The sequence below is a fragment of the Actinophytocola sediminis genome (genome assembly GCF_054779715.1).
The window spans coordinates 1-53,881 of record NZ_BAAGXS010000033.1 but is presented as its reverse complement, the minus strand read 5'-3'; the positions used below and the strand labels follow the sequence as shown (position 1 = coordinate 53,881).

Annotated in this window: 58 protein-coding genes and 1 pseudogene (1 of these 59 cut by a window edge); 28 read left to right on the top strand and 31 right to left on the bottom strand. The window is 71.8% G+C overall.

Annotated elements, in window-relative coordinates; translation table 11 throughout:
• Nucleotides 1-85: the beginning of a hypothetical protein gene (locus tag ACYVIP_RS20990; protein ID WP_460398848.1), read on the bottom strand. The gene continues 266 nt to the left of window position 1, outside the view; the window shows 85 of its 351 coding nt (coding positions 1-85); it begins with the start codon at nt 83-85; its stop codon lies off the left edge, out of view.
• A gap of 68 nt (nt 86-153) precedes the next feature.
• Here ACYVIP_RS20990 and ACYVIP_RS20985 point away from each other — a divergent pair, with 68 nt between their 5' ends.
• Nucleotides 154-945, top strand: coding sequence for a glycerophosphodiester phosphodiesterase family protein (locus tag ACYVIP_RS20985; RefSeq protein WP_460398846.1), 792 nt, complete (start codon nt 154-156; stop codon nt 943-945).
• On the opposite strand, the gene ACYVIP_RS20980 is transcribed toward ACYVIP_RS20985, so the two are convergent.
• On the bottom strand, nt 942-1,709 hold the full coding sequence (locus ACYVIP_RS20980; RefSeq protein WP_460398844.1) for an MBL fold metallo-hydrolase: 768 nt from the start codon (nt 1,707-1,709) through the stop codon (nt 942-944). The two genes, ACYVIP_RS20985 and ACYVIP_RS20980, sit on opposite strands and share 4 nt — an antisense overlap.
• 86 nt (nt 1,710-1,795) lie before the next feature.
• Between ACYVIP_RS20980 and ACYVIP_RS20975 the strand changes: the two genes are divergently transcribed.
• Nucleotides 1,796-2,374, top strand: a complete 579-nt coding sequence (locus ACYVIP_RS20975) for a CGNR zinc finger domain-containing protein (protein ID WP_460398842.1) — start codon at nt 1,796-1,798, stop codon at nt 2,372-2,374.
• A gap of 78 nt (nt 2,375-2,452) precedes the next feature.
• On the opposite strand, the gene ACYVIP_RS20970 is transcribed toward ACYVIP_RS20975, so the two are convergent.
• Both ACYVIP_RS20970 and ACYVIP_RS20965 read right to left on the bottom strand, forming a co-directional pair.
• Nucleotides 2,453-3,163, bottom strand: coding sequence for a hypothetical protein (locus ACYVIP_RS20970; protein ID WP_460398840.1), 711 nt, complete (start codon nt 3,161-3,163; stop codon nt 2,453-2,455).
• The gene (locus tag ACYVIP_RS20965) at nt 3,156-3,677 is read right to left on the bottom strand and encodes an RNA polymerase sigma factor (RefSeq protein ID WP_460398838.1); all 522 of its coding nucleotides are present in this window, start codon (nt 3,675-3,677) and stop codon (nt 3,156-3,158) included. Before ACYVIP_RS20965 ends, ACYVIP_RS20970 begins: the two co-directional genes overlap by 8 nt.
• A 156-nt stretch (nt 3,678-3,833) precedes the next feature.
• Here ACYVIP_RS20965 and ACYVIP_RS20960 point away from each other — a divergent pair, with 156 nt between their 5' ends.
• Nucleotides 3,834-4,475 (top strand): hypothetical protein, encoded by a 642-nt coding sequence (locus ACYVIP_RS20960; RefSeq protein ID WP_460398836.1) that lies wholly within the window; start codon nt 3,834-3,836, stop codon nt 4,473-4,475.
• On the opposite strand, the gene ACYVIP_RS20955 is transcribed toward ACYVIP_RS20960, so the two are convergent.
• The gene (locus ACYVIP_RS20955; RefSeq protein ID WP_460398834.1) at nt 4,472-5,116 is read right to left on the bottom strand and encodes a transglycosylase family protein; all 645 of its coding nucleotides are present in this window, start codon (nt 5,114-5,116) and stop codon (nt 4,472-4,474) included. The two genes, ACYVIP_RS20960 and ACYVIP_RS20955, sit on opposite strands and share 4 nt — an antisense overlap.
• Before the next feature lie 172 nt (nt 5,117-5,288).
• Between ACYVIP_RS20955 and ACYVIP_RS20950 the strand changes: the two genes are divergently transcribed.
• The 3 genes from ACYVIP_RS20950 to ACYVIP_RS20940 all read left to right on the top strand — a co-directional run bounded on the left by ACYVIP_RS20950 (nt 5,289) and on the right by ACYVIP_RS20940 (nt 8,072).
• The gene (locus ACYVIP_RS20950) at nt 5,289-6,713 is read left to right on the top strand and encodes an MFS transporter (RefSeq protein WP_460398832.1); all 1,425 of its coding nucleotides are present in this window, start codon (nt 5,289-5,291) and stop codon (nt 6,711-6,713) included.
• 36 nt (nt 6,714-6,749) lie between these two features.
• Entirely contained in the window at nt 6,750-7,484 is a 735-nt protein-coding gene (locus ACYVIP_RS20945) for a thymidine kinase (RefSeq protein ID WP_460399183.1), read from the top strand.
• Nucleotides 7,485-7,727: 243 nt separating this feature from the next.
• The gene (locus ACYVIP_RS20940) at nt 7,728-8,072 is read left to right on the top strand and encodes an RNA polymerase-binding protein RbpA (protein WP_460398830.1); all 345 of its coding nucleotides are present in this window, start codon (nt 7,728-7,730) and stop codon (nt 8,070-8,072) included.
• 71 nt (nt 8,073-8,143) lie between these two features.
• Here ACYVIP_RS20940 and ACYVIP_RS20935 read toward each other — a convergent pair whose 3' ends face one another.
• Genes ACYVIP_RS20935 through lnt form a run of 3 tightly spaced genes read right to left on the bottom strand, consistent with a single transcriptional unit; the run spans nt 8,144 to nt 10,909 of the window.
• The gene (locus tag ACYVIP_RS20935; RefSeq protein WP_460398828.1) at nt 8,144-8,506 is read right to left on the bottom strand and encodes a hypothetical protein; all 363 of its coding nucleotides are present in this window, start codon (nt 8,504-8,506) and stop codon (nt 8,144-8,146) included.
• Nucleotides 8,503-9,261 carry a polyprenol monophosphomannose synthase gene (locus tag ACYVIP_RS20930; protein ID WP_460398826.1) on the bottom strand — a complete coding sequence of 253 codons (759 nt, stop codon included), beginning with the start codon at nt 9,259-9,261 and terminating at the stop codon, nt 8,503-8,505. Before ACYVIP_RS20930 ends, ACYVIP_RS20935 begins: the two co-directional genes overlap by 4 nt.
• A 58-nt stretch (nt 9,262-9,319) precedes the next feature.
• Nucleotides 9,320-10,909 carry an apolipoprotein N-acyltransferase gene (gene lnt, locus ACYVIP_RS20925; RefSeq protein WP_460398824.1) on the bottom strand — a complete coding sequence of 530 codons (1,590 nt, stop codon included), beginning with the start codon at nt 10,907-10,909 and terminating at the stop codon, nt 9,320-9,322.
• A gap of 833 nt (nt 10,910-11,742) precedes the next feature.
• On the opposite strand from lnt, the gene ACYVIP_RS20920 reads away from it, so the two are divergent.
• Nucleotides 11,743-12,363, top strand: coding sequence for a DUF47 domain-containing protein (locus tag ACYVIP_RS20920; RefSeq protein WP_460398822.1), 621 nt, complete (start codon nt 11,743-11,745; stop codon nt 12,361-12,363).
• A 3-nt stretch (nt 12,364-12,366) separates the two neighbouring features.
• Complete coding sequence (locus ACYVIP_RS20915; protein WP_460398820.1) at nt 12,367-13,356, top strand: inorganic phosphate transporter; 990 nt, start codon at nt 12,367-12,369, stop codon at nt 13,354-13,356.
• Nucleotides 13,357-13,408: 52 nt separating this feature from the next.
• On the opposite strand, the gene ACYVIP_RS20910 is transcribed toward ACYVIP_RS20915, so the two are convergent.
• Entirely contained in the window at nt 13,409-13,789 is a 381-nt protein-coding gene (locus ACYVIP_RS20910; protein WP_460398818.1) for a DUF5313 family protein, read from the bottom strand.
• Between the two features lie 43 nt (nt 13,790-13,832).
• On the opposite strand from ACYVIP_RS20910, the gene ACYVIP_RS20905 reads away from it, so the two are divergent.
• Complete coding sequence (locus tag ACYVIP_RS20905; RefSeq protein ID WP_460398816.1) at nt 13,833-14,282, top strand: MarR family winged helix-turn-helix transcriptional regulator; 450 nt, start codon at nt 13,833-13,835, stop codon at nt 14,280-14,282.
• Nucleotides 14,283-14,287: 5 nt separating this feature from the next.
• Nucleotides 14,288-14,656 carry a VOC family protein gene (locus ACYVIP_RS20900; RefSeq protein ID WP_460398814.1) on the top strand — a complete coding sequence of 123 codons (369 nt, stop codon included), beginning with the start codon at nt 14,288-14,290 and terminating at the stop codon, nt 14,654-14,656.
• Here the strand turns inward: ACYVIP_RS20900 and ACYVIP_RS20895 are convergent.
• From ACYVIP_RS20895 to kdd, 6 genes are all read right to left on the bottom strand, one after another.
• The gene (locus ACYVIP_RS20895; protein ID WP_460398812.1) at nt 14,653-16,710 is read right to left on the bottom strand and encodes an AMP-binding protein; all 2,058 of its coding nucleotides are present in this window, start codon (nt 16,708-16,710) and stop codon (nt 14,653-14,655) included. The genes ACYVIP_RS20900 and ACYVIP_RS20895 overlap by 4 nt on opposite strands.
• Nucleotides 16,711-16,805: 95 nt before the next feature.
• Entirely contained in the window at nt 16,806-17,195 is a 390-nt protein-coding gene (kal, locus tag ACYVIP_RS20890) for a 3-aminobutyryl-CoA ammonia lyase (RefSeq protein WP_460398810.1), read from the bottom strand.
• Entirely contained in the window at nt 17,192-17,953 is a 762-nt protein-coding gene (kamE, locus tag ACYVIP_RS20885) for a lysine 5,6-aminomutase subunit beta (RefSeq protein ID WP_460398808.1), read from the bottom strand. Before kamE ends, kal begins: the two co-directional genes overlap by 4 nt.
• On the bottom strand, nt 17,950-19,602 hold the full coding sequence (gene kamD / locus ACYVIP_RS20880; protein WP_460398806.1) for a lysine 5,6-aminomutase subunit alpha: 1,653 nt from the start codon (nt 19,600-19,602) through the stop codon (nt 17,950-17,952). The genes kamE and kamD overlap by 4 nt, the downstream gene beginning before the upstream one ends.
• 28 nt (nt 19,603-19,630) lie before the next feature.
• Nucleotides 19,631-21,064, bottom strand: coding sequence for an amidohydrolase (locus tag ACYVIP_RS20875; protein ID WP_460398804.1), 1,434 nt, complete (start codon nt 21,062-21,064; stop codon nt 19,631-19,633).
• Entirely contained in the window at nt 21,061-22,092 is a 1,032-nt protein-coding gene (gene kdd, locus ACYVIP_RS20870) for an L-erythro-3,5-diaminohexanoate dehydrogenase (protein WP_460398802.1), read from the bottom strand. The genes ACYVIP_RS20875 and kdd overlap by 4 nt, the downstream gene beginning before the upstream one ends.
• An 84-nt stretch (nt 22,093-22,176) precedes the next feature.
• Here kdd and ACYVIP_RS20865 point away from each other — a divergent pair, with 84 nt between their 5' ends.
• On the top strand, nt 22,177-23,589 hold the full coding sequence (locus ACYVIP_RS20865) for a KamA family radical SAM protein (RefSeq protein ID WP_460398800.1): 1,413 nt from the start codon (nt 22,177-22,179) through the stop codon (nt 23,587-23,589).
• Nucleotides 23,590-23,611: 22 nt separating this feature from the next.
• On the opposite strand, the gene ACYVIP_RS20860 is transcribed toward ACYVIP_RS20865, so the two are convergent.
• Entirely contained in the window at nt 23,612-24,439 is an 828-nt protein-coding gene (locus ACYVIP_RS20860) for an aldo/keto reductase (protein ID WP_460398798.1), read from the bottom strand.
• A 181-nt stretch (nt 24,440-24,620) separates the two neighbouring features.
• Between ACYVIP_RS20860 and ACYVIP_RS20855 the strand changes: the two genes are divergently transcribed.
• A complete protein-coding gene (locus tag ACYVIP_RS20855; protein ID WP_460398796.1) occupies nt 24,621-26,009 on the top strand; it encodes a S28 family serine protease in 1,389 nt (462 codons plus the stop codon).
• Between the two features lie 24 nt (nt 26,010-26,033).
• Here ACYVIP_RS20855 and ACYVIP_RS20850 read toward each other — a convergent pair whose 3' ends face one another.
• Nucleotides 26,034-26,441, bottom strand: a complete 408-nt coding sequence (locus ACYVIP_RS20850; RefSeq protein WP_460398794.1) for a DUF6463 family protein — start codon at nt 26,439-26,441, stop codon at nt 26,034-26,036.
• A 63-nt stretch (nt 26,442-26,504) separates the two neighbouring features.
• Here ACYVIP_RS20850 and ACYVIP_RS20845 point away from each other — a divergent pair, with 63 nt between their 5' ends.
• Nucleotides 26,505-27,569 (top strand): GDSL-type esterase/lipase family protein, encoded by a 1,065-nt coding sequence (locus ACYVIP_RS20845; RefSeq protein WP_460398792.1) that lies wholly within the window; start codon nt 26,505-26,507, stop codon nt 27,567-27,569.
• Nucleotides 27,570-27,755: 186 nt separating this feature from the next.
• On the opposite strand, the gene ACYVIP_RS20840 is transcribed toward ACYVIP_RS20845, so the two are convergent.
• The 3 genes from ACYVIP_RS20840 to ACYVIP_RS20830 form a co-directional block, all read right to left on the bottom strand.
• Nucleotides 27,756-28,571 (bottom strand): Rieske (2Fe-2S) protein, encoded by an 816-nt coding sequence (locus tag ACYVIP_RS20840; protein WP_460398790.1) that lies wholly within the window; start codon nt 28,569-28,571, stop codon nt 27,756-27,758.
• A gap of 28 nt (nt 28,572-28,599) precedes the next feature.
• On the bottom strand, nt 28,600-29,283 hold the full coding sequence (locus ACYVIP_RS20835) for a DUF6529 family protein (RefSeq protein WP_460398788.1): 684 nt from the start codon (nt 29,281-29,283) through the stop codon (nt 28,600-28,602).
• Nucleotides 29,284-29,367: 84 nt separating this feature from the next.
• Nucleotides 29,368-30,108: a hypothetical protein gene (locus tag ACYVIP_RS20830; RefSeq protein ID WP_460398786.1), complete on the bottom strand. Its 741-nt coding sequence runs from the start codon at nt 30,106-30,108 to the stop codon at nt 29,368-29,370.
• 226 nt (nt 30,109-30,334) lie between these two features.
• Here ACYVIP_RS20830 and ACYVIP_RS20825 point away from each other — a divergent pair, with 226 nt between their 5' ends.
• Complete coding sequence (locus ACYVIP_RS20825; RefSeq protein WP_460398784.1) at nt 30,335-31,006, top strand: hypothetical protein; 672 nt, start codon at nt 30,335-30,337, stop codon at nt 31,004-31,006.
• A gap of 81 nt (nt 31,007-31,087) precedes the next feature.
• Nucleotides 31,088-32,194, top strand: a complete 1,107-nt coding sequence (locus ACYVIP_RS20820; protein WP_460398782.1) for a helix-turn-helix domain-containing protein — start codon at nt 31,088-31,090, stop codon at nt 32,192-32,194.
• A 148-nt stretch (nt 32,195-32,342) separates the two neighbouring features.
• On the opposite strand, the gene ACYVIP_RS20815 is transcribed toward ACYVIP_RS20820, so the two are convergent.
• On the bottom strand, nt 32,343-32,996 hold the full coding sequence (locus ACYVIP_RS20815; RefSeq protein WP_460398780.1) for a response regulator: 654 nt from the start codon (nt 32,994-32,996) through the stop codon (nt 32,343-32,345).
• Nucleotides 32,993-33,943, bottom strand: coding sequence for a sensor histidine kinase (locus tag ACYVIP_RS20810; protein WP_460398778.1), 951 nt, complete (start codon nt 33,941-33,943; stop codon nt 32,993-32,995). The genes ACYVIP_RS20815 and ACYVIP_RS20810 overlap by 4 nt, the downstream gene beginning before the upstream one ends.
• 134 nt (nt 33,944-34,077) lie before the next feature.
• On the opposite strand from ACYVIP_RS20810, the gene ACYVIP_RS20805 reads away from it, so the two are divergent.
• From ACYVIP_RS20805 to ACYVIP_RS20780, 6 genes and pseudogenes are all read left to right on the top strand, one after another.
• Entirely contained in the window at nt 34,078-34,989 is a 912-nt protein-coding gene (locus tag ACYVIP_RS20805) for an ABC transporter ATP-binding protein (RefSeq protein WP_460398776.1), read from the top strand.
• Nucleotides 34,989-36,410, top strand: coding sequence for an ABC transporter permease subunit (locus tag ACYVIP_RS20800; protein WP_460398774.1), 1,422 nt, complete (start codon nt 34,989-34,991; stop codon nt 36,408-36,410). The genes ACYVIP_RS20805 and ACYVIP_RS20800 overlap by 1 nt, the downstream gene beginning before the upstream one ends.
• Nucleotides 36,407-37,195, top strand: a complete 789-nt coding sequence (locus tag ACYVIP_RS20795; RefSeq protein ID WP_460398772.1) for an ABC transporter permease subunit — start codon at nt 36,407-36,409, stop codon at nt 37,193-37,195. The genes ACYVIP_RS20800 and ACYVIP_RS20795 overlap by 4 nt, the downstream gene beginning before the upstream one ends.
• A gap of 14 nt (nt 37,196-37,209) precedes the next feature.
• The gene (locus ACYVIP_RS20790; RefSeq protein WP_460398770.1) at nt 37,210-38,280 is read left to right on the top strand and encodes a serine hydrolase domain-containing protein; all 1,071 of its coding nucleotides are present in this window, start codon (nt 37,210-37,212) and stop codon (nt 38,278-38,280) included.
• A gap of 24 nt (nt 38,281-38,304) precedes the next feature.
• Nucleotides 38,305-38,691 (top strand): annotated as a pseudogene (locus ACYVIP_RS20785) (DUF5134 domain-containing protein); the annotation flags it as partial.
• 58 nt (nt 38,692-38,749) lie between these two features.
• Nucleotides 38,750-39,544, top strand: a complete 795-nt coding sequence (locus ACYVIP_RS20780) for a maleylpyruvate isomerase family mycothiol-dependent enzyme (protein WP_460398768.1) — start codon at nt 38,750-38,752, stop codon at nt 39,542-39,544.
• On the opposite strand, the gene ACYVIP_RS20775 is transcribed toward ACYVIP_RS20780, so the two are convergent.
• A complete protein-coding gene (locus ACYVIP_RS20775; RefSeq protein WP_460398766.1) occupies nt 39,541-40,548 on the bottom strand; it encodes a helix-turn-helix domain-containing protein in 1,008 nt (335 codons plus the stop codon). The two genes, ACYVIP_RS20780 and ACYVIP_RS20775, sit on opposite strands and share 4 nt — an antisense overlap.
• A 73-nt stretch (nt 40,549-40,621) precedes the next feature.
• On the bottom strand, nt 40,622-41,737 hold the full coding sequence (locus ACYVIP_RS20770; RefSeq protein ID WP_460398764.1) for a hypothetical protein: 1,116 nt from the start codon (nt 41,735-41,737) through the stop codon (nt 40,622-40,624).
• Nucleotides 41,738-41,845: 108 nt separating this feature from the next.
• Between ACYVIP_RS20770 and ACYVIP_RS20765 the strand changes: the two genes are divergently transcribed.
• Complete coding sequence (locus tag ACYVIP_RS20765; protein ID WP_460398762.1) at nt 41,846-43,054, top strand: tyrosine-type recombinase/integrase; 1,209 nt, start codon at nt 41,846-41,848, stop codon at nt 43,052-43,054.
• Here the strand turns inward: ACYVIP_RS20765 and ACYVIP_RS20760 are convergent.
• A complete protein-coding gene (locus tag ACYVIP_RS20760; protein ID WP_460398760.1) occupies nt 43,044-43,400 on the bottom strand; it encodes a RidA family protein in 357 nt (118 codons plus the stop codon). The two genes, ACYVIP_RS20765 and ACYVIP_RS20760, sit on opposite strands and share 11 nt — an antisense overlap.
• 64 nt (nt 43,401-43,464) lie before the next feature.
• Here ACYVIP_RS20760 and ACYVIP_RS20755 point away from each other — a divergent pair, with 64 nt between their 5' ends.
• Nucleotides 43,465-44,022, top strand: coding sequence for a sigma-70 family RNA polymerase sigma factor (locus tag ACYVIP_RS20755; protein WP_460398758.1), 558 nt, complete (start codon nt 43,465-43,467; stop codon nt 44,020-44,022).
• Nucleotides 44,019-44,852: a hypothetical protein gene (locus tag ACYVIP_RS20750; protein WP_460398756.1), complete on the top strand. Its 834-nt coding sequence runs from the start codon at nt 44,019-44,021 to the stop codon at nt 44,850-44,852. The genes ACYVIP_RS20755 and ACYVIP_RS20750 overlap by 4 nt, the downstream gene beginning before the upstream one ends.
• Nucleotides 44,853-45,070: 218 nt before the next feature.
• On the opposite strand, the gene ACYVIP_RS20745 is transcribed toward ACYVIP_RS20750, so the two are convergent.
• Complete coding sequence (locus tag ACYVIP_RS20745; RefSeq protein ID WP_460398754.1) at nt 45,071-45,814, bottom strand: AraC family transcriptional regulator; 744 nt, start codon at nt 45,812-45,814, stop codon at nt 45,071-45,073.
• A gap of 78 nt (nt 45,815-45,892) precedes the next feature.
• Here ACYVIP_RS20745 and ACYVIP_RS20740 point away from each other — a divergent pair, with 78 nt between their 5' ends.
• Together ACYVIP_RS20740 and ACYVIP_RS20735 are read left to right on the top strand one after the other, a co-directional pair.
• Nucleotides 45,893-46,753, top strand: a complete 861-nt coding sequence (locus ACYVIP_RS20740; RefSeq protein ID WP_460398752.1) for an NAD(P)H-binding protein — start codon at nt 45,893-45,895, stop codon at nt 46,751-46,753.
• Nucleotides 46,754-46,826: 73 nt separating this feature from the next.
• A complete protein-coding gene (locus tag ACYVIP_RS20735) occupies nt 46,827-48,323 on the top strand; it encodes an IMP dehydrogenase (protein ID WP_460398750.1) in 1,497 nt (498 codons plus the stop codon).
• 26 nt (nt 48,324-48,349) lie between these two features.
• Here ACYVIP_RS20735 and ACYVIP_RS20730 read toward each other — a convergent pair whose 3' ends face one another.
• Genes ACYVIP_RS20730 through ACYVIP_RS20720 form a run of 3 tightly spaced genes read right to left on the bottom strand, consistent with a single transcriptional unit; the run spans nt 48,350 to nt 51,649 of the window.
• Nucleotides 48,350-49,261 carry a 2-hydroxyacid dehydrogenase gene (locus ACYVIP_RS20730; RefSeq protein ID WP_460398748.1) on the bottom strand — a complete coding sequence of 304 codons (912 nt, stop codon included), beginning with the start codon at nt 49,259-49,261 and terminating at the stop codon, nt 48,350-48,352.
• Nucleotides 49,262-49,263: 2 nt separating this feature from the next.
• A complete protein-coding gene (locus ACYVIP_RS20725; RefSeq protein WP_460398746.1) occupies nt 49,264-50,526 on the bottom strand; it encodes a glucarate dehydratase family protein in 1,263 nt (420 codons plus the stop codon).
• Complete coding sequence (locus tag ACYVIP_RS20720) at nt 50,516-51,649, bottom strand: acyltransferase family protein (protein WP_460398744.1); 1,134 nt, start codon at nt 51,647-51,649, stop codon at nt 50,516-50,518. Before ACYVIP_RS20720 ends, ACYVIP_RS20725 begins: the two co-directional genes overlap by 11 nt.
• Before the next feature lie 114 nt (nt 51,650-51,763).
• Between ACYVIP_RS20720 and ACYVIP_RS20715 the strand changes: the two genes are divergently transcribed.
• Nucleotides 51,764-52,198, top strand: coding sequence for a phage holin family protein (locus ACYVIP_RS20715; RefSeq protein ID WP_460398742.1), 435 nt, complete (start codon nt 51,764-51,766; stop codon nt 52,196-52,198).
• Nucleotides 52,195-52,539 carry a DUF3618 domain-containing protein gene (locus ACYVIP_RS20710; RefSeq protein WP_460398740.1) on the top strand — a complete coding sequence of 115 codons (345 nt, stop codon included), beginning with the start codon at nt 52,195-52,197 and terminating at the stop codon, nt 52,537-52,539. Before ACYVIP_RS20715 ends, ACYVIP_RS20710 begins: the two co-directional genes overlap by 4 nt.
• Nucleotides 52,540-52,586: 47 nt before the next feature.
• Here ACYVIP_RS20710 and ACYVIP_RS20705 read toward each other — a convergent pair whose 3' ends face one another.
• Together ACYVIP_RS20705 and ACYVIP_RS20700 are read right to left on the bottom strand one after the other, a co-directional pair.
• Nucleotides 52,587-53,372, bottom strand: coding sequence for a hypothetical protein (locus ACYVIP_RS20705; protein WP_460398738.1), 786 nt, complete (start codon nt 53,370-53,372; stop codon nt 52,587-52,589).
• 14 nt (nt 53,373-53,386) lie between these two features.
• Nucleotides 53,387-53,881, bottom strand: a 495-nt coding sequence (locus ACYVIP_RS20700; protein ID WP_460398736.1) for a hypothetical protein, incomplete at its 5' end; no start/stop codon positions are given.

Here is a 53,881-nt window from a genome sequence, read left to right as displayed (position 1 = left end):
CCCGGCCGTCGTCGGGTAGGCGCAGGCCACACCATCCGCAGTGGCGTGGTTCGGTGCGTGACCGGGGGCGTTCGGGAGCGATCATCGGCACGGAACCTATCTGGCCACGTTTCGTGCACCCATTCGCCACGCCGCTGGGGCAGACTCGGCGCCGTGACGGACAGCGTGCGGGACCATGCGTTCTTCGCCGGCCCGTACCCGCGTGCGTTCGTGCACCGGGGGTGGCACTACGGCGAGTTGGCCGGGATGGAGAACTCGCTGTCGGCGTTTCGGCGGGCGGTCGAGGAGGGCTATCGCTATCTGGAGACCGATGTGCACGCGACCAGTGACGGGGTGGTCGTGGTGCATCACGACCCGGTGTTGGATCGCACGACCGATGCGCGTGGGGTGGTGGCGCGGTTGCCGTGGCGGTCGGTGCGGGCGGCGCGGATCGGTGGGCGGGAGCCGGTGTCGCGGTTGACGGATCTGCTCGAGGAGTTGCCGACCGCGTTGTTGAACATCGATGTGAAGGCGGAGTCGGCGATCGAGCCGCTGGTGGAGACGTTGCGGCGGTGTGGGGCGTTGGGGCGGGTGTGTGTGGCGTCGTTCTCGGAGGCGCGGTTGCGGCAGGTGCGTCGGGTGGCCGGTGCGGGGTTGTTGACGTCGATGGGTACGGGGGCGATCGCGCGGTTGTGGGCCGCGGGGCGCGCGCCGTTGCTGGCTGGGCGGGGTCGGTGCGGGCTGGTCGCGCAGGTGCCGGTGTGGCATGGGCGGGTGCGGGTGGTGGATCGGCGGTTGGTCGCGGCGGCGCGGGCGCGGGGGGTCGAGGTGCATGTGTGGACGGTGGACGATCCGGTGCAGATGAACGAGTTGATCGAGCTGGGGGTGGACGGGTTGATGACCGATCGGCCGGCGGCGTTGCGGGAGGTGTTGCGGGCGCGGGGTTTGTGGCCGGGGGGTGGCTAGTCGAGGTCGAGGATGTCGGCGAGGCCGGCGGCGGCGAAGGCCTGGTGGAGGGCGTCGCGGCCTTCGGTGAAGTGGCCCCAGCCGTCGTAGTGGACGGGGACGACCCGGCGGGCGGCCAGTAGGCGGGCGGCGGTGACCGCCTGGGCGCTGTCGAGGGTGAGCAGGGCGCCGTCGAACAGTGGGGTGCGGGCGGCGCCGGCGAACAGCACCGCGGTGTCGATCGGGCCGCAGCGGTCGGCGATCTTGGCCACGACGTCCAGGGAGGCGTTGTCGCCGCTGACGTAGACGGTGGGCAGGTCGGGTGCGGTCAGGACGAAGCCGATGACCTCGCCGGTGATCGGTTCGCAGCCGTCGGGGCCGTGTTGGGCGGGGGTGGCGGTCACGGTGAGGGTGCCGCCGCCGGGTCGGGGTAGTTCCACGACGTCCCAGGGGGCCAGTCCGTGGGCGGGGGTGTCGAGGCGGTCGGCGCCGCCGCGGGTGGTGAGTACCAGTCGGATGCTGGCCAGCAGGGCGCGGCCGGCGTGGTCGAGGTTGTCCGGGTGTTCGTCGTGGGACAGCAGTACGGCGTCGACGCGGCCGAGGTCCTCGGGGGTGGTGGTGGACGGTGTGGTCTTGACCAGTACGCCGTTGGGGATGGGGTACTCGCCGGGGGCGTCGAAGGTGGGGTCGGTGAGCAGGCGCAGGCCGCCGATCTCGATGAGGGCGGTGGGGCCGCCGAAGTGGCGGATGGTGATCTGCTCGGTCTTCGCCTCGACGTCGGACATACCAGCTCCTCACGGATGGGGTGTGGATTTTCCGTGAGCAACGGTATGGGGTCATCACGGAAAAGCGCAAGCCTTAACATGAGAGGGTGGAGACGAGCACCGCGCCCGGCGCCGAGCGGTACCCCGCGCTGGACTTCGCCAACAGCGCGCTGGCCCTGCCCGGCGGCCAGTACCGCGACCTGCTCGGCTCCCCCAAGGCCGCCACCGGCTGGCTGGTCGACCACCGTCTCGCGCCGGCCGAGGCCGAACTGCACGAGGTGTGCGCGGCCCAACTGCGCGCGCTGCGCGAACAGCTCCGCGCGCTGCTCGCCGCCCGAGTCGACGACCTGCCCGCTCCGGGGGCGGCACTCAGCGCGGTCAACGAGGCGCTCACCAGGACGCCCACCGCGTCGCTGCTGCACTGGGACCCCGCCCGCGGCCTGCACCGGATCACCTCGCACCCGACCACCCAGATCGTCGACCACGCGCTGGCCGCGCTCGCTGCGGACGCCGCCGACCTGCTCACCGGCGCCGACGCGGACCGCCTCGCCGCCTGCGGCTCCCCGCCGTGCAACCGGTACCTGCTGCGCACCCACGGCCGTCGCCACTGGTGCTCCACCCGGTGCGGGGACCGGGCCCGCGCCGCCCGCGCCTACGCCCGCAAGGCCGAGAGCAAGGCGACCTGACCCGCACCCAAACGCCCTGAATGAGGCATTCAGGGCGTTGAGCGTCGCCAATGCCTCATTCAGGGCGGTGCCCTTGTTTTAGTCGGTCATGGACTCGGCGATCGCGACGGCCTGGCGGTGGGTGAGGTCGCCTTCGACGCGGTAGGTCAGGCCGTCCTGTTCCCAGACGAGGGTGGTGCCGGCCAGGCGCGCGGACCGTTCGTGGCGGTGTCCGTCGCGGTCGAGGTAGAGCACGGGGTGCGGGGTGGGCAGCCAGATCCCCGGCGCGCCGTCGACGGTGGTCGGCACGGCGTCCGGGACGTGGGTGAACTTCTGGAACATCGGGTCCAGGCCGCCGTCGACCTGGTCGACGCGCACCCCGTCGTAGCTCAGGGTCACCACCCGGGGCGGGTCGCCGTCGGCCAGGTGCACGGTCGACGGGTCGCCGAGCAGCGCGGGCACGCGCAGCGGGAAGGTGGCCTGGGCGCGGGCCTGCTCGAGGGTCACCACGCGGTCGCCGGGCAGCGGGGCCGGGGTGGCCGGCGCGGGTGGCGCTGGCGCGTGGGTGAGCTCGACGGCGCCGATGCGCAGGAAGTCCAGGACCGCGGCGCGCACCGCCGGTGACGCGGCCATGGCGACACCGAGCGCGACCAGCAGGGCCACGGCGACGGCGGCCAGCCGGGGCAGGAGACCGGGCCGGGGTCGGGGGTGGTCCAGGCGGGCGAGGACCGCGGCGGTGAGCGCGGCCTCGGCCGGTGGCGGCGGCACGTCCAGGTGCGCGCCCAGGTCCCGCAGGTGGCGCTCAGTCACCGGTCACCTCCCTGGGCAGTGTCCGACGCAGCCTGGCGAGCGCGCGGGACAGGCGGGACTTGACCGAGCCGCGTGGCCAGGCGAGGACCTGCGCGGTCTCGGCCTCGGTGAGGTCGAGGAAGTAGCGGCAGGTCAGCACCTGGCGGTCGCGGTAGGACAGGGTGTTGACCGCGGCGAGCACGGCCGCCCTGGTGTCGGCGGTGACGGCCTGCAGGTCGGGTTGGGTCGGGTCGATGTCCGGTTCGACCAGGCGGAGCTCGAGGGTGCGGCGGCGCCGGGTCGCACGGTGCAGGTTGCTGGTCTCGTTGGCGACGATGCGCAGCAGCCAGGGACGGAAGGCGGCGCCGTCGCGGAACGAGCCGAGCGCGCGGTAGGCCTTCACGAACGCCTCCTGCACCACGTCCTCGGAGTCCTCGCCCGCGCCGAGCAGGTAGGCGGTGCGGTGCGCGAGCGCGCCGTGGCGGGCGACCAGCGAGGCGTAGGCCTGCTGGTCACCGGTGCGGGCGCGGGCCACCGCCTCGTGTTCGGCGTCCTGATCGGCGGTGTGCGCGGTGGTCTGGTCGTCCGTCTCGGTCCTCCTCGGCTGCCTGTTGATACACCGGCCGGGCCCGATCGGTTCCCGGCAAAACCCACAGTGGAACGCCGGCGCGCTCGGCGGTGTACCTGGTGCATGAGAACGCGACGAACACTGCTGATGGCCGGGCTGGCGCTGGTCGCCGGCGTGCTCGGGGTCTCCCCCGCGCACGCCGGCGGGTGGGCCGAGACCGTGCTCGACCCGCCGCCGGCCAGGATCGAGTCCACGGTGACCTACACGTTCGGGTTCTGGGTGCTGCAGCACGGCTCGTACCCGATCCGTCACGGCGACCTCGGGGCGGTCGCGTTGACCGCGGCCGACGCGGACGGCGCGCGGGTCACCTTCCCGGCCACGAGCGGTGCGACCGAGGGGCACTACTCGGCGGAGGTCGTCTTTCCCCACGACGGGGTGTGGCAGCTCGGCGCGGCCCACGAGACGCTGATGCCCGACGCGCTGGTCGCGGTGGTGACCGTGCCGGGCGCGGTCGCGATCGAGCCCAGTGAGGTCGGCCGGCGCGCGGCCCACGACTGGGGCACGGTGCGGCCGGGTTTCCCGCCCACGGCCGACGACGCCCAGATCGCCGCGCCGCAGGACCCACCGCGGGAGGTGGCGCCGCGAAGCGCGGTGACCGACGCGGCGCGGGAGAGCGGGGTGCCGGCGGAGGTGGTGGTGGCCGGTGGGCTCCTGGTGGTGGCGGTCGCGGCCGGGGTGCGGCGGTATGTCCGGCGGGCCCGTTAGGGCCTGGCCTGCGTGCCGTCCCAGGCCGCGGTCCAGGTCCGTGGCCCCAGCAGCCCGGAGGTCGTGATGCCGTTGGCGCGTTGCAGGGCGAGCACGGCGGTGCGGGTCTCGGCGTAGTAGCAGCCGCTGCCCTCGAAGGCGAAGCCGTGGGTGTTCATCCGCAGCTGCCAGGTCCGCAGCGCCTCGTGGCAGTCGCCGTAGTCGAACACCACTCCCGGCCACGGCGGTGCCGCCGGTGCTCCCCCGCCGCCCACGTAGGCGGACTCGGCGTAGGTGGGCACGCGTTCGCTGTGGGCGTCGGCGTCCTCGCGCAGGCCGTGCTTGGTGGCGCAGGTCCACGGTTGCCAGCCGCGCATCCGGTAGAGGTACAGGGCGCGGAAGTCCTGTTCGCGTGGGGTGGCCTGGTGCGGGTAGCCCTGGCCGCCGACGCTGCGCCAGGTCGGCAGGTCGAACTGGTAGGCGCCGTAGTAGCCGCCGTGGCTGGCCACGACGGTGTAGCTGTCGCTGGACTCGCACTGGCGCAGGGTGGCCCAGTCGCTGGCCGGCGGGTCGGCGGCGGCCGGGGTGAGCTGGACGGTGCTCACGATCACGATCATGGCCGCCAACAGCAGCAGCCGCACGAGAGGTCGTTCTGCGCTCATGGGCGGTCACGCTAAGTGCTCTACTCAGGTGTCACAACCGCAACAGTGACCACTTCGTTATCACACGTCACTCCGATCACCCCAGTTCGCGAAAATCAGGGGTCGACATACCGCCGCGACGCGCGGGCCGCGCCCGATAGGGTCCGCGTGCCACCCCCCGCTTGGAGGATCGATGAGTGTCGTGGACGAGGGCGCGTCGACGGTCGGCAGTGCGCCCGAACGACGCCGTGAACAGCGCGGTTGGGTCTGGTACGACTGGGCCAACTCGGTGTTCTCCAGCTCGGTGGTCACGGTCTTCGGATCGAACTACCTGGTCGCGGTCGCTGCCGACGCCGCGCGCGCGGACACCGCGACCAACGGCGCGACCCCGTGCGTCGGCGCGGACGGCCAGGACAGCAACCTGATCAACTGCCAGATCGACGTGCTCGGCTGGCACGTGCAGGCCGGCTCGCTGTGGGGGTATCTGCTCTCGCTGGCCGCGATCGTGCACGTGCTGGTCGTGCCGCTGGTCGGTGCGATCTCCGACCGCACGCAGAGCAAGCGGCGGATCCTGGCGATCTCGGCGTTCGGCGGCGCGGCCGCCACCGCGATGCTGGCGCTGGTCTCGGACGGCAACTGGGGCCTCGGGGTGCTGTTCTTCGTGCTCGGCAACCTCGGGTTCGGCACCTCGGTGGTGGTGTACTACGCGTTCATCCCGGAGATCGCCACCGCCGACGAACGGGACGGCCTGTCCACCCGAGGGTGGGCCTTCGGGTACCTCGGCGGCGGGGTCGCGCTGCTGGTGCAGCTGCTGGTGTACCTGTTCCACGAGGAGCTCGGGCTGGCCGAGTCGACCGCGGTGCGGATCATCTTCGTGCTCTCCGGGCTGTGGTGGGCCGGGTTCGCGATCATCCCGCTGCGGGCGCTGCGCCGCCACCAGCCCCCGCACGGCACCGAGCGGGGCGCCTCGGTGCTGGTCGCGGGGTTCCAGGAGCTGGGCCAGACACTGCGCGCGGCGCGCGCCTACCCGCTGACGCTGGCCTTCCTCGGCACCTACCTGATCTACACCGACGGCATCTCGACGGTGGCCAACGTGTCGGCCCAGTACGGCCGCGAGGAGCTCAAGTTCGACGAGAACGTGCTCATCGTGACGATCCTGATCGTCCAGTTCATCGCGTTCGTCGGCGGCATGCTGCACGGCTGGGTCGCCAAACGGCTCGGCGCGAAGCGCACGATCATGATCAGCCTCAGTGTGTGGGTGGTGGTCATCGCCGCCGCCTACTTCGTGGAGGCCGGCCAGCAGCTGCAGTTCTACGGGCTCGCGGTGGCCATCGGGCTGGTGCTCGGCGGCACCAACGCGCTTTCCCGGTCGCTGTTCAGCCAGCTGGTGCCCCGAGGGCGGGAGGCGCAGTACTTCTCGATCTACCAGATCGGTGAGCGGGTGGGTGAGATCGCCGGGCCGGCCATCTTCGCCGGCGTGGCCGGGGCCACCGGGTCGTTCCGGCCGGCGCTCATCTCGATGGTGATCTTCTTCTTCGTCGGTCTGGTGCTGATGTACTTCATCCCGATCCGCAAGGCGATCCGAGCGGTCGGCAACGACGAGCCGACGATCGTCTAGACCGGATGGTCTGGATAGGGTCCGGGCGTGGAGCCGATGCCGAACCTCGCTGATCCGACCGACGCACTGTCCTCGGTGCCCGCCGCCGGGTCGCGCCGCGCCGTGCCCGTGGTGGGCCACCTGCGCTTCTACTACGGCCCGATGGACTGCGGGAAGTCGACGCTGGCCCTGCAGGTCGACCACAACCAGGCGCGGCAGGGGCGAAGAGGGCTGCTGCTGGTGCACCGGGACCGGTCGGGCAAGCCGCAGATCAGCAGCCGGATCGGGATCACCCGGACCGCGATCGAGGTGCGGGTCGGGGTGGACCTGCGGGACCTGGTGCGGGCCACGTGGGCCGGCGGCACCCGGGTCGACTACGTGATCGTCGACGAGGCGCAGTTCCTGTCCCCCGAGCAGGTCGACCAGCTGGCCGAGCTGGCCGACGACGTGCAGGTCGACGTGTACTGCTTCGGCATCGCCACCGACTTCCGCAGCCGGCTGTTCCCCGGGTCGCGGCGGCTGTTCGAGTTGGCCGACGAGCTGCAGCCGGTCCAGGTGGACGTGCTGTGCTGGTGTGGGCTGCCGGCCAGGTTCAACGCGCGAGTGTGGGACGGGGACGTCGTGCGCGCCGGGGACACCGTGCTCGTGGCCGACACCGACGATACGGAACGTGATCTTCACTCTGCGGCCGCCTCGACTACAGTGCGTTATCAGGTGCTGTGTCGGCGGCACTTTAGACTGGGTGACCTGGGGCCCAGTGTCGCCGCGCACGGTCAGCTCCAGCTGACGTGAGGGCCAACTCGCCCAGGCCGATCCCCCAAGTGGGCGATGGAGACGAACGATACTGAGACGCGCGCGTCACGAACTGGTTTAAGTCATGTCTTTTCGGTGGAAACTTGATTTGGCGGGATTCTGTAGGTCACCCTGAGCAACCGGTTGCGGCACGCGGGAACGAATCGCTGCGTCCGGGCGTTGCTCTTGGTAAGCATGACCCTGGCTCCAGCTGGAGCGGGAGCCGAACGAAAGGACGTCGCGATGGCCGACCGTGTACTCCGTGGAAGCCGACTTGGCGCGGTCAGCTACGAGACCGACCGCAATCACGATCTGGCACCACGCCGAACCATCCGTTACGCCTGCCCGAAGGACCACGAGTTCGAGGTCCCCTTCTCGGACGACGCCGACGTGCCGTCGATGTGGGAGTGTCGACTGCACGGCACCACCTCCAAGCTCATCGACGGCACCGAGCCGGAGACCAAGAAGGTCAAGCCGCCACGGACGCACTGGGACATGCTGCTCGAACGCCGCAGCATCCCCGAGCTGGAGGACCTGCTGGCCGAGCGCCTGCAGGAGCTGAAGGTGCGGCGCAGCCGCTCAGCCTGACCCCGCGCCACCCGAATGCCCCGACCGGGACCCGTCCCAGCCGGGGCATTCGGCGTTGAGCAGGGCTGTGATCAGACGTTCTTGAACTCGACGCGCAGGGAGTGCAGGGGCACGGTGTCGATGTTCTCCACCGAGTGCGGGCCCTCCGGCGGGTTCCAGCTGCCGGCCAGCTCGGCGCGCGGCGGCAGTGGGTCGGGTGACTCGAAGGTCACCTGGTCGCCGATCCGGTAGCGGATCCGGGCGCGTTGGTCGGTCATCATCACGCTCGGCCAGCGGTGGGTGTGGTCGGGCTCGTGTGCTCCGGGTGCCAGGGTGACTTCGAGCACTCGAACGTGTTCGTTCTCGAACACGACCCGGTGAGAGTTCGGCGCGGCGACCACCGCGTCCAGCTCTTCGCCCCAGTGCCAGTCGGCCGGGTCGACCGCGTGCGTCACGGCCGCTTGGCGAACAGCGACCGGAGTTGGTTGCCCCGGCGGCGCAGGCCCCACTTGGTCACTCGGATGAGGGCCTCGCGGATGATGTCGCCGCTCATCTTCGACTGGCCGCGTTCGCGTTCGGTGAACGTGATCGGCACCTCGACCACGGTGAAGCCGGCTTCGATGGTGCGCCAGCCCAGGTCGATCTGGAAGCAGTAGCCCTGCGAGGCGACGTTGTCGATGCGCAGCTTCTCCAGCGCCTCGCGGCGGTAGGCGCGGAAGCCGGCGGTGATGTCCTTGACCTTCGCGCCCAGCGCCATCCGGGAGTAGAAGTTCCCGCAGCGGGAGATGAACTGGCGCTGCAGCGGCCAGTTGACGATCTTCCCGCCAGCCACCCAGCGCGACCCGATCACCAGGTCGGCGTCGTTGAGCGCGTCCAGCAGCCGGGGCAGGTCCTCCGGGGCGTGGGAGCCGTCGGCGTCCATCTCCACCAGCACGGCGTAGTCGCGTTCCAGGCCCCAGGTGAAGCCGGCGACGTAGGCCGCGCCGAGGCCGTTCTTCTCCGTGCGGTGCAGCACGTGGACCCGGCCGGCGGAGTCGGCCTTGGCCAGCTCGTCGGCGATCTCGCCGGTGCCGTCGGGGCTGCCGTCGTCGACCACCAGGACGTGCGCCTTGGGCAGCGCGGCGTGCAACCGGGTGACGATCGGTTCGATATTGTCCCGCTCGTTGTAGGTCGGGACCACCACCAGCACCGGCTCGAGCTGGTCTGCCATACGTCGTTCTCCTCCTTGCCGGCGCGGGCGCGCCGGGGTGTTGTCCTGCGTGTCCTGGCTACCTGGCGCGTGCGCGGCGCCGGATGACGATCGCGGCGGCCAGCGCGGCGAGTCCGGCGAGCGACATGACCCACTCCGGGCTCGAACCGAGTCGATCGGACAGCGTAGTCGTTGACCGTAGCGCGACCCGCTCGACCGGAGCCGCGTCGGTGAACAGGTCGGTCTGCTGGCTGACCGAGCCGTCGGGGTGCACGAACGCGCTCACCCCGCTGGTGGCCGCCACGATCACGCTGCGACCGTGCTCCACCGCGCGCACCCGGTCCATGGCCAGCTGCTGGTAGGTCATGTCCGAGTGGCCGAAGGTGGCGTTGTTGGTCGGCACGGCCAGCAGGTTGGTGCCCGCCACCGACTCACGCACCACGCCGTTGAACGCCACCTCGTAGCAGGTGGCCAGGCCAACCCTGGCGTTGGCCATGTCGAAGACCACCGGCCGCTCACCCGGCACGAACCGGCCCGCGCGGTCGACCGCCGAGGTGAAGATCCGGAAGAACGGCCGCCACGGCATGGTCTCGCCGAAGGGCTGCAGCTGGCGCTTGGTGTACTGCTCGATCGGCCCGCGCTCGGGGTCCCAGAGCAGCACGGTGTTGCGCGGCAGGTCGTCGTCGCCGATCAGCACCGAGCCCACCGCGATCGGCGCGTCGATGGCCTGCGCGGCCCGCTCGATGCCCGCCCAGGCGTCGGCGTTGCGGTAGGGGTCGATGTCCGAGGAGTTCTCCGGCCAGATCACCAGGTCGGGCTGCTCGGCGCGGCCGGCGGCGACATCGCGCGCGAGCCGTTCGGTGCGTTCGACGTGGTTGTCGAGCACGGCCCGGCGCTGGGAGTTGAAGTCCAGCCCGGCGCGCGGCACGTTGCCCTGCACCACCGCCACCACCGCGGTGCCGTCGTTGGCGTCCGTGCCTACCAGCGGCAGCGCGCCGAACGCGGCCGCGATCGGCACCACCATGGCCAGCGCAGGCGCGAGGACCTCACGGAAAGTACGCTGCCGGTCCACCACCAACCGCCGGACCAGCGCGGCGGCGCCGAAGCCGGTGAGCACGACGGCGAAGGCGATCAGCCCGGTGCCGGCGACCGTGGCCAGCGGCAGGTAGACGCCCTCGGGCTGGGTGAACGCGACGTTGCCCCACGGGAACCCGCCGAAGGGGAACACCGAGCGCAGCGCCTCGCCCGCCACCCACAGCAGCGCGCCCCAGACCGGCCACGCCGGCAGCGTCATGACCACGGTCAGCGCGGCCCCCGACAGCGCCACCAGCAGCGCCTCGGTCAGGCTCAGCGGCAGCCAGGCCACCGGTCCGACGAACTCCCCGGTCCAGGCCAGCAGCGGGACCATGTAGCCGAGGCCGAAGCACAGCGCGTAGCCGAAGCCCGCCCGCGCGCGGCGGCCGTACACGACCGCGGCCAGCAGCGCGAACGCCAGCGGCGCGAGCCACCAGAGGGTGCGCGGCGGCGCGGACAGGTACAGCAGCACGCCGGCCGAGCCGGCGAGCGCCGACCGGCCGAGCACCGCGAGCAGGGCGCTTCGGCGCGGCTGGGGTTGGTCCGGTTCGTCGGACAGCGCCGGAGGTTCCGGCGAGACAGCGGGGGCGACCACCTCGCCAGCGTACGGCCTCGATTGTTGACTCCACGTCACCCCGACGCCCGGTGCGCCCACCGGGACGGGTTTCGCATGCCTGTGCGAGGGGTCGCGGCTGGTGGCGGGGTGGACGTGGGGTCGGGCGCGGCAAATCGGCACGTGGGCCGAACGGTGACCATTCAGTCCACTGTGGACGATCGATTTCAGTCGCGCGGACGCCGGGGTTGGGGAATGCGGGCGGCCGCCTCCAGCGCGGCCGCCCGACTACGGCCGACATCCACCCATTCAGACCCATTCCACACGCTGTATATCCACTGACAGTCAGCGTCCACGTAGCCAGATATAACCCCGGGAGTCAGTTCGCCGCTCATGCCAATAAGGATCCTTCAATACAAGGTCATTAGGGAGTACTGTCAGCTGAACGGAGGCAACCTCACAAAGGAGTGGTCACTATGCGTGGTGGCTGTAACTGTGGATGCGGCGGTTGTGGCAACAGTGGATGTTGTGGCGGATCCTGCGGCTGTGGTTGACGTCCGCCGAACCGGTCGTGTGGACGTGTCGCCACCTGGGAAAAGCGTCCAATATCCAATGCTGGCGGCACGGCCACTCGAACCGCTGGAGAACTACTGGAGCCACTTCTCCGAAGAATCTCCCACGACCGGCCTGGTAGGTCCTCACAATATCGAATAGCTCGGATTTCCCGGCCAAGATGATTTGTTTCCCCCGGCCTCGAACGCCACCCCGGGCCGGCGCGCGGTCCCCCGGACAGACGAACGGAGGGTGTACTGGAGGTTTCTCCCCGATGACGTACGGCCATACTGCTGCCGACGATCATCGGAGGGAGGGCGTCGATGCGCCTGCGACTCAAGCCCCGGGACACCCGGTTCTTCGAGCTGTTCAGCGTGGCCGGGACCAACATCGCCTCGGCGGTCGAGGTACTGCGCGAGTTCGTGACCGCACCGACCGAAGCCCGCGCTGACCTGGCCAAACGGATGCACGACGCCGAGCACGCCGGCGATGACGCCACCCACGACATCATCGAGCAGCTCGACCGGTCGTTCATCACCCCGTTCGACCGGGAGGACATCTACCGGCTCGCCGTCCGGCTCGACGACGTGATCGACTACATGGACGCCGCCGTCGACCTCGCCACGCTCTACAACCCCGACGCGCTGCCCGACGGGGTGCGGGTGCAGGCGGAGTTACTCGAGCAGATGGCCCGGCTCACCGCGGCCGCGATGCCCCGGCTGGCGACCCTGCGGCACCTGACCGACTACTGGGTCAGGATCAACGAGCTGGAGAACGAGGCCGACCAGGTCTACCGCCGGCTGCTGACCTACCTGTTCAGCGGCGAGCTCGACCCGCTGACGGTGATGAAGCTCAAGGAGATCATCGACCAGCTCGAGTCGGCGGCCGACGCGTTCGAGCACGTGGCCGACGTCGTGCACAGCATCGCGGTCAAAGAGTCCTGAGCGGTGGAGATCCTCGCGCTCATCCTGATCATCGCGCTGGTCACGGCGTTCGACTACACCAACGGCTTCCACGACGCCGCCAACGCCATCGCCAGCGCCGTGTCCACCCGCGCGCTGTCGCTGCGCGGCGCGCTGGGCCTGGCGGCGGTGATGAACCTCATCGGCGCGCTGGCCGGCACCGGCGTCGCGGTCACCGTCGCCAGTGGGGTGATCGCCACCCCCGCCGGCGAGGACGGGCTGATGGTGGTCGGCGCCGCGCTGATCGGCGCCATCCTGTGGAACATCACCACCTGGTACTTCGGGCTGCCCTCCTCGTCGTCCCACGCCCTGATCGGCGGGCTGGTCGGCGCGGCGCTGGTCTCGGCGACCCAGGTGCACTGGTCGGGCGTGCTGACCAAGGTCGCCATCCCGATGGTGCTCTCGCCGCTGGTCGGGCTCACCCTCGGCTACCTGGTGATGCTGGGCATGCTGTGGCTGTTCCGCAACGCCAACGCGCACGCCGCCGGCCGGTGGCTGCGCCGCGCGCAGATCGTGTCCGCCTCCGGCCTGGCGCTGGGCCACGGGCTGCAGGACGCGCAGAAGAGCATGGGCGTGATCGTGCTCGCGCTGGTCATCACCGGCCACCAGGACGACTACACGGTCCCGTTCTGGGTGATCCTGCTGTGCGCCACCGCGCTCGCGGCCGGCACCTGGTCGGGCGGCCTGCGGATCATGCGCACCCTCGGGCGGCGGATCTTCAACCTCACCCCGGCGCACGGCTTCGCGGCGGAGGTCTCGGCGTCCTCGGTGCTGTACCTGACCGCGTTCGTGTTCGCCGCGCCGGTGTCCACCACGCACGTGATGACCTCGGCGGTGATGGGCGTCGGGGCGACCACCCGGCGCTCGGCGGTGCGCTGGTCGGTGGCCGGCGACATCGCGATCGGCTGGGTACTCACCGCCCCAGCCGCCGCCACCATCGCCGCCCTCGCCTACGGCGTGGTCAACCTGCTGTGACGACCGCAGCGAAGGGTCCCTTCGCTGCGTTTCGCCAGCGGGCCGACGGGCGCTAGCGGTAGGTGGCGTTGTAGCGGGCGCGGAGGTTGGCTTCGGCGTCCTCGGTGCGGGCCGCGCGGATGGCCTTGGCCGCGCCCGGCGCGTGCCCGTGCTTGACTGCCCGCATGTCGCAGCTCTCCTCCACGTACGACAGGGAGAAGTACGCGCCGACGATCACCAGCAACAGCGCCATCGCCAGGCGCAGCCCGAGCGGGCCGGGCACCAGCAGGCAGGCCGCCGCGAGCGGGACCACCAGCACGCCCATCCGCGCCACATGCCGCCAGACCCAGCTCCGCGCGCTGACGTCGGCGAGCACCCACGCGTGCAACGACTCCGGCAGCCGGCCGCCGACGGCGTACCGCAGCCACTGGATCGGGTTCGGTCGTTCAGCCATGTTGCTACACTAACATTTAGTACGCTAACTATTAGGGTGAGGTATGGAACAGCTCGATCTCGGCGACGACCCGCTGGCCCTGGACCGGCAGGTCTGCTTCGCGCTGTCGGTCGCCTCCCGCAGCGTCATCGCGATCTACCGCCCGCTGCTCGAACCCCACGGCCTGACCCACCCCCAGTACCTGGTGATGCTCGCGCTGTGGGAGTCCTCGCCGCGCTCGGTGCGCGACATCGGCCTGACCCTGCGCCACGACCCGGCCACCCTGTCCCCCATGCTCAAACGGCTCGAGGCCCTCGGCTACCTGGTCCGCCGCCGGGCGGTCACCGACGAACGCCAACTCGCCGTCGAGCTCACCGACGCCGGCCGCGCGCTGCGCGCCGAGGCGGAGAAGATCCCCTACCGTGTGGCCGAACAGCTCGGCATGAACCTGGCCGAACTGGAGGCGCTGCACGCCACCCTGTCGCGCGTCATCGACGCCACCCGCCCACACTGAAGGACATGCTGACCGTCGGATCGGTGGTGCTCGGCGTCGAGGACCTCCAGCGCGCGCTGCGGTTCTGGACCCAGGCCCTGGACTACATTCCCCGCGACCAGCCGGAACCGGACTGGGTCGTACTGCGCCCCCGCGAGGGCACCGGCCCCGGGCTGTCCCTTGGCACCAGCCAGACCCCCGTGCAGCCCCGGCCACGCGTCCACCTCGACCTCTACACCACCACCCCGAACGCCGAGATCGACCGGCTGCTGGCCCTGGGCGCGAGCCGGGTCGACTGGACCGACTACCCGCCCGACGCCGACTTCACCGTGCTCGCCGACCCGGAGGGCAACCGCTTCTGCGTCATCGACACCAGCAGCCACCCCACCGGCTAACCGTCGGCCACCAGCAACCGGCGCATGACCTTGCCGGTCGCGTTGCGGGGCAGGGCGTCGACGAACACCACGTCGCGCGGCACCGCGAACCGGGGCAGGTTGGTGTGCACGTAGTCGCGCACCATCGCCGCGGTCAGCGTCACGCCAGGACGGACCGCGACATACGCGGCGAACCGCTGCCCGAACTCCCGATCCGCCACCCCCACCACCGCGACGTCGGCCACCTCCGGCAGCGTCATCAACAGCTCCTCCACCGGACGCGGGAACACGTTCTCCCCACCGGAGATGATCATGTCGTCGTCCCGGCCGCTGACGAACAGCCGGCCGTCGGCGTCCAGGTAGCCCCGGTCGCCGGTGACCATCAGGTCGTCGTAGCGCCGGTTGGTGCCGCCCCCGGTGTAGCCCTCGAACAGCATGTCGTTGCCGACACAGATCCGCCCGACCCCGCCCGGCGGCACCGCGTGCCCGTCGGCGTCCAGGATGCCCACCCGGGTGCCGATCGGGCAGCGCCCCGCCGTGGTGGGCGCGGCCCGCAGGTCGGCCGGGTCGGCGATGCTCGCCCACGACACCTCGGTCGAGCCGTACAGGTTGTAGAGCACGTCGCCGAACTCGTCCATGAACGCGGTGACGAACCGCGCCGACATCGCCGAGCCACTGCTGGCCACCACCCGCAACGACGAGGTGTCGAAGGCACGACGCACCTCGCGCGGCAGATCCATGATGCGCTGCAACATGATCGGCACCGCGAACAGCGACGTGCACCGGTGCCGCTCCACCAGCTCCAGCGTCGCCTCCGCGTCGAACCGCCGCGCCAGCACCAACTTCGCGTGCAACGGCATACCGAGCTGCATCGCCGCCAGCCCCCAGGTGTGGAACAGCGGCGCGGCCACCAGCATCCGCTCACCCTCCCGCAGCGGGATCCGGGACAGCACCGCGGCCGCCGTGCGCAGGCCGTGCGGGTTGCGGCGCCGGGCGCCCTTGGGGTTGCTCGTCGTCCCCGACGTCAGCACGATGATCTTGCCGGCCGCGTCCGGTGGCCGAACCTTGGCCGGCGAGGCCTCGTCGAGCAGCCCGTCCAGCGTCGGCTCACCCTCGCCCCACGTCAGGATCTTCGGTAACGCCGCCGGCAGCGCGTTGGTCAGGTGCAGGAACTCGTCGTCGAGCAGGATCGCCGCCGGCCGGTGGCTGTGCACCGCGTCGGTGACCTGCGCCGCGGACAGGCCGGTGTTCAGCAGCAGGCTGTGCGCGCCGAGCTTGCCGCAGGCGATCAGCGACTCCACCAGCGCGCCGTGGTTGCGGCACATGAGCGCCACCCGGCGGCCCTGCCGCACCCCCAACTCGCGTAACGCGTTGGCCAACCGGTTGGTGCGGGCGTCGACGTTGGCGAAGGTCAGCACCCCGAGGTCGTCGGCGATCGCCTCGCTGTCCGGCACCCGCGCGAGCGCCGCCTGGTAGCCGCCGGCAACCGTGGCACCCCACTTGGCCAGCGCGTTGAGCTGTTTGAGCACCCGGTCGGGGCGGCCGGGGGTGAGCACCCCGGCGCGGGTGAGCACCTTGGCCACCGCCAGCTGCGACTGGTTGCGCGCGGTCTGGTCCAGCCGGGAGCGGGAGGTGGTCAGCGGGGTGGCGGACAGGTGCCCGTCGATCAGCCCGATCGCCCGGCGGGCACACTTGCGCAGCCAGCCCGCGGTGAGGATCGTCGGCGGCTGGATCCCCGGCAGCGAGATCGTCAGCCGCAGCTCGCAGCGGCCGGGGTCGAGCTCGGCCAGCCGCACCGCCACGTGCCCGCCCGGCCACTGCGGGCTCACCGCCACCAGATGTTCCGGCGGGCGGTGCACCAGGATCTCGACGTCGTTGCGGTACACCGGCCCGCCCGCGGCGCACAACCGCAGCTCGTAGCGGCTGCCGGTGCCGGTGTGGGCGTGGCCGACGCGCTCGGCCCAGCTCAGTTCACGCACGAACCGCGGCAGGGCCTCCAGGTCCGACAGCACCGCCCAGACCCGGTCGCACGGGTGCGCCAGGACTTCCGCCACCTCGACCAGGTCCGTCGGCACGAGCCCCCTCCGTTCGCCAGCGAACACCCGAAGCTAGTTTTCCTAGCAGTGTGCTCCATTCGGAGCAAGAGTCGCCTCCCGCGATGTGGACCGGTTCAGTGCGGGTCCGGGACCACCACCGTCGCGCTCGCGCGGGTCGCGACCAGCGGTGGGCTCAGCACCTCGGCCGCCGACGGCCCGCGCTCGGGCGCGGCCCGGCACACCACCCTGGCCTCGAACGCGATGTCGCGCGACCGGTTGCCGACACGGGTCAGCGTCGCGGTCACCTCGACCACGTCACCGGCCTGGATGGGCGCCAGGAACTCGACCCCGGAGTAGCCGGCCAGCAGGCTCTCGTCGCCGTCGGTGTGGATCGACAGGTCCGTCGCCACGTCACCGAACAGCGCCAGCCCGTAGGCCCCGTCGACCAGGTTGCCGCCGTAGTGCGCGTGCGCGTAGGGCACATACCTGCGGTGCGTCACCGAGAACCCGACCTCACGACTCACGCCGTACTTCCCTTCATCGCGTGCACCAGATAGGAGGCGACCTCGCCGGGCGTGGTGCCCCGGCCGAACACCCGGTCCACCCCCAGCTCGCCGGCCATCCTCGGATCGAACCGCGGCCCGCCGGCGATCAGCACCGGACGCCGGTCGCCCATCGCCTCCCGGAAGGCCGCGGACATCTCGCGGGTGTTGAGCAGATGCGCGTCGCGTTGGGTGACCACCTGGGAGACCAACACCGCGTCCGCCTTCTCCGCGCGCGACCGCTTCACCAGCTCCGGCACGCTCACCTGCGCGCCGAGGTTGATCACCCGCAGCTCCCGGTAGTACTCCAGGCCCTTCTCCCCGGCGAACCCCTTCACGTTCAGGATCGCGTCGATGCCCACGGTGTGCGCGTCGGTGCCGATACAGCCGCCGACCACCACCAGCTTGCGCCGCAACGACTTGCGCACCGCGCCGTTGACCTCGGTCGGCGACAGCAGCGGATACTCCCGCTCCACCACGGTCACCGCGTCCAGATCCACGATGTGCGTGGCCGACCCGTAGACGACGAAGAACGTGAACTCCGTGCCGATGCCGTGGGAGTGCACCACCATCGCCGGCTCGATGCCCATCTTGGTGGCCAACTGCAGCGCGGCACCTTCGGCCCTGGGCCCAGGCGCGACCGGCAATGTGAACGACACCTGCACCATGCCGTCACCGGTCGTGTCCCCATAAGGCCGCACATGGCTGTGTTTTCTGGTCGCTCCCGCTCCTCCGCTCATGCGCCGTCTTCCCTCCTCACGTGCTCGGCGCTGGCGCGCCTGCGCGCGCTCGTCAGTCCAGACGCCGCACGCTCCGTCGCTCCCGCTCCTGGCTCAAGCAAATCAGCAGCCGGATTGCGGTAGCCGTCGGCCTTCTCCACCACGCCGTCGGCGCCCTTGCCCGCGTCCGGGGGGCGTTTCATCAGCCCGAACGTGCCCTGCGCGATCGCGGTCAGCAACCCGTCGCGCACGACCCGGTCCAGCAGGTCGACCGCCTCGCCGAGCACCTGGTGGGCCCGCTTGACGATCAACCCGCCTGGTGCGGGCCGGAAGTCCTCGCGCAGCCCGGCGGCCGCGTCCAACACGTACCGCACGTTCGCCAACGCCAGGTCCCGGTCGGACAGGAACGGCGTCACCACCGCCTCGGTCATCATGCCCACCAACAGGATCGACTGTCCGGTGAGGACACCCGCCAGGTTGAAGAACCCGTCGAGCAGATAGCCCTTCCACACGTCACCGGTCATGTGCTTGGTCGGCGGCATCCACTTCAGCGGCGCGTCCGGGAACAGCTCCCTGGCCAACAACGCGTGCGCGAGCTCCAGCCGGAACGACTCGGGCACCGCCGGGTTGATCTCGAACGCGTGCCCCAGACCCAGCAGCTCGTCGGGCAGCCCGGCCTCGTGCGCGAAACGCTCGTTCAGCAACTGGGACACGGTGACCGTGTGCGCGGCCTCGACCGCGTCGGCGGTGGTCAGGTAGTTGTCCTCGCCGGTGTTGATGATGATCCCGGCGCGGGCGTGCACCTGCCGGGAGAACCGCTGGTCGACGAACGTGCGGATCGGGTTGATGTCGCGGAACAGGATGCCGTACATGGAGTCGTTGAGCATCATGTCCAGCCGCTGCAGGCCGGCGAGCACCGCGATCTCGGGCATGCACAACCCGGAGGCGTAGTTGGTCACCCGGATGTAGCGACCGACCTCTTTGGACACCTCGTCCATCGCCGCGCGCATGATCCGAAAGTTCTCCTGGGTGGCGTAGGTGCCGGCGAACCCGTGGTGGGTCGCGCCTTCCGGCACATAGTCCAAAAGGGACTGTCCGGTCGAGCGGATCACGGCGATGATGTCCGCGCCCGCCCGCGCGGCGTTCGCGGCCTGCACCACGTCCTCGTCGATGTCCCCGGTCGCGACGATCAGGTAGATCCACGGCCGCTGGGGCGGGTCGCCGTGTCTGGTGATCAGCCGGTCGCGGGTGGCGCGGTTGCGGTCCACCGTGCGCAGCCCGCGCGCGACCGCCGTCGACCCGGTCTTCGCCGCCCGGGTGGCGTCCCGGCCGGTCGGCACCCGGTACTGGACCTGGCCGGCGGCGGTGGCCTCGGCCAGGTCGGTCAGCGTAGCGAGGTTGTGCTCGCGCAACGCGTGGAACGCCGGCAGCACCACGCCGTGCTCCAGCCCGCACTGCTCGCGGACCGTGTCGACCACGCGGTTGACCCACGGCACGTCACCGGCCCGGTGCCCGGTGTCCGCGCCGGTGATGCCGGCCAGGCGCAGCGTCGCCCGCTCCACCGAGACCGTGGTGTGCGCCTTGGCGATCGCCACCACCGGCTCGGCCGCCCGCGCGGCGAGCCGGCGCGCGGTGGCGACCACCTCGGGATCAAGATCCAGCAACGCCATCAAATCACTCTGTTCATGGTCGCTCCGCTCATCCGCCGTCTTCAAAAATCGTGTGTCCGTCGCGGACCGTACGCAGACAGGTGTCGTCCCGCCAGACGGCGAAGGTCGCCGGTGCGCCGGGCGTCAGCTCGCCGGTCCAGGCGTCCCCGGCCGCGATCCGCCCGCCCGCGGTGTGCGCGGCGAACGCGGCCGCCTCGCTGATCCCCGAACCCGGGGTGCGGTGGTGCACCGCGGCGTGGACCGTGGCCAGCGGGTCGACCCGGGTGACCGGCGCGTCCGAGCCGAACGCCAACGTCAGACCCGCGGCCGCCAGCATCGCGAACGGGTTCAGCGCGGCCGCGCGCTCGCCAAGCCGCGCGGCGTACATGCCCGCCGACCCGCCCCAGGCGGCGTCGAACAACGGCTGCACCGAGGCGACCACCCGGAAGCGCGCCAGCTCGGCCGCCTGCTCCTCGGTGATCATCTCCAGGTGCTCCAGCCGGTGGCGGGCCTCGCCGAGCGCCCGCTCCCCCACGACCTTCTCCGCGCGCTGGAACCCCACCACGACCTCGGTCACCGCCGCGTCCCCGATGACGTGGAACCCGGCCTGGACCCCGGCGTCGGTGCAGTCGATCAGGTGCGTGGCGATCTGTTCGGCACGCAGGTAACGGGCGCCGCTGGTGTGCGGGGCGTCGGCGTAGGGCCGGTGCAGCGCCGCGGTGCGGGAGCCGAGGGCGCCGTCGACGAACAGGTCACCCGCCAGGCCACGGGCCGCCGGCAGGTACACCCCGCGCTCACCCCAGTAGCCGACCACCTCGACCGGCGAGTCGAGCGCCATGAGCTCGTGGAAGTCGTCGCGGCCGGCGATGTCCGGGCCGCCGCACTCGTGCACGCTGACCACCCCCATCGACGCCGCGTGCGTGAGGAACGCCAGCTGGGCCGCGCGGCGCTGCTCGACGGTCAGACCGGCGCGGGCCGCGCCGCGGACGTGGTGGTGGGCGTCCTGGGTGAGCGGCCCGTCGGCCGACCAGCCGGTGGCGGTGCGCGCGGCCGGCGCCAGTGCCACCAGCGCGGTGCTCACCAGCGCGGAGTGCACGTCCACCCGCGAGAGATAGACCGGGGTGGCTCCGGCGGCCGCGTCGAGCTCGGCGCGGGTCGGCGGGCGGTGGCCCGGCCACGCGGTCTCGTCCCAGCCGTGCCCCCACAGCGGGGTCCCGTCGGCGGCCCGGTCACGCACGGCGTCCAACACGTCGCCGACAGAGGTCGCACCGGTCAGGTCCAGGCCGGTGCGCAGCAGGCCGGCGGCGGTGGCGTGCACGTGGGCGTCGACGAACGCCGGGGTCACCCGCGCGCCGGCCAACTCGACCGTGGTGGCGACCCGGCCGGGATAGTCCCGGCCAAGCCAGGTGATCAGCCCACCGGCCACGGTGAACGCGGTCGCCGTGGAGTCGTGCACGCGGGCGCCGGTGAACAGGGTCGTCATGTCCGGGAAGTGTGCCGCTCGCGGCGCTCGAACAGCTCACGCACCCCGGGCTCGGCGCGCAGCAGGTCCATGGCGAACTCGGCGTGCCCTGGCACGTAGCCGTTGCCGATCAGCATCCGCACGTCCGCGGCTAGCCCCTCGGCGCCGAGCGCGGCCGAGGAGAAGGAGGTGGCCATCGAGAAGAACACGATCGTGCCGCCGTCGGCGGTGGCCAGCACCGCGCCGTGCTCGCAGCCCGGCACATCCACACACACCACGGTCACGTCCACCGGGGTGCCCACGGCGTCGGCGACGGCCAGCGGGTCCCGTGCGTCGGCGAGCACGACCTCGTCGGCCAGGCCAGCGGCGAGCACGTCGTCGGCCTCCCGCGCGGTGGGCACCAGCGCGACCAGGCGTTCGGCCCCCGCCCGGCGCGCCGCGGCCAGCGACAGGCTGCCCGACTTGCCGCCACCGCCCAGGACCAGCACCGAGGGGGACGGGCCGGCCGAGCGGACCACCCGGTCGGTGAGCGCGGGCGCGCCGCACACGTCCAGCACCGACAACGCCAGCTCCGCGGGCAGGTCGGCGGGCAGCGTCGCGGCGATCGACCGGCCGAACAGCACGGCGGTGCCCCGGCAGGGGACCTGTTCACCCTCACCGGACCAGTCGGCCAGCCCGTCCTCGATCCGCAGCGGCGTGAGCGTCAGCGACACCAAGGTCGCGATCCGGTCACCCACCCGCAGGCCCAGCGGTGACTCCGGGCCGACCTCGCGGACGGTGCCGAGCAGCATGCCGCCCGAGCCGGTGACCGGATTGTGCATTTTGCCGCGGTCTTCGATGATCGCCAGCACCGCCCGCCGGACCGCGTCCGGGGTGCCGTGCTGCTCGCGCAGCTGACGGTAGGAGGCGGCGTCCAGGTTCAGCCGGCTGACCTCGACCAGGACCTCATCGGGATACAGGCGAGTGTCGCTGGAGAGCCGCCACGCTTGCTGCGGGAGCACACCGGCCGGTTCCACCACCCGGTGCAGCCCGTACGCCGAAGAAGACACGCGACCTCCAGCTTCCGCAGAATTTACGTCTATAATAGCTTCCGACAGCATATCTTTACGTGACTCTAGCGTCGAGGAGAACAGATGACGGCGTCGCAGCACCTGACCACCGCCGCCACGACGGTCTCCGAAGCAGTCGACGAGACCGTGCGGCAACCGTATGAGTACCGGCGCCAGGAGCTGGTGGAGCCGGACTGGCGCCGCTTCCCAGGCTGGCGCGAGATCACCGACGCCCAGTGGCGCGACGCTCAGTGGCAGCGCGTGCACTGTGTGAAGAACCTCAAGCAACTCCGCGCCGTGGCCGGCGATCTGCTAGAGGAGTCGTTCTACGACGACCTGCTCGAGGACCAGAAAAGCCACGCCACGATGTCGATGCTGCTGCCCCCGCAGATGCTCAACACCATGGCGCCCACGGTCGACGGCTCGTTCACCAAGGCCTTCCTGGCCGACCCGATTCGCCGCTACATGCTCCCGGTCGCCAGCGACCGCGATCCGCACTGGCCCAACCATCCGTACTCGACCAGGGACTCCCTGCACGAGGCCGAGATGTGGGTGGTGGAGGGGCTGACCCACCGCTACCCGACCAAGGTGCTCGCCGAGCTGCTGTCCACCTGTCCGCAGTACTGCGGACACTGCACCCGGATGGACCTGGTCGGCAACTCCACCCAGCAGGTCGACAAGCACAAGCTGACGCTCAAGCCGGTGGACCGCCAGGACCAGATGATCGCCTACCTGCGCGCCACGCCCGGCGTTCGGGATGTGGTGGTCTCCGGCGGGGACGTGGCCAACGTGCCGTGGCACCAGCTCGAGGCGTTCCTGATGCGGCTGCTGGACATCGAGACCGTGCGCGACATCCGGCTGGCCACCAAGGCGCTCGCCGGGCTGCCCCAGCACTGGCTGCAGCCCAAGGTCGTGGAGGGCCTGGAGCGGGTCGCCAGGACCGCCGGGCGCCGAGGGGTCAACCTGGCCATCCACACCCACGTCAACCACGCGCAGTCGGTGACCCCGCTGGTCGCCGAGGCCGCGCGGACGGCGCTGGAGGTCGGCGTGCGCGACGTGCGCAACCAGGGCGTGCTGATGCGCGGTGTGAACGCGACCCCCGACGACCTGCTCGACCTGTGCTTCGCGCTGCAGGGCGAGGCGAACATCCTGCCGTACTACTTCTACATGTGCGACATGATCCCCAACGCCGAGCACTGGCGGGTGGCGGTGTGGGAGGCCCAGCAGCTGCAGCACGCGATCATGGGTTACCTGCCCGGCTACGCGACCCCGCGGATCATCTGCGACGTGCCCTACGTCGGCAAGCGCTGGGTCCACCAGCTCACCGACTACGACCGGGAACACGGCGTCTCCTACTGGACGAAGAACTACCGCACCGGCATCGAGCGCGACGACCCGGACGCGTTGAGCCGCCGTTACCCCTACTACGACCCGATCGCCACCCTGCCCAGGTCGGGCCGCACCTGGTGGGCCGAGAACCAGTCCACCACCGAGTAACCCGCACCGAGTAACCCGCGCGTCAGCCGAAGTGGTCGGGGTCTGGGCCGGTGCGCAGACCCCGGTCCAGGGCGTGCACCTCGGCCAGCTCCTCGTCGGTCAACGCGAAGCCGAACACGTCCAGGTTCTCCCGCATCCGTGCCGGCGTCACCGACTTCGGGATCACCACGTTGCCCAGCTGCACATGCCAGCGCAGCACCACCTGCGCCGGGGTCCGCCCATGCCTGGCCGCCAGCGCGGCGATCACCGGATCGGCCAGCAGGTCACCGCCCTTGGCCAGCGGGCTCCACGCCTCGGTCACCACCCCCAGCATCTCGTGCAACTCCCGCAGCTCCGCCTGCCGCAGGTAGGGATGCAGCTCGATCTGGTTGACCGCGGGCACCGTCCCGGTCTCCTCGACCAGCCGCCGCAGGTGTGCCGGCTGGAAGTTGGACACCCCGATCGCCCGCACCCGCCCGTCGGCCAGCAACGTGCCCAGCGCCCGCCAGGACTCCACGTACCGGTCCATCGACGGCGCCGGCCAGTGGATCAGGTACAGGTCCAGGAAGTCGACCCCCAACAGCCGCGCGCTGGTGTCGAACGCGCGCAGCGTCGAGTCGTACCCCTGGTCGTCGTTCCACAGCTTGGTCGTCACGAACACGTCGGCCCGCGCCACCCCCGAGTCCCGCAGCGCCGCGCCCACTCCCTGCTCGTTGCCGTAGAGCGTCGCGGTGTCCACGGCGCGGTACCCGGCCCGCAACGCCTCGGACACCGCCTCTCGGGTCACCTCGTTCGGCACCTGGAACACGCCGAACCCCAGCTGGGGCATCAGCACCCCGTTGTTCAGGGACACGTTGGGAATCATGCCCACGGAGGTACCCGTATCCAGCCCAGGAAATCCGGCCACGCGATGGGTGATGGCACGCACACGCTCCGAAGTGCCGTCATCTCGGGGTACCACTTCCGGTACTCCCTGGTGAACACTCTCTCCGGCAGTCGTACACGGTGAGCAACCGAATGTGACCTAGGAGTGTGGCGTGGTACCCATCCGTATGAGAACGGCTGTGGCCGTGATCCTGCCGGCGCTGGCCGCGAGCCTGATCGGGGTGAGCGCGCCCGCGACCGCCGGGCCCGCCGCCGACCTCGCTGACCGCCTCGAGGCCCTGCCCGGCGTCACGGTCACCGCCGAGCAGCCCGCGCCCGCCGGCTACCGCTTCTTCCTCCTCACCTACCGCCAGCCCGTCGACCACTCCAACCCCGCCGGGCGCACCTTCGAGCAGCGCTTCCAACTGCTCCACCGCGCGCAGGACCGCCCCATGGTCCTGCACACCACCGGCTACGACATGCCCGAGTACGCCTTCCGCGCGGAGCCGACCGCGCTGCTGGACGCCAACCAGATCTCGGTCGAACAGCGCTTCTTCACCCCGTCGCGTCCCGACCCGGCCGACTGGAGCAAGCTCGACATCCGGCAGGCCGCGAGCGACCACCACCGGATCGTGCAGGCGCTCAAACCCCTCTACACCGCGTCCTGGATCTCCACCGGCGCGAGCAAGGGCGGCATGACCTCGATCTACCACCGCCGGTTCTACCCCCGCGACGTCGACGGCGTGGTCGCCTACGTCACCCCCAACGACGCCAACAACCGCGAGGACACCGCCTACGACGAGTTCCTCGACACCGTGGGTGCCACCCCCGCCTGCCGCACCGCGCTGCGCACCCTGCAACACGAGGCCCTGAGCAGGCGCACCGACCTGGTCAACCGCTACGACGCCTACGCCAAGGCCAACGGCCTGACCTTCGAGGAGGTCTTCGGCTCGACCGACAAGGCCTTCGAGATGACCGTGCTCGACGTCGAATGGGCCTTCTGGCAGTACTCCGGCGAACCCAACTGCGACACCGTGCCGTCCAGGGACGCCACCACCGACGAGATCTTCGAGTTCATCGACGCGGTGGCCGGCTTCGCCTTCTACGCCGACGAGGGCATCACCCCCTACGCGCCCTACTACTACCAGGCCGCCACCCAGCTCGGCTGGCCGCAGCCCACGTTCCGCTACCTCAAGGACCTGGTGCGCTACCCGAACCTCTACGTGGCCAACTCCAGCCTGCCGGCCGAACTGCGCTCCCGACACGACCCGTGGCCGATGACCGACGTGGACAAGTGGGTCCGCCGCGACGCCAGCCAGCTGCTGTTCGTCTACGGCGGCAACGACCCGTGGGGTGCCGAGCCGTTCCACCCCGGCGGCCAGGACACCCACACCTACACCGCGCCGGGCGCCAACCACGGCGCCGACATCGAGCTGCTCACCCCGGCCGACCGGGCCGCGGCCACCAGCACGCTGCTGCGCTGGGCCGGGGTCAGCGCCCCGGCCGCCCGCCAGCGGTCCGCGGAACTGGACGCCCTCGACCAGCGCGACCCGAGGAACCTGCGCCGCCCACTGTGACCGAAGGCCGGGCGGCGCCACCGGTCAGCGGCGCCGCCCGGCCACCACCAGCAACACCGACGCCAGCACCAACAGCGGCAGCCCCGACGGCAGCACGATCACCGCGCACACCACCGTCCAGCCGGCCAACGTCCAGGTGACATACGCCGGCAACGCGCGCCCCTGCTTGGCGAACCCCGCCAGCAGCAGCCCCAGCAGCAACGTCGGCACCGCGAAGCTGCCGATCGACTGCCAGAAGTAGGCCAGCGCCTGGGGCAACGGCTCACCCGGCGACACCGTGGTCCACAACGGCCCGCCGGGTGCCCAGTCGGCCAGGAAGTCCACGGAGCCGACGAGGAAGAACGCCAGGTGCATGACCGCCACCGCGGCGAACAACCGGCCAGCCCAGATCGTCAACGTGCGGGACCTGCCGGTCAGTGTCTCGGTACTCACGGTGTCCCATGATCCACCGCCGCGATCGGGCGCTCACCGCGGGAGTCTCTAGACTCGACCCCGATGCGACCGTCAGGATGGCGAGGCTGGACCGCGCTCGCGCTCGTTGTTGTGCTCTGCGGTGTCTTCGTGTTCGTCGCCTCCCAACCCGACGAACCGACCCGCCCGCCCGGCCCGCCGAGGGACGCGCCCCGGGTGCTCGTGGCGATGGGCGACAGCAGCATCTCCGGCGAGGGCGCGGGCGACTATGAGCGGGGCACCGACGGCGAGGACGGCAACTGGTGCCACCGCTCCCCGCACGCCCTGATCAACAAGACCGGGATGCGCGCGATCGACCGCGCGCACAACCTCGCCTGCTCCGGCGCCCCCTCCACCCAGGTCGGGCTCGGCGACGTCGAGCAGTACACCGAACCGTCCCAGGCCGGCCAGCTCGGCGAGATCGCCACCAGGGAACGGGTGGTGGCGGTGGTCGTCGGCGCGGGCGCCAACGACGAGCCGGCCTTCGCCCACGTGCTCAACGCCTGCGTCGAGGCGTGGACCGGCCGGGGCGAGCCGTGCAGCGAGACCATCGGCCCGCAGTGGTCCGACCGGGTCGACAAGATGACGACCAAGCTCGCCGAGGCGCTGGCCGACGTGCGGTCGGTGATGGGCGACGCCGGCTACGCCGAGGACGACTACCAACTCGTCGTCCAGTCCTACGCCGCGCCGATCTCGCCGAGAGTGGCCGACGGGCTGCAGGACCTGTCCGGCTGCCCGTTCCGCTCCGAGGACCTGCGCTGGGTCGAGGACGTCGCCGTGCCCGCGCTCACCACCGGCGTGCGGCAGGCCGCCGACGAGGTCGACGCCCGGTTCCTGGACCTGTCCCGCTCGGCCGCCGGCCGCGAGGCCTGCTCCCAGGCCGAGCATCCCGACCGGGAGTGGTTCCGGCGCCTGGCCGTGCAGTGGGACGACCTGCAGCACGAGGACCGCGCCACGCACGCGTTGCAGGAGTCCTTCCACCCCAACGCGAACGGGCACGCCCAGTTCGGTCGCTGCCTCGGTGAGTTCCTGGCCACCGCCGACCGCGCGGCGGCCTGCCTGCCCGGCGAGAACGGCGACCTGCACGCCGCCACCAGCTCCGGTCAGTAGCGGGGACGACACCGGGCCGGCCGCGCGGAGGCAGGCGCGGCCGGCCCGGTGTACCCCATCAGGTCGACCCGACCGACGGGCCGGCCGCGCTGGCTGCGCTACCAGGACCCGGTCCGGGTCGACCTCGTTGAAGGGGTCGGTCGTGCCAGTCCGACACGACCGACCCTGGCGGACCCCGACGAGTTCTCAGCTGGTCAGGGAGATCTGGTCGCCGTTGACCCGAATCGAGCGCTCGGCCAACGCCGTCGGCGCCGGGCCGGCGGTCACCGACCCGTCCGCCACGGCGAACTTGCTGCCGTGACAGTCACAGTTGATCGTGCCGCCCTTGATGGCGTTCACGACGCAGCCCTGGTGGGTGCACACCGCGGAGAAGGCGCGGAACTCACCCTCGGTCGGCTGGGTGACCACCACCTCCTCCTTGGCGAAGATCTTGCCGCCGCCGACCGGGATGTCCGCGGTCGCGGCCAGCCCAGGGGGTGCCTCGACCTCGGTGGTCTGCTCGGCCGGCGGCGCGTCGGTGGTCTCGGCGGTGGTCTCCGGGGTGGTCTGTGCCGCCGCCGCGTCGCCGAGCACGATCTCCCCGTCCGGGTTGACCGTGATCTTCTCGGCCGGCAGCGCGAGCGGTGCCGGGCCGTCGCTCACCGAGCCGTCGGCGATGGCGAACTTGCTGGCGTGGCAGTCACAGTTGATGGTGCCGCCGGTGACCTCGTTGACGATGCAGCCCTGGTGGGTGCACACCGCGGAGAAGCCCTGGAACTTCCCCTCGGTCGGCTGGGTGACGACGACCTTCTTGTCCTTGAAGATCACGCCACCGCCGAGCGGGACGTCCTTGGCCAGGCCGAGCACCTCACCCGGCGGGGCCTTGACGGGGTCCTCACCCGCGTCGGCCTCTGCCGGACTGGTCGGCCCGCCGTAGCGCGCGCACGCCGAGGCCAGGCCGCACACCGCGACCGTACCGGCCACCGCGGTCCGCCTCGGCAGGACCGGAGTGTTGTCGTTCATCGATCTCCCTGCCTCAGAAGAAGTCTTTTCAGAAGGTCACGCCGTACTCGGTGAAGAACCAGACGGACGAGGTCAGCCACAGCCCGGTGAGCGCGGTGAACACGACACCGCCGACCACCGGGAGCGTCCAGTTGGGCTTGTCGTCCTTGGTGAGCACGATCATCTTGCAGACGAAGATCCCGTAGAAGAAGCAGCCGAGCAGCGAGTGCACCAGCACGCGGGTGTCAAAACCCTGAAACCCCAACGCGTACAGGCAGTGCGCGGCCACCGGGAGGGACACCACCACGGCCAGCCGCCCCGACCACCGGTGCAGGATGCCGGCGACCCGGCCATCGCCGTGCACGCCGGGCAACCTGCCCCACATGGCCAGCGACGAGATCACCTGCACCACCGCGAACACGAACGCGACGGTGCCCAGCCAGGTCTTCGCGGCCAGCCCGGAGGAGAACCCCGCCAGGCTGAATCCCTGGTTGGTCGGGGTGTGCATCCCGCCGTACACGCCGATGGCGACCGAGACCAGCGACCCGATCGCCAACGCGATCAGCACCGGCCGGAAGTTGCTCCGCGGTGGCTCGTCGTCCTCCTCGACGCCCCACTCGCCGGTGTTCCAGGTCGTCGGCATCGCCGGTGGCCGGGACCAGTGCTGCGGAACCGGCTGGGTCGCGTCGGCGTCGGGTACCGGTCCGGCCGGCCCGAAGTCCTGCGTACTCACGACGATCCCTTACCTGCCAGGTCCCTGGTCGGACCGCTCGCTCCGTTCATCACACGTCTCCTCATCGTCTCCCGCTGATGCCGCTCAGAACGTGGTGTCCCCAGCGACCTTGTCCGCCTCGACGCGCTTGCCGTCCACCGTCACCGCGCCCTTGGCCGGGTTCAGCATCGGCGCGGGCTCCGACCGGCCGTTGCTGGTGGCGATACCGACCTGGGTGCCGTCTGGCATGACGATCCAGCCGATGGTGGCCTCGGCGCCCTCGCCGCGGTACACCCCGGCCGGCGCCTTGGCCACCGGCGCGCTGAACTTGAGTTCCTTGCCCGCCACCGTCGCCGTGCCGGCCAGGTTCTTGCCATCGAGGGTGGCCACCACGCGGTTGGCGCCGTTCTTGGACTTCAGGTCCAGACGGCCGTCCTTCGCGGTGCCCTGCAGCCACGACTCGACCTGCGCGCCGTCACACAGGTACGCCGCGGCCTCCTCGCCCTTGATCGCCACCGCGATCGTCATCGGGCCCTGGTCGACCTTGCCGGCGTAGACCACCTCGGCCGGGAACTGTTGGGCGGCGGGCGGTTGCTCCGCCGGCGGCTCGGCCGGCACCTCGGTGGTCTGCGGCGCGGTGGTCTCCACCGCAGTGGTTTCCGGCACCTCGGTGGTCTCCGGCGCCGTCTCGGTGTCGGTCGAGGTGGCGGCCACATCGCGGGCCGCGGGCGGCTGCTCGGCGTTGTCGCCGGCCACCACCAGACCGCCGACCGAGTTGACCGTCATCATCCCGATGAGGCCACCCATGACGACCACGGCGGTAACCAGCGGTCCTCGCACTGCCATGACAACGTCTCCTTGTCCCCGCGTCCTGCCAATTCCGATGAGCGACAGCGCGCTCAGCCAGATACACGGGCCGGTAATCGGATCGGTTCAATCTGTTTCCGGCGAGCGGTGTGCCGGCCCATGGCCGATCCGCGACACGCCGGGCGCGTATCAACCAGATGCGCACAATCCGGTGCCAGAATCAAGTGGCGCAGGCACTGCGTGATTCGAGATCAAGGAGGCAGCGGTGAACGACCCGGCCCACCTGGACCGGCTCGGCACGCTCGTGCGGCCGGCCCCGATCGCCGACTTCGCCGCCGCCCTGTGCCGCTGGCTCCAGGACGCGCACGACGCCGCCGCCGAACTGCAGCCCCACCGCCGGGACAACCACCGCGGCGGCTGGAGCAACAACACCAGCTTCGGCACCGACCGCTACCAGTACCTGCTCAGCACCGCCGGATCGCTGACCACCGACCTGCCGGCGCTGGAGGTCGACTCCGCGTTCCAGTCGGTGCTGCTCAAGCTGCCCGAGGTCGGCGTCTACCAGATGCAGGTCGCCTCCGGGCCGGACGGCTCGCTCGCCCAGGCCAGCGACCTGCGCCGCGACCTGCTGACCACCAACGGCGATCCCGGGCTGCTGTCCCGCCGCGACATCTGGCTCGGTGAGCGGCAGCTGCTGTTCCTGATCTGGTCGGGCACCGAGGACGCCGGGCTGACCGGCGCCTGGATCGGGCAGGGCGAGCTGTACGAGAACCGCATCGACTGGGACTGGAAGACCAACCTGTTCGACATCGTGGGTTTCGGCGCGGTCACCGTGCCCCAGCAGGCACGGCCGCTGGACCCGACGATCTTCGACGTGCCGGAGCCGGTGCTGCCGATCCGGCCGCGACTCCAGCGACCAGCAGGCACGACCGACTGACCCGTCACCCGCGTGGGGACACTCTCCGTGCTGGACCACCATGGGTCCAGCCGTACCGCCATGACCGCAGGGAGCCTTGTCGTGATCTCGGATGCCGTCGCCGTCGCGCAGGCGTTCGAGCCGGCGCGGCTCACCATGGCGCGCGAACTGGCCGGGCTGCGCAAGCGCGAGCTGGCCGAACGCATCGAGCGCACCGCGGCCGCGGTCTCGCAGTACGAGCTCGGCCAGTCCCGGCCAAGCGGGGAGACCGTCCAACGCTGCGCGCGGGCACTGGACCTGCCGGTCGGGTTCTTCACCACCGGTCGGCCCCACCTGCGGCTGGACACCGCGCACGCGCACTTCCGATCACTGCGCGCGACCACCGCCGTGCAGCGCCAGCAGGCACTGGCCCACGTCGAGCTGCTCTGGGAGATCACCGACCAGCTCGACCGGGTGATCGAACTACCGCCGGTCGACGTCGGCCTGCCACTCGGCATGCCCCCCGGCGACCCGGCGACCACCGCCCGCCTGACCCGCAAGGCCTGGCACCTGCCCACCGGCCCCGTGGTCCACCTGGTGCGCAACCTGGAGGCCCGCGGCATCGTGATCGCCCGAACCGAGGCGGTGGACGCCGAGACGATCGACGCGTTCTCCGCCGCGCTGCACGGCCGGCCGATGATCGCCCTGTCCCCCAAGGGAAACCCGATGCGCAGGCGGTTCTCCGTCGCGCACGAGCTCGGTCACCTGCTGCTGCACCCCGACCCCGTGCCCGGCTCCGGCAAGCACGAACGCGAGGCCAACACCTTCGCCGCCGAACTGCTGATGCCGGCAGGGGAGATCGCCGACCGGCTACCCCGACCGGCCGACGTCGCCGCACTCAAGAACGTCGCCGACGGCTACGGCGTCTCGGTGACCGCGCTGGCCTACCGAGGCAAGGACCTCGGCGTGTACGGCGACTCGACCGTACGCCGGATACTGGCCACGGTGGCCCGGCTCGGCTGGCGCACCGACGAGCCGGTCCGCGCCGACTATCCCGGCGAGGAACCGGAACTGTTGCCCCGCGCGGCCGAACTGGCCGCCGCCCACGGCCTGCCACTGCCACGCCTGGCCGCGAACCTGCACCTGGGACTCCCCCGGCTGCGCGCGCTGATCGGCATCACCGACCGCAGACCCCAACTACGCCTCATCCACGGCACCGACGAGCAGTAAGCAGGAACGTGACGTGCCCAACGAGCGCGTGCTCATGTCACTCAAGCCCGAGTACTACGACCTGATGTGGCAGGGCCTGAAGACCCACGAGTTCCTTTGGCCGCCACCCGATCAGTAGCGATGCAAACCCGCAGCCCCGCCCGCGGCCTTACCGCAGGCGGGGTACCACCAGGCCTGACTCGTAGGCGACCACCACCGCCTGTGCGCGGTCCCGCACCCCCACCTTCCGCAGGACCCGGCTGACATGGGTCTTCACCGTCTCCTCGCCGACCACCAGGCGGGTCGCGATCTCCCCGTTGGACAGGCCGGCCGCCAGCAGCCGCAACACCTCGGTCTCCCTCGGGGTCAGGTCGGCCAGCGCCGGTGACGGCGGCCGGGGCCGCAGCCGGGCGAACTCGCCGATCAGCCTGCGGGTCACGCTCGGCGCCAGCAACGCCTCACCCCGGGCGATCACCCGCACCGCGTCGAAAAGCCGTTCGGCGGTCACGTCCTTGAGCAGGAACCCGCTCGCGCCGGCCACCAACGCGTCGTACACGTGCTCGTCGAGATCGAACGTCGTCAGCATCAGCACCCTCGGCGGGTCCGGCACCGCCAGCAGCGCCCTGGTCGCCGAGATCCCGTCCAACACCGGCATCCGCACGTCCATCAGCACCACGTCCGGCGACACCTCGGCACACACCCGCACCGCCTGCGCGCCGTCCTCGGCGACGCCGACCACCTCCAGGTCGTCCTGGGTGGACAGCAGGGCGGCGAACCCGGCCCGCACCACGACCTGGTCGTCCACCACGACCACCCGGGTCATACCGGCAACACCGCCTCCACCAGAAACCCGCTGCCCGGCGCGGGGCCGGTGCGCAACGTGCCGCCGACCATGTCCACCCGCTCCCGCATACCCACCAGGCCGTGGCCGCTCGCGCCCCGGCCGGGGCCAGGGCCGTTGTCGCGCACGGCGACCCGCACCGCGTCCTGGTCGTAGTCGAGGGTGACGTCCACCGCCGCGCCCGGCGCGTGTCGGCGGCAGTTGGTCAGGGCCTCCTGCACCAACCGGTAGGCGGTCAGCTCGACCCCGGGATCCAGCGCGACGACCGGGCCGCGCACGATCAGCCGCGCCCCGGCCCCGGCCGACTGGCGCATCTCGTCGAGCAGCTCGAGCAGCTGCTGGAGGCCCGGCTGCGGCGCGCGTGCCGGCCCGTCCTGCTCGGCGTCCGCGCGCAACACGCCGAGCAGCCTGCGCATCTCGGTCAGCGCGGTCCGCGCGGTGTCCCCGATCGCCCGCAGCTGCCGCGCGCCATCGGCGGGCATCCCGGGGGTGGTCAGCCGCGCGGTCTCGGCCTGTACCGAGATCATCGAGATGTGGTGGGCCACCACATCGTGCAGTTCGCGGGCGATGCGGGCCCGCTCACCACGCGCGGTCAGCTCCAGCAGCGCGTCCTCCACCTCCCTGGCCGCCGCCGTGCGCGCGGCCGCCGCCCGGCGTGCACGGCGCAGGTGGCGCCGGCCCAGCACCGACCACACCACCACCGCGCCGGCCACGCCGGCGGTGAGCACCCCGTGCAGCGCGACCGAGAGCACCGCCATCGGCGTGAGCACCGCGGCCACCGCGCCCGCGTTGGTGCGCGCGAACGCCACCGGCACGGTCGCGAACAGGGCGACCAGCAGCGTCACCGACAACTGCCCGGCCGGGCGCAGCACCGCCTCCAGCCCCCCGGCCACGCCGAGCAGCGCGCCGACCACAGCGAACGGGTTCACAGCCGCCATTGTCGCCGGAGCCACCCGCTCCCGCGTCCCCCACCGCGCACCCCGGCGTCCCTCGCGTGGGGGATGGCGCGAACGGCTCCGGCGCGGGACGACTCCACGTGCCCGGATTCGTAGGGTTGCTGCCCATGGACGCCACTATCGAGGTCCGCGAGCTGCGGAAACGCTACGGACCAACCCCGGCCGTCGACGGCCTCTCGTTCACCGTCGCCCCGGGGCGGGTGACCGGTTTCGTCGGCCCCAACGGCGCCGGCAAGTCGACCACCATGCGGATCATCCTGGGCCTGGACCGGCCGGACGAGGGCAGCGCGCTCATCGGCGGCCTGCCCTTCCACCAGCTGCCCAACCCGCTGTGCCAGGTCGGCGCGATGCTCGACGCCGCGGCCGTGCACCCGGCGCGCACCGCCAGGGACCACCTGCTGTGGCTCGCGCACGCCGGTGGGCTGCCCACGCGGCGGGTCGACGAGGTGATCGACCAGGTCGGGCTGGCCAGCGCGGCCCGGCGTGCGGCCGGCGGGTTCTCCCTGGGCATGCGCCAGCGCCTTGGCATCGCCGCCGCGCTCATCGGCGACCCGCCGGTGTTGATGTTCGACGAGCCGGTCAACGGGCTCGACCCCGACGGCGTGCGGTGGATTCGCGGGCTGCTCGGCGCGCTGGCCCGCGAGGGCCGCGCGGTGCTGGTCTCCAGCCACCTGATGAGCGAGCTGGAGGGCACCGCCGACCACCTCGTGGTGATCGGCCGCGGTCGGGTGATCGCCGACCGCGACGTGGCCGACCTGCTCGCCGCCGCGTCCGGCGGCCAGGTCCTGGTGCGCACCGACGAACGGCTGACCGCGATCACCGTGCTCACCGGCGCCGGCGGGACCGTCGCGGCCAACGCCAGGGACACGGTCACCGTGTCCGGGCTGCCGGCCGAGCGGATCGTGGCGTTGTTGTCCGGCGCGGGGGTGCCGTTCAGCGGCATCGCCGAGCACCGCGCGTCGCTCGAGGAGGCGTACATGGAGCTGACCCAGGACGCCGTCGAGTTCCGGGAGTCCTGATGTCCTACCAGAGCACGATGTCCGGCCAGGCCGGTTTCGGCGGCCTGCTGCGCGCGGAGTGGACCAAGCTGCGCACGGTGCGCCGGTGGGTGCTGGCGATGGGCGCGCTGGTGCTGCTGACCGTGCTGGTGGCGCTGCTCAGCGCCGCCGGCTCGGTCACCGCCGGCGCGGGCGGGGGGCCGGCGGCCGAGCGCGCGGTGGTGGACAACTCCGTGCAGGACGGCGGCGAGTTCACCCACCGGAGTCTCGACGGCGACGGCGGCATCGTGGCCAGGGTGACCGACCAGGACCCCAGCCACGACTGGGCCAAGGCCGGGCTGATGATCCGCGCCGGTGACCGGCACGGGGACCCGTACGCGGCGCTGGTCATCACTCCCGGACACGGCCTCCACCTGATGTCCATAGTGGACGGCGAGACAGTGGACGGCGAGACAGTGGACGACGAGGTAGCCGGCGGGGGCGCGGGGACACCCCGCTGGTTGCGGCTGGACCGCCAGGGAGCAACGGTCACCGGCTACGAGTCCGCCGAGGGGACGGACTGGCGCCGGGTGGGGACCGTGGAGTTCGCCGAGCTGCCAAGCGAGGTGCTGGTCGGCCTGTACACCGGGTCGGCGGCCGAGATCGCCGTCCAGCGGCAGTTCGGCGGTGAGTCCGTCGAGGGGCGGATGACCACCGGGCGGGCGTCGTTCGACGAGGTCGCGGTCACCGGGCAGGGCGCGGACAGCTGGCGGACCCGCGCGGGTGACCAGTCCGATGTGGACGGCTCGGTGACGTTGACCGGGGAGGGGGACCTCGGGCCGGACCTGTTCGCCGACGACGTCACCAGCATGACGCTGACCGGGATCCTGGTCGGGCTCATCGCCGTGGTCGCGGTCGGGGTGCTGTTCGTGACCTCGGAGTACCGGCGGGGCATGATCCTGGTGACCTTCGCCGCGAGCCCGCGCCGGGGCCGGGTGCTGGCCGCGAAGGCGCTGGTGCTCGCCGCGGCCACCATGGTCGCCGGGATCGTGGCGGGCCTGGCCGCGTTCCTGATCGCGAACCCGATCCTCGGGTCCAAGGGCCTGCCGACCCGGCCGCTGTCCGATCCGGACGTGCTGCGCGCGGTGCTGGGCACCGGGCCGCTGGTGGCCGTGATCGCGGTGTTCAGCCTCGGTGTGGCGACCCTGTTCCGGCGGACCACCCCGGCGATCACCGTGGTGCTGCTGCTGTTGCTGGTGCCCCAGATCGTGGCCACCGGGCTGCCGGTGTCGGCGGCGGTGTGGCTGGACCGGCTGACCCCGGCCGCGGGCTTCGCCATCCAGCAGACGGTGCCACGCTACGACACCGCGATCACGCCCTGGGCCGGGTTCGCGGTGCTGTGCGCCTACGCCGCGGCCGCGCTGGCGCTCGCGGCCTGGCGACTGCGCGGGCGGGACGCATGAGACACGCGCTGCGCGCCGAATGGACCAAACTGCGCACCCTGCGGTCGAACGCGTGGCTGGCGGCCGCGGTGGCGGTGTTCACCGTCGGCGCCGGGCTGGCCGCGGTGCTCGCCGTGGACACCGCGCACTGCCCGACACCGGCGCGGTGTTTCGAGGACGTGCCCAAGCTCGCGCTGACCGGCGTGTGGTTCGGCCAGATCGCGGCGGTCGTGCTCGCGGTCGGGGTGATCGGCGGCGAGTACGGCACCGGGCTCATCCAGGCCACGCTCGCCGCCCGCCCCCGCCGGTTCGAGGTGCTGGCCGGCAAGGCGGTCGTGGTGGCCGCGACCGTGCTGGTCGCCGCGACCGTCGGCGTCCTCGGCGCGCTGCTCGCCGGCCGGATCGTCCTGCCGGGCAAGGGGTTCACCGAGGCGAACGGCTACCAGCCGCTGTCGCTGGCCGACCCGGCGACCCTGCGCGCGGCGGTGGGCACCGTGCTCTACCTGACGCTGGTCGCGCTGCTCGCGCTCGGCGTGGCGACCATCGTGCGCGGCACCGCCGGCGCGCTGAGCACCGTGCTGTCGGTGCTGCTGATCGCACCGATGCTGGTCACGCTGGTCGGCGACCCGACCTGGCGCGAGCGGCTGGAGGGCTTGGCGCCGATGACCGCCGGGCTCGCCATCCAGGCCACCACGGCCATCGACCGGCTGCCGATCGCGCCATGGGCGGGCATCGGGGTGCTCGCCGCGTGGGCCGTGGCGGCGATGACGACCGGCGGGTGGCTGCTGGCCCGCCGAGACCAGTGAGGATTCCAGTGAGAATGTCTCTGCGTGGCCTTGTTCTTCTGCTGGTGCTCGCGCTGACCGGCTGCGGCGTCGAGCGGGTCGTGGAGGGCTCCCCCGTCGACCGTTTCCTCGACGACAACTGGCCGGCGGGTGCCGACGGCGCGGTGGCCGTCGCCGACGGCGGCGAGTTGGTGACCTGCCGGGGTTTCGGCTTCGCCGACCGCGAGACCGGCGTCGAGTCGGGCTGTGACACCGTCTACGACATCGGCTCGATCACCAAGGCGGTGACCGGCACGGCGATCGTCCTGCTGGAGTCCAGGGGCGAGCTGGCGTTCGACGACTCGATCGGCACCTTCTTCGACGGGGTGCCCGCAGACCGGCGCGGGATCACGGTGCACCACCTGCTGACCCACACCTCCGGGCTGCCCGAATCGCTCGGCGACGACTACGACCCGTTGACCAGAGCGGGGTTGATCGACGCCGCGATGCGCGCGCCGCTGACTCCCGGTGGCGGGTACCAGTACTCGAACGTCGGGTTCAGCCTGCTGGCCGCGATCATCGAGCTGGTCTCCGGGACGAGCTACGAGACCTTCCTGGCCGAGCACCTGTTCGCGCCGGCCGGCATGACCAGCACCGGCTACGTGCTGCCAGACTGGGAACCGTCCACTGTGGCCGTGGAGTACGACGAACACGGTATGCCGCAGGGAAAACCAGCCGAACACCCGTGGGCGGATGACGGTCCATACTGGAATCTGCGGGGCAACGGAGGCCTGCTCAGCACACCACGCGACCTGTACCGCTGGCACGTGGCCCTGACCGGCGACACGCTCCTGGACGACCAGGCCAAGAAGCGCATGTTCACCCCGAGGGTCGAGGACGACGGCGCGCACACCGGATACGCCTGGAGCGTGCTGGACACCGAGGCGGGACGGTTGGCCGGCCATACCGGCGGGAACGGGTGGTCCTTCGCCGCCTACGCCCGGTTCCTCGACTCCGACCGGCTGGTGTTCCTCGTGTCCAACCACGCCCTGCGGCAGGGTGAGTGGGACGTGGAGGCCGGCGCGCTCGACCTGATCATGGGTCTGGTGGCCGCGGTGCCGGGATAACCGTCGCCGGGAGCTACCGGATGGTTCGCCGGCATGCTCGTGTTCGGTGCGAGTGGGCACGGCGGCCGGTGGTCGCTTGGCCAGCACGCGCTGATGATGGCCGGGATGGCCTGGATGCTCCTCATCATGCCAACTTTGATGACCACGATGACGGTGCGGGACAGCGCGTCCGGCGACGGGCACGGCGGCCATGGCGGGGACGGCGCGACGATGACCATGAACGCGCCGGCGCACATCGCGATCGTCGCCGTGCTGCTCAGCGCGGTTTTTCTGGTCGCGGGGATCGGCTGGCAGGCGCGCGCGTTCGACGCCGGCCGGGCCCAGGAGACGCTACGGCTGCCCACGGCGGCGCTCGCCGCGCACGGGATCATGAGCCTCGGCATGGCGCTGATGGCGGCGCTGCTCGTGTAGGTTCGCGGATCTGGCGATTTCGTGAAACCGAGCGGTGATGGGAAAGGCAGGACGATCGATGAGTCCCGAGCTGAGCGCGGAACGCCGCCGGCAGGCACTCCAGGACAACACCAGGCAGCTGGCCGAACACGTGCGCGCGGCGGAGAGCGACACCGTGGTGCCGACCTGTCCTGGGTGGACGGTGACCAGCCTGGTCGAGCACGTCGGCCACACCCTGCACTGGGTGTCCGACATCATCGAACGCCGGGTCACCGACCCGATGAAGCTGCCAACCGAGATGGCCGAGCTGCCCGCCGATCCGCGGGAATGGCCGGCGTGGCTGTCCGACGCCGGCGCCCGCGCGGCCGCGGTCTGCTCGGACGCGGCACTGGACGCCGAGGTGTTCAACGCCTCCGGCGACAGCCGGACCGGTGCGCAGTTCTGGCTCCAGAGCATGCTCAACGAGGCGGTCGTGCACGGCTTCGACGCGGCCGCGGCCGCCGGCCACGACTACACGACCGACGCCGACGTCGCCGCCGATCTCATCACCAACCACCTGACCATGCTCACCTCGCCGACCTGGGCGGCCCAGCGCCCGGAGTCCACCGCCGCGATGCGGGGCACCGGCCAGACCCTGCGCTTCCACGCCACCGACGAGCCGAGCGTCGGCGATTGGCACATCGTGCGCCACCCCGACGGTGCGCGCTGGCAGCACGGCGGCGGCACCGCTGAGGTGACCGTCCACGGTCCGGCGGCATCGCTGCTGTTCATCCTGACCCGCCGGCTTCCCCTGACCGGCGACCACGTCACCGTCGACGGTGACGTGGAGCTGGCCCGGCACTGGGTGGAGCACACCGCCCACGTGGCGGACTAGGGAGCTCGGAGGGCGGCGGCGAGCCACCCGTCGCTCGGCCCGGTCCTGAGCCACTCGTCCGGTGGGGTCTCGTTGATGGTGGCCATCAGGGACAGGTAGGTGCCGAGCAGGCCGGTGACCTCCGCGACGAACCGCTCGGCGACCTGGCTCCCGGCACCGTCCGGATCAGGATGGGTCATGGACTGGCGCAGGTCGGCGAGTTCCCGCGCACCCAGCGGCGCCCCGACGGTGGTGGCGATGAGATCGGCGTATGCGGCGAAGAGCCGTTCGGCGATCTCCCGTGCCCGAGGTGACTCCGGGGACAGCCCCGACCGCTCGGCCTCCTGGGCCGCCAGCTCGACCTGCCGGCGCTGCTCCGCGAACGCCACCATGTCCGGTGTGGTCAGGTCAGCTGACGTGGGCGAGGCGAAGCTGACGTGGAAGAACTGGCGCACCGCGGCGCGGAAGGCGTCGTCCCGCACCAGGTCGGCCAGCTGGATCCACGCCTGGAGCTGCTCGGTGGTGGGGTCCTCCGGCACCTGGGGCCGCATCCGGTGGAGGTGTTCGACGTAGGTGGGGTGGACGGTCAGGCCGTCGGTGACCTCGCGCCAGAACTCGTCCAGGAGCTGGTTGCGGCTGTCGTCGGACATGGACACCAGGCTGTGCATGAGGGCCACCCGTTCGGTGGTGGTGGCCTGGTTGACGATGGTGCGCAGGACAGCACGCCGGGCGCGCAGGTCGCGCAGGTGCCGCTCGACCACCCGCAGGTGGGTCTCGGCCAACTCCCGCAGGCTGGTCTCCTCGGCCAGCAGGCCGCGGATGTCGTCCAGGCCCGCGCCCAGGTCTCGCAGGGTGGCAACGAGTTCCAGCCGCGCGATGGCGTCCACGTCGTAGAGCCGGTGTCCGCCGGCGGTCTGCTCGGCGGGCGCGATGACCCCGGCGTCGGCGTAGAACCTGATGGCGCTCACGCTCAGCCCGGTGCGGCGCGCCGCGTCCCCGATGGGGTACAGGTGGTTGTCGTTCATGACGTCGACTATGGAACCTCAAGCCGCTTGAGTTTCTACCCGTGATCAGGAGACCTGGGTCACAACCTCCCGGTCATCTCGGGTCGAGGAGGGTGGCCAGCAGGCGGGTGCGCAGCTCCTCGTCCGGCGCCGGACGCAGCAGGGCGTCGCGCAGGCGTCCGGTGAGCTCGGCGTGGCGGCGCTCGGTGGCGATGAGCTCAGCGCGGTGTTCGGTGCGGAGTTCCGTGCGGCCGGTCTGTTCGGCGGCGCGGGCGGCGTCGCGTTCGGCGGTGCGGGTGGCGAGCGCGGCGGTGGCGTCGGTGAGGGCGGTGGCCGTGTCGTCGGCTCGGCGACGCGCCTCGGCGACGGTGGCCTCGGCGGCGTCGGCGCGGGCATGGGCGTCGGCGATCTCGGACTCGGCCAGTTCGGCACGCGCGCGCAGGTGATCGGCGCGCATGTCGGCGTCGTCGGCACGATCCCGTAGCCGGGCGATCTCCGCCTCGGCGTTGTCGGCCCGTGCGCGGTGGCCGGCGGTCTCGGCTTCGGCCACGTCCGCGCGTGCGCGCTGCTGGGTGATCTCGGTCAGGGCCGCGTGTGCCCGCGTGAGGGCTTCTTCCGCGCGGTGGCGTTCGGTGGCGGCGATGCCCTCGGCGTGCGCGGCGGCGAGTTCGGCCTGTTTGGCCGACTCGCGGGCCGCCTTGGCCTCGGCGGCGGCCTGGTCGCGGGCGGCGCGGTGCCGCCGGATGTCGGCGTTGGCCTCGGTGACGGTCTCGGTCGCCCGCGCTTCGGCCGCTTCGGCGGCGGTCTGTGCCTGCTCGGTCTCCGACTCCGCCGCCGCGCGCAGGCCGCGTTCGGTCGCGGCCTCGGTCTCGGCGTGCGTTGCGCGGTCGGCGGCGGCTTTCGTCTCGTCGGCCAACGTGGTCTTGAGTGCCTCGGCCAGGGCGAGCAGGTCGCGCAGCGGCTCGGACACCCGGTGCGCGGCGTCGACGAAACCGGCGGTGGCGTCGGTGACCGGGGTCGTGGTCGCGCCGAGGGCCTCGACGAGCGCGTCCTGCGCGGCGGCCAGTTGCTTGCAGGTGCGGCCGCCGGGCCACGCCCGGTCGGGGCAGTAGGCGAACGGTCGCCCGCCCTTGGGTCCCGAGCCCGGCAGCGGCGCTCGACAGCGGCTGAACCCACACAGGCCCGACGTCTCCAGCTGCACTTCAATCATGATCCATATCCTAGTAGAGAGTTGTAGATCTCGTAACTTGGGTTAGGAGTTACGTATCTGTATGCCAGGTTGGCTACAGAACTGTGCTTTTGTAGCTAAGCTGTCGTGGTGACGATCGTGGAGGGCAACGAGCTCGTATCGGCGGCCGATCAGGGGCCATGGCCCGCTGTGGCCGAGCCACACCGGCTGCTGGGAGAGATCACCGAGTGGCTCAGCGGCTACGGCAACCCGGCCACCCGCCGGACCTACGCCGAAGGGCTGGGTCTACCCACCAGCCCGGCCGACCTCCGCGAGTGGATCACGCCCACCGACGACCGGGCCGACAACCAGTGGGCCGAGGCGATCACCCGGTACGCGACCCTCGTCGCCAACCCGACCGCCAACCCGACCGCCACGGCGGTCCGGGCCAACACCCCACCCCCGGCCCCCCGCGGCCGGTTCCGCGCGCTGCACTGGTTCCGTTGGTGCGCCAGTCGCGGCATCGACCCACTGACCGCCACCTCGACCAACGTCAAGACCTGGCTGGCCGACCTCGACACCGCCGGCGCCGCCCCCGCCACCAGGGACCGCATGCTGGCCACCGTCAAGGCCCTCTACACCCACCTCGCCGACGCCGGCCTGGCCGCCGGCAACCCGGCCGCGCTCAACCGCCGCCGGCTCGGCCTGATCACCCCCACCGGCAACACCACCGGCACCGTCGTGCTCACCACCGCCCAGGTGCGCGCCCTGTTCACCACCGCGGCCGCCACCAGGCGCGGCGCCAGCCTGCTCGACAGCGCACGAGCGGGCGCGGTCGTCGGCCTGTTCACCCTCGGCCTGCGCGTTGGCGAACTCTGCATCCTCGACCGCGACGACCTGCACGTCACCCGCGGCCGCCGCGCACTGCGGGTCACCGGCAAGGGCGGCAAGACCCGCGTGGTCTACCTGCACGAGGCCGCCGAACGGGCCCTGCTGACCTACCTACGGCTGCGCGACCACACCAGCACCGAGACCGCCCCGGCCAAACCGGACCGCACCGCACCGCTGCTGGTCACCCGCACCGGCGGGCGCTACCGGCGCCAGACCGTCTGGCAGCTGCTGCGTCGCATCGCCACCGCGGCCGGCGAGCCGCTGCGTGACGTCGCCGACGCCATGCACCCGCACGCCCTGCGCCACTTCTACGTCACCACCGCCGTCGAGGCCGGCGCCCAGCTGGTACACGTCCAGGCCGACGTCGGGCACACCAGCGTGGACACCACCGAGCAGGTCTACAACAGCGCCGCCCGCGATCCCTCCCGCAGCGCCGTCGACCTGGTCGGCGAGGCGCTCAGGACGTGACCGGGGCGCGCACCACCGCGTCGAGCTCCACCTCACACCCGTAGGGCAGCTCGGCCACCCCGACGACCGTGCGCGCCGGCCTCGGCTCCGGCCACAGGTCGATGAACTGCTCGTTCGCCACGTCCCGCAGGGAGATGTCGGTCACGAAGTAGGTCAGCTTGACCATGTCCTCGAGCCGGGCGCCGACGTGCGCCATCCGCTGCTCGAGGTTCTCGATCGCCGCGTCCAGCGCGGCCCGGCCGCCCCTGACCACGGTCCCGTCGGCCAGCAACGGCAGCGCGCCGGAGACGAAGACCAGGCCGCCGGCGACCACCGCTGGGCTGTAGGGATGTTTGGCATCGCTCACGCCGGACACGGTAACCCGGGGAGTTACTACCCGTCGCCGACTTCGGCTGGCTAGGCTCCCCGGTGTGACGCTCGACAACGAGCTCGCGACGCGCGCCCGGCGCGGTGAGCCGGAAGCCGCCGCGCAACTGCTCGCGCGGATCCGCCCCGGCGTGCTGCGTTACTGCTGGGCACGCCTGGGCACTCTCGGCCGCGGCGACCTGTCCCCGGACGACGTCGCCCAGGACGTCTGCCTGGCCGTGTTCGAGGCGCTGCCCCGCTACCAGGACCGCGGCCTGCCGTTCACCGCGTTCGTCTACCGGATCGCCGCCAACAAGGTCGCCGACGCCCACCGCACCCCCGCACTGCGCACCATCGAGACGCTGCCCGACCGGGCCGACGAGCGGTGGACCCCCGAGGCGCACGCCGTGCACGCCGACCTGTCCCGCCGGCTGCTGCCACTGCTCAACGACCTCACCGGCGCCCAGCGCGAGATCATCCTGCTGCGGGTGGCCGCCGGCCTGTCGGCCGAGGAGGTCGGCGCGGTCATCGGCAAGTCACCATCGGCCGTGCGGATGGCCCAGGCCCGCGCCCTGGCCCGCCTCCGCGAATGGGCCCGCGCCGCCGACCAGGTGATCGCGTGAGCATTCGCCTGCCACCTGGCGACGCTGGCCGCGACGACGACGAGTTCCTCGACCGCCTCGGCCGGGGCGAGCCGGTCGACGGCGACGAGGTCGAGCGGATGCTGTCCACCTGGCGGGCCTCGATGCCCACCGCCGGCCCGACCGACGAACGGCTCCTGGACGCGGTGACCACCGCCATCGCCCGCCCGGCGCGCGGCCGGGGCCGGATGCGCAAGGCCACCGTCACCGTCGCCGCGGCCGCCCTGCTGACCGGCGGCGGACTCACCGCGGTGGCCACGCAGGCCGGTCCCGGCAGCCCGCTGTGGCCGGTCACCGAGCTGGTCTTCGGCGGCCTGGCCGAGTCCAGGGCCGCGGTCGACCGTGCCGACGGGGTGCTGCGCGACGCCAGGACCGCCGTCGACCAGGGCCGCCTGCCCGAGGCCGCCCGGCTGCTGGCCCACGCCGACAAGCTCGCCGACGAGGTGGCCGAGCCGAGCGCGGCCGAACGGATCCGCGACGACGTCGCCGCCATCCGCGAACGGCTCACGCCCCACGTCGCCGACGCGCCGTCCCGGTCCGACGCCTCCCGCGGGACGGAGTCGAGCACGCCGACGACGACCAGATCGACACCACCGACGACCACCGCACAGCCGAGTTCGAGCCAGCCGTCCACCACGTCCGACCGGCCGTTCACCGGCCCGGGGACCACATCGCCGGACTCCGAGACCACCAGGCCGACCCGCCCCAGCGGGCCAGGCCAGCGGCCGGACGACCGGCCGGGCGAGGACGACGGGCACGATGATGGTGGCGATGACGGCGACGGCCCCGACAAGTGGCCGAAAGATCGCTGACCCGGTCGGCCCAGTCGCACTCGGCCAATCGATCGTATTTCGGGTACCGGCCGTTGCACGGGCTCGCCCACACCGATTCACGTGAGTTCGGTGCCGATGCTCTCCCCCAGCTCGGCGCCGCGTGGTCGAGCCACCACAGCCCGCCGCCCCGCGGGCCCGGCTCGACGGTGGTGTCCTTCCCGGCTACCCCACCCGGGAAGGGCACCACCCCGCACGGCTCAACACGCCGTCGCCGGCAGCCGGCCCTCCGCGAACACCTTCGGCGTGACGTGCATGATCTGGCGGAACTCCGCGGTCATGTGTGACTGGTCGTAGTAGCCGGCGTCGCTGGCCAGCCGCGCCAGGGAGCGGCGGCCGGTGTCCCGCAGCACCGTGCGCACGCGGCTGAGGCGGGCGAACTGCTTGGGCGACAGGCCGGTGGTCCTGGTGAAGACGGTGCGAAGCTGTCGTTCACTGACCCCGACCCGCCGGGCCGCGTCGCCAACGCGCGCCGGAGCCGTGGCCAACGCGGCGGCCGCCGCGTACACGAGGTCCCGCGCCCGGGTGTCGGCCCGGTCGTTGTCCATGCGCGCCAGCAGCGCAGCCTGGACGTGCGCGGCGACGCGCCCGGGGTCGTGGCCCGGCTCGGCGCGGAACGGGACCAGGTCGGGCAGCGCGACGACCCGGTCGACGAGCTCGTCGGCCGGCACGCCCAGCACCGAGGGCACCGAGCCGTGCCTGATCCGCAACCGCAGGCACAGCGGGATGTCCTTGCCCAGGTGGTAGGACGCGTGCGTGCGCGGACCGACGACCAGCGCTTCGCCGGGTCCGTCGGTCGTCGCGCGCCAGACGAGCGTGGTGGTCGGCTCGGGTGGGTGGATCAGCGGGCAGCCGTCGTCGCGGGCGTAGCTGGCGACGCTGATCTGGGCGATCCACGGGCGCAGCGCGGCCGCGACCGGCAACCGTCGCTCACGGGCGTTCACCCCGCCAGGCTAGCCAGCGCCCGGTGGGGTGCCGAAAGTTCCTATAACCCAACCGGCCCGGGTTGGCATCGTGGCGCCATGATCCTGATCACCGGTGCCACGGGCACCGTCGGCGGTGAAGTCCTGCGGTTGCTCGCCGACCGAGGCGCGCGTACGCGGGCCATGACCCGCGACCCGGCCCGCGTGCGGCCACTGTCCGAGAGCGCGGTCGTGCGGGCCGATTTCGCCGACCCCGACTCGCTGCGCCGCGCGCTCGCGGAGGTCGACACCGTCTTCCTGCTCACCGCGCCGGGAGCGCACGTACCCGAGCACGACCTGGCCATGATTCAGGCGGCCGCGGCCGAGGGCGTTGGCAAGATCGTGAAACTGTCGGCCATCGGCGGCGAGCAGTCCGCCGGCCAGCACACCCGGCCCGCCGACTGGCACGAGCCCGGCGAGCAGGCGCTGGCCGGGTCCGGGATGGCGTGGTCGGTGTTGCGGCCATCGTCGTTCGCGTCGAACGCGCTGCGCTGGGCCGGCCCGATCCGCGCCGGCCAGCCCGTGCCGAACCTGACCGCGACGGGCCGGCAGGGCGTGATCGACCCGAGGGACATCGCGGCGGTCGCGGTCGAGGTGTTGCTCACCGACGCCTACGACGGCCAGACCCACACCCTGACCGGACCCGACCTGGTCAGCGTTCCCGACCAGGTCGCGGTGATCGCCGAGGAGGTCGGTCGGCAGGTCGAGACCGTCGACCTGCCGACCGACCTCGCCCGCCAGCAGATGCTCGACGCCGGTCTCGACCCCGCCCTGGTCGACGTCGCGATCCGGGGCTACGAGCAGATCCGCACGGGCGGCAACGCCGTGCTGACCGAGGACGCCGAACGCGTCCTCGGCCGGCCGGCGAGGTCCTTCCGCTCCTGGGTACGCGACCACCGGGACGCGTTCACCGGGTCATGAACCGCGTGACCTGCCTGTGGTGGAGACTTCATGGCCACATCAGCCGTATGCCGTCATCGGGGAGGACTCTCAAGTGGCAAGGATCGTGGCCGAGGTCTCACGGACGTTCAACGAGTATCTGCTGCTGCCGAACCGGACCCGCACCGACTGCGCGCCCGACGCCGTCGACCTGCGCACGCCGATGGTGCGGCACGTGGTGGGTGAGACACCGGCGATCGAGCTGCGGGCACCGTTCACCTCGGCCATCATGCAGGCGGTCAGTTCGCCGGAACTCGCGATCGCGCTCGCTCGTAACGGCGGCCTGTCCTTCCTCCACCACAACCAGTCGATCGAGGAACAGGCCGCCGCCGTGCGGAAGGTGAAGAACTTCAAGGCCGGGTTCGTCACCAGCGACACGAACGTCCGCCCCGATGACACCCTGAGCCATCTGGTCGGCATCATGCGCCGCACCGGCCACAGCACCGCCGCGGTGACCCATGACGGGAGCGCCGGCGGCCGGCTGCTCGGGCTGGTGACCTCCCGCGACTTCCATCCCCAGCGCCACGATCTCGACGGGCCCGTCAGCGGCCGGATGACCGCGATCGCCGACCTGCCGCACGCCGGCACGGACAGCACGCTCTCGTCGGCCAACGCGAGGCTGTGGGACGAGCGGCTGGACTGCCTGCCGGTGGTGGACGACGGCGGGCACCTCCAGCACCTGGTCTTCCGGTCGGACTACGCGGACAACAAGCGCTTCCCCCACCAGCTCGTGGACGGTGACAAGCGGCTGCGCGTGGGCGCCGGCGTCAACACCCACGACTACCGCGAGCGCGTCCCCGCGCTGCTGGCCGCCGGCGCCGACGCGTTGTGCTTCGACTCGTCCGACGGCTACAGCGACTGGCAGGCACAGGCCCTGACCTGGGTGAACAAGCACTACCCCGAGATCCCGACCGGCGGCGGCAACGTGGTCGACGGTGAGGCGTTCACCTTCCTCGCCGAGGCGGGCGCGGACTTCGTCAAGGTCGGTGTCGGCGGGGGCTCGATCTGCATCACCCGCGACCAGAAGGGCATCGGCCGGGGCCAGGCGAGCGCGGTGCTGGACGTCGCCGCGGCCAGGGACGCCTTCACCGAGCGAACCGGCCAGTACGTGCCGATCTGTTCGGACGGCGGGCTGGTACACGACTACCACGTGGCTCTGGCGCTGGCGATGGGTGCCGACTTCGTCATGATGGGCCGCTACTTCGCCCGTTTCGATCAGGCGCCGGGCGCGAAGCTCCCTACGCGGGACGGCTTCGTCAAGGAGTACTGGGGCGAAGGCTCGAACCGAGCCCGCAACTGGCAGCGCTACGGCCAGGGCGGCCAAGGACTGATCTTCGAGGAGGGCGTCGACGGCTACGTCCCCTACGCCGGCGACCTCAACGAGGGACTGGCTGCCACCATCGCGAAAATCAAGTCCACCATGGTTTCCTGCGGTTCCACCACGCTGCCGGAGTTCCAGTCCTCCGCCCGGCTGACACTGGTCTCCGAGCAGAGCTTCCAGGAAAGCCACGCGACCGTCACCGTGCGGGACACCTCGGCCACCGTGACCTGAACCGTCCGCACACCACCGGAACACCCCTACGGAACCGGGGTGACCAGCGTGCCGTCGGTCATGAACTGCCGCAGGTTCTGGAAGGCCAGCTCGCCCATGGCCTGTCTGGTCTCCCGGGTGCCGCTGCCGATGTGCGGGAACAGCACCACGTTGTCCAGCGCGAGCAGCTCCGCCGGCACGGTCGGCTCGTCGGCGTACACGTCCAGCGCGGCGCCGGCGAGCCGACCGTCGACCAGTGCCGACACCAGTGCCGGCTCGTCGACCACGCTGCCGCGGGCGATGTTCACCAGGTATCCGGCCGGGCCCAGCGCCGCCAGCACCTCGACCGACACCAGCCCTCGGGTGCCCGCGCCGCCCGCGGTCGCGACCACCAGCACGTCGACCTCGGCGGCCAGTTCGACCGCCGATGGCAGGTACCGGTACGGCACGTCGGGCACCACCCGCCGGGAGTGGTAGGAGATCCGCACGTCGAAACCCGCCAGCCGGCGCGCGATCGCCCGCCCGATGCCGCCGAGGCCGAGGATGCCGACCCGCTTGCCACCCACCTTCGTGGTCAGCGGGAAGTTCCAGCCGCCGGCGCGCACGAACCGGTCGGCCGCCGACAGGCCACGCAGCACATCCAGCAGCCCACCCACCGCCAGGTCGGCCACGCAGTCCGACAACACGTCCGGGGTGTTGGACACCTGCACCCCGCGGGCGCGGGCCAGGTCGAGGTCGGTGGCCTCGTAGCCGGCGCCGAAGTGCACGATCGCGCCGAGCCCCGGCATCTGCGCCATCTGCTCGGGGGTGACGCCGTAGCGGGAGCTGGTCACCGCGGCGATCACCTGATCGCCATGGGTGGCAAGGAAATCGGGCCGGTCGAACAGCCGGACGGGGTCGTAGCGCGCCAGCGGACCCTCCAGCGACTCGTGCAGCGGGCACACCTGGAGAACCGTCATGGTCACCATCGTGGCGGAGCCGGGTCGAAGTCCGGATGCCGGCGGCGGTAGTAGCCGGTGTCGTCGCGGGCGGTCAGACCGCAGGCGAGGTACTGCTCGTGCAGCCGTGCCAGCGCGTCCCGGTCCAGCTCGACGCCGAGACCGGGGGTGGTGGGCACCGTGACCGCGCCGTCGACGAACCGCAGCACGCCGGGTTCGATGACGTCCTCGGCCGGGTCCTTCCACGGCCAGTGGGTGTCGCAGGCGTAGGTCAGGGTCGGGGTGGCCGCGGCGAGGTGGGTCATCGCGGCCAGGCTGATGCCCAGGTGGGAGTTGGAGTGCATGGACAGGTCCAGGCCGAAGGTGTCGCAGGTCGCGGCGAGCGCGGCGCTGCGGCGCAGCCCGCCCCAGAAGTGGTGGTCGGACAGGATGATCGCGACCGCGCCGGCCGCGACCGCCGGGCGCAGGTGGTCGAAGGCGACCACGCACATGTTGGTGGCCAACGGCATCGGGACCTCGCGGGCGACCTGCGCCATGCCCGCGATGCCCTCGGTCGGGTCCTCCAGGTACTCCAGCAGCCCGGCCAGCTCCCGGCCGACCCGGATCGAGGTGGGCACCGACCAGGCGGCGTTCGGGTCGATCCGCAGCGGGTGGCCGGGGAAGGCCGCGTGCAGCGCGCGGACCGCGTCGGCCTCCTGTGCCGGCGGGAACACACCGCCCTTGAGCTTGAGCGCGGTGAAGCCGTACTCGTCGACCATCCGGCGGGCCTGTGCGACGATCCCGTCGGGGTCCAGTGCCGCGCCCCAGCGGTCGTCGGCCGCGCCGGGGTGCCCGGCCCACTTGTAGAACAGGTAGCCGCTGAAGTCGACCCGGTCGCGCACGGCGCCGCCGAGCAGGTCGGTGACCGGGCGGCCGATGGTCCTGCCCTGGATGTCCAGGCAGGCCACCTCGAAGGGCGAGAGCACGCGGTCGGCGATGGCGGCGTTGACCATGCCGCTGGTGCCGTCCCCGCCGGGGCCGCCGGCCGGCAGGGCGGCGATCCTGGCGGCGATCCGCTGGAGCTGCCACGCGTCCAGGCCGATGATCTCGGCGGCGGCCCGGCGGAGGCGGTCCAGGTGCAGCGCGTCGCCGTAGGTCTCGCCGAGGCCGAGCACGCCGTCCTCGGTGCGCACCTCGACCACCGCGCGCAGCGCGTACGGCTCGTGCACGCCGACCGCGTTGAGCAGCGGCGGGTCCCGGAAGGCGACCGGGGTGATGACCACCTCGCGGATCGGGTCAGCCGGCATGGCGACGGGCTTTGGCCGGTTCTTTCCTGGAGACCAGCAGCCAGCCGGCGTAGAACGAGGCGACCAGCGCGACCGCGGCCACCAGCGGCGCCTTCACCTCGGCCGGCATGTCGATCGGCCGCAGTGCGAGCGCGAGCAGGATCAGCACCGGGCCCTGGATGACGAACGCCGGGAACGCGGCCCGGGAACAGGCCTTGGCTAACTTCCCGTGCTGGGTCAGGTGTCGTTGGGCCAGTCCGAGCAGCCACAGCGACCCGGTGACCACCAGGATGCCCTCCACCAGCGCGGTCGCCGCCGCCTGCCAGGACCAGCCGCCCAGGAACGGGCCGATGTCGGCGGCCAGGTCGGTGATGCCGACGGCGATGCCGAGGATCGGCACCAGGCAGATGGTTATCACCGCGATGGTCGTGGCGGTGCGCCGGATCCGTTCCGGCACCTCCCGCGCCCAGCCGTGGCGCGCGCAGATCAGGCCGAGGACGAACATGAACACGCACTGCGGCCACTGCCACAGGTGCAGGTCGAAGATCTGCCCGCTCTTGGCGGGAAACCAGAGCCGGACCAGGAACGAGCTGACCGCGATGCCGACGGCCATGGCCACCAGCAGCCCCTTGCCCGGCGGCGGGGCGTCCTCGTCGGGCGGGGACATGGTCCGCCACACCGCGTAGACGATCGAGAAGATCAGCAGGACGAACGCGAACCACAGTGACCCGGCGTCGAACAGCGGGTACCGGTGGGTGACGACCCACCAGATCGACTCGTCGTGGCCGTCTGCGCGGTAGGCCAGCCACATCGTCAGCGGCCACACCAGGAACGCCGAGGCCGCCCACGGCAGCCCGAGCCGCAGCAACCGGTCGAGGGTGAACCGGGACAGGCCCTTGCGGTGCAGGGAGGGCGGGGTGAACAGGCCGGCCAGGAAGAAGAACCCGCCGATGACGAACAACCCGGACGGCCCGATGAGCGCGGCGAGCACCAGCTCGACTCCGGGAGCGAACGAAACCTCGTTGACCTCGTCGTATGGCCACCCACCCACGGTGGTGTAGCCGAGTAGGGCGTGCGCCCCGATCACCCAGGCCACCAACGCGGTTTTCACGTTGTCGACCTGGGGCAGTCTGGTTCCGGTCACATGTCGACTGTTGCCGAACCGGCGGGATCTTGTCCACTCCATCCGCCGTGGCGAACGGTTTCGGGGGCAAAGAGGTGGGTAGTCCACCATCGACTCGGGCTGAGGAGGGTGACGATGAGTGCGATGACGAGTGCGACGACAGGCGAGGTCAGGTTGGCGAAACCGGCCACGGCGAAGTCGACCGCGGAGCTCGTCAACGATCTGACCGACCAGGTCGGCCACCTCGTGCGCACCGAGCTCCGCCTCGCCGTGCGGGAGACCCAGGACAAGGCCAAGCACGCCGGTGCCGGGGTCGCCGGGTTGGGCACGGCCGGACTGCTCGCGTTGTTCGGTGTCGGCGCGCTGGTCGCCACGCTGGTGTTGGTGCTGGACCTGGTCATGCCGGTCTGGGTGGCGGCGCTGATCGTGGCCGTGGTGCTGTTCCTGGCCGCCGCGGTCGCGGCCATGGTGGGCCGCCGGCAGCTGCGCAGGAGCTCCCCGATGCCCTCGGCGGCGGTGCGGGGCGCCAAGCGGGACATGCACGTGGTCAAGGAGGCGGCGAAGCGATGACCGACCGGCGGCACGAGGAGCGGATGACCATGCCGGGTCAGCCGCCGACCGACGAGGACCTGCGCAACGACGCCGAGCTGACCCGCCAGGAGCTGGCCGAGACGGTGGCCGCGCTCGGCGAGAAGGTCGACGTGCCTGGCCGGGTCCGGGACACCGTGCACGAGAGCGGCCAGGCGATCGAGCACACCGGTGCGGTGTTGGTGGCCAAGCTGCCCGACCCGGTCGAGGCGAAGCTGGCGCCGGCCTGGCGGACGGTGGTTCACCGCCCGGGCCTGGCGGTCGGCGGCCTGACCGCGCTGATCGCGGTCCTCGTGGCCTGGCGCCAGCTCCGCCGGCACTGAAGCCCTGAATGCCTCATTGGGGACGTTGAGCGTCCCCAATGAGGCATTCAGGGCTTTGCTGGTTGGTGGGTGCGGAGCCAGCGGAGTTGGGACTTGGCCGCGCGTTTGAGGGCTGAGCGTTCGCCGAGGTAGTCGCCGGCCAGGCCGACGACGGGCAGCATGCCCAGTGCCCGGTGGTAGAAGCGGCCGTGGGGGCGTTTGTCCAGCTCGCCGTAGACCGCGTAGAGCATGCTGCCCTGACGCCACAACCATTTCGCGGCCTGTTTGAGGCCGAGCTGGTGGCCTTTCGCGGGCTCGGCCGGCGGTTCGGCGTCGACGCCGGTGAGCCGGGCGACCTCGGCCGCGTCGGCCGCGTCGTCGCCGGTGCCGGCGGCGACCGCTGGGGACAGCTCGCGTTGGAACAGCACCGAGGCGAGCACCCGGACCTGGGTGGTCCGGTCGCTGATCCCGTGTTCGGCGGCCAGCGCGCACAGCAGCAGCCCCTGGCCGGCCGAGCCGAGAATGTCCTGTAGTGGCAACCGGTCGCCGAGCGCGCCGGCCAGGCCGGTGACCGACGCGGCGAGCGCGGTGACCCGCCCGACCCGGCTGATCCACCAGTGCGTCCGCTCCGCGAGGCTGCGCCGCGACCAGGTCGCCGAGCCGGGCCAGCGGACCCGGCCGATGCGCGCCCTGACCCGCTTGAGCACGCCGTGGTCGATGTCGCGGTCGTCGGTGGCCACGGTCAGGTCGAGCGGTTCGTCGGTGTCGCGCAGCCGGCGCAGCATGGGCTCGCAGCCGCGCACGAACCGCCGCAGTACGGCGGCGAGCTGCTCATCGCTGATCGCCACCGCCATACGGTCTCAGGGAATCAGCCCGCTCGCTCATCGAGCGCGGCGGCCACCGGGTCCGCGCGCAGCCGTTGACCGTGTTCGAAGCGGCGCAGCTGGGCCGAGGTCATGGTGCGGGTGACGATCCGGGTGCCGGCGGCCTTCACGAACACCGTCGAGTCGACGTTGAGCACCATGCGCGGCACCGGGCGCGCGGCGGCCAGCAGCCGGGCCACACCCGCCGCCGCCACCGGACCTCGGCTCGCCGACCGTCTGCGCCACCAGCGCCGCCACGGCCGCCGCCCGGCGGACAGCAGCTCGATGTCGTCGGCGACCTCGAGGAAGGCCCGTTCGAACGCGGCGATGGCGGCCGGGCTGTCGGTGTCCAGATAGGAGAAGCCGTGCGCCCCGGCGCGGAGCGCGTCGGCGATCCGCTGTGCGGCGGCCAGTTCCCCCGGCTCGACGCCCGATCCCGCGACCGCCGCGACCGCGCCGGGGATGGTGGCCGGCCCGCGCCACTCGGCCGCGGCGCCGGG

What these genes read in the sequence shown, in the direction of transcription:
- ACYVIP_RS20980 (WP_460398844.1), bottom strand. Translation starts at nt 1,709, where the DNA reads ATGTCCGACGTCGAGGCGAAGACCGAGCAGATCACCATCCGCCACTTC.
- ACYVIP_RS20960 (WP_460398836.1), top strand. Translation starts at nt 3,834, where the DNA reads ATGAGAACGCGACGAACACTGCTGATGGCCGGGCTGGCGCTGGTCGCC.
- ACYVIP_RS20955 (WP_460398834.1), bottom strand. Translation starts at nt 5,116, where the DNA reads ATGAGCGCAGAACGACCTCTCGTGCGGCTGCTGCTGTTGGCGGCCATG.
- ACYVIP_RS20950 (WP_460398832.1), top strand. Translation starts at nt 5,289, where the DNA reads ATGAGTGTCGTGGACGAGGGCGCGTCGACGGTCGGCAGTGCGCCCGAA.
- ACYVIP_RS20945 (WP_460399183.1), top strand. Translation starts at nt 6,750, where the DNA reads ATGCCGAACCTCGCTGATCCGACCGACGCACTGTCCTCGGTGCCCGCC.
- ACYVIP_RS20940 (WP_460398830.1), top strand. Translation starts at nt 7,728, where the DNA reads ATGGCCGACCGTGTACTCCGTGGAAGCCGACTTGGCGCGGTCAGCTAC.
- ACYVIP_RS20930 (WP_460398826.1), bottom strand. Translation starts at nt 9,261, where the DNA reads ATGGCAGACCAGCTCGAGCCGGTGCTGGTGGTGGTCCCGACCTACAAC.
- ACYVIP_RS20920 (WP_460398822.1), top strand. Translation starts at nt 11,743, where the DNA reads ATGCGCCTGCGACTCAAGCCCCGGGACACCCGGTTCTTCGAGCTGTTC.
- ACYVIP_RS20910 (WP_460398818.1), bottom strand. Translation starts at nt 13,789, where the DNA reads ATGGCTGAACGACCGAACCCGATCCAGTGGCTGCGGTACGCCGTCGGC.
- ACYVIP_RS20905 (WP_460398816.1), top strand. Translation starts at nt 13,833, where the DNA reads ATGGAACAGCTCGATCTCGGCGACGACCCGCTGGCCCTGGACCGGCAG.
- ACYVIP_RS20900 (WP_460398814.1), top strand. Translation starts at nt 14,288, where the DNA reads ATGCTGACCGTCGGATCGGTGGTGCTCGGCGTCGAGGACCTCCAGCGC.
- kamE (WP_460398808.1), bottom strand. Translation starts at nt 17,953, where the DNA reads ATGAGCGGAGGAGCGGGAGCGACCAGAAAACACAGCCATGTGCGGCCT.
- kamD (WP_460398806.1), bottom strand. Translation starts at nt 19,602, where the DNA reads ATGGCGTTGCTGGATCTTGATCCCGAGGTGGTCGCCACCGCGCGCCGG.
- ACYVIP_RS20875 (WP_460398804.1), bottom strand. Translation starts at nt 21,064, where the DNA reads ATGACGACCCTGTTCACCGGCGCCCGCGTGCACGACTCCACGGCGACC.
- ACYVIP_RS20865 (WP_460398800.1), top strand. Translation starts at nt 22,177, where the DNA reads ATGACGGCGTCGCAGCACCTGACCACCGCCGCCACGACGGTCTCCGAA.
- ACYVIP_RS20855 (WP_460398796.1), top strand. Translation starts at nt 24,621, where the DNA reads ATGAGAACGGCTGTGGCCGTGATCCTGCCGGCGCTGGCCGCGAGCCTG.
- ACYVIP_RS20845 (WP_460398792.1), top strand. Translation starts at nt 26,505, where the DNA reads ATGCGACCGTCAGGATGGCGAGGCTGGACCGCGCTCGCGCTCGTTGTT.
- ACYVIP_RS20840 (WP_460398790.1), bottom strand. Translation starts at nt 28,571, where the DNA reads ATGAACGACAACACTCCGGTCCTGCCGAGGCGGACCGCGGTGGCCGGT.
- ACYVIP_RS20830 (WP_460398786.1), bottom strand. Translation starts at nt 30,108, where the DNA reads ATGGCAGTGCGAGGACCGCTGGTTACCGCCGTGGTCGTCATGGGTGGC.
- ACYVIP_RS20815 (WP_460398780.1), bottom strand. Translation starts at nt 32,996, where the DNA reads ATGACCCGGGTGGTCGTGGTGGACGACCAGGTCGTGGTGCGGGCCGGG.
- ACYVIP_RS20805 (WP_460398776.1), top strand. Translation starts at nt 34,078, where the DNA reads ATGGACGCCACTATCGAGGTCCGCGAGCTGCGGAAACGCTACGGACCA.
- ACYVIP_RS20800 (WP_460398774.1), top strand. Translation starts at nt 34,989, where the DNA reads ATGTCCTACCAGAGCACGATGTCCGGCCAGGCCGGTTTCGGCGGCCTG.
- ACYVIP_RS20795 (WP_460398772.1), top strand. Translation starts at nt 36,407, where the DNA reads ATGAGACACGCGCTGCGCGCCGAATGGACCAAACTGCGCACCCTGCGG.
- ACYVIP_RS20790 (WP_460398770.1), top strand. Translation starts at nt 37,210, where the DNA reads ATGTCTCTGCGTGGCCTTGTTCTTCTGCTGGTGCTCGCGCTGACCGGC.
- ACYVIP_RS20780 (WP_460398768.1), top strand. Translation starts at nt 38,750, where the DNA reads ATGAGTCCCGAGCTGAGCGCGGAACGCCGCCGGCAGGCACTCCAGGAC.
- ACYVIP_RS20775 (WP_460398766.1), bottom strand. Translation starts at nt 40,548, where the DNA reads ATGAACGACAACCACCTGTACCCCATCGGGGACGCGGCGCGCCGCACC.
- ACYVIP_RS20770 (WP_460398764.1), bottom strand. Translation starts at nt 41,737, where the DNA reads ATGATTGAAGTGCAGCTGGAGACGTCGGGCCTGTGTGGGTTCAGCCGC.
- ACYVIP_RS20740 (WP_460398752.1), top strand. Translation starts at nt 45,893, where the DNA reads ATGATCCTGATCACCGGTGCCACGGGCACCGTCGGCGGTGAAGTCCTG.
- ACYVIP_RS20730 (WP_460398748.1), bottom strand. Translation starts at nt 49,261, where the DNA reads ATGACGGTTCTCCAGGTGTGCCCGCTGCACGAGTCGCTGGAGGGTCCG.
- ACYVIP_RS20725 (WP_460398746.1), bottom strand. Translation starts at nt 50,526, where the DNA reads ATGCCGGCTGACCCGATCCGCGAGGTGGTCATCACCCCGGTCGCCTTC.
- ACYVIP_RS20715 (WP_460398742.1), top strand. Translation starts at nt 51,764, where the DNA reads ATGAGTGCGATGACGAGTGCGACGACAGGCGAGGTCAGGTTGGCGAAA.
- ACYVIP_RS20710 (WP_460398740.1), top strand. Translation starts at nt 52,195, where the DNA reads ATGACCGACCGGCGGCACGAGGAGCGGATGACCATGCCGGGTCAGCCG.
- ACYVIP_RS20705 (WP_460398738.1), bottom strand. Translation starts at nt 53,372, where the DNA reads ATGGCGGTGGCGATCAGCGATGAGCAGCTCGCCGCCGTACTGCGGCGG.